We start from the raw sequence: 53,938 nt of genomic DNA, 5'->3' as shown, positions 1-53,938 counted from the left end.
ATGCCTCCCGCGATCGCCACCCCGAGCAGGTCGACCACCACCATCCAGCTGTTGGGCAGCGCGAGGAACTGGCTCAGATCGTGAAGCTCGCCGCCGTTGCCTGGCCAGCTGCGCACGCGGCGGAATAGGTCGAGCACGAACAGCCCCATCGCCAGCGCCGAGGCCGGCGCGAAGCGCGCCCCGACGCGGCCCTTGAGCAAGCGGTTGACCGCCACCGAGCCGATCGCGACGCCGATCGAGAACACCGCGAGGAACAGCGTCGCCACGGTCTGGTCCGACCCGAGGCTGTTCTTGACCAGCGGCGGGAATTGAGCGGCGAGCACCGCGCCCATCGACCAGAAGAAGCTGATCGCGATGATCGCCAGGAACAGCCTCCGCACATGCATCGTCGCGCTGACCAAGGTGATCGAGGCGCGAATGATGTGCCAGTCCATGCCGCGCTTGGGATAGCCCGGGATTTCCGCTTCCTCGGACGGCGGGGCAGGGGGCACGAAGCCCCCCGCGATGCGGCCGATCAGCGCCACGAGCAGCACCGCCAGCGCGGCATATTCGGCGTGGAAGCTGCCGTCGGCGCGCTGGGTGACGAGGATCCCGCCGAGCAATGTCCCGCCGAGGATCGCGATATAGGTCCCGGCCTCGACCAGCCCGGTCCCGCCAAGCACCTCCTCCTTGCTCAAATGCTGCGGCAGGATGGCGTATTTGATCGGCCCGAAGAAAGTCGAGTGGACGCCCATCGCGAACAATGCGGCAAGCAGCAGCGGGACGTTGTGGAGAAGCAAACCGGCAGCACCGACGATCATGATCAGGATCTCGGCCGACTTCACCAGCCGCACGATGACCGCTTTGTCGTTGGCGTCGGCAAGCTGTCCGGCGAGCGCCGAGAGCAGGAAGAACGGCAATATGAACAGCCCGCCGGCGATCGCGCTGAAGGTCGCTTCCTGCGCCGCGTCGCGATAGATGCCGTAGATCACCAGCATCACCATCGCGGTGCGGAACAGATTGTCGTTGAACGCGCCGAGGAATTGCGTGGTGAACAGCGGCAGGAAGCGGCGGGTGCGCAGCAGGTGCAGGGAATCCTGCATCAGCGGGTGCGGCGCGCCGGCGAGCAAGTCATGCCACGCCTGTAGCGGCTCATGCTCGCCCCGCAAGTGCGCGCTGCCGCCGTTACAGATCCGCCGCCAGGGTCAGCAGGAACCGCCGCGCGTCGATGAAGCGAAACGCCGAGTTGGCGCCGACCTTCCAACGGTAGGTGTCGAACAGGTTGGTGACCTGCGCGCGCAACGTCGCCGGGGTCGTGCCGGCCTTGAAGCGGTAGCGCGCGCCGAGGTCGAAGATGGTCTGCGGCTCGGTCATCAGCTGGCGCCCGCCAAGCTCGGCATAGCCGAGCGTACTGGCGACCTGCGCCGCCTGGTTGGTGACCCCGAAGTCGACCGACAGCGGGGCGAAGAACGGCAGGCGATAATCGAAATTGGCGCGGATGATCCGTGCCGTGGTGCCGACCGGCTTGGGCCCGATCACGCCGAGGTCGACCGCGTCGCCGGACACGTCGGCGTCCATCAGCACCGCGCCGGCGACCACGCTCAGCCCCTCGACCGGCTGGCCGGCGAGCGACACTTCCACGCCGCGGTGCCGCACCGTCCCGAGCTCGCGATAGACCAAGTCCTGGTCGACGTTGAAATAGGGTTTGCGGACATCGAACAGCCCGGCGACCAGGTTCAGCCGCGGCATAATCAAATAGCGGATCCCGGCGTCGCGCTGGCTAGTCCTCAGCGCGGGCGGCGCCGAGTTGCGGTTGACCGCGTTGGTCGGGGCAGTTCCGCTCTCCTCCAGGCCGCGGGTGAAGCCGGCGTAGGCGACCAATTTGTCGGTCACGTGCAGTGCTAGGGTGCCGTTGTACAGCCAGGGGCTGTCTTTGGTGGTCAGCGTCGCCAGCCCGGGGATCCGGCTGTTCTTTTCATAATCAGTTTTCTGCAGCCCAAGGCTGAGCTCGCCGACCTTTGCCCAGCGCCCTTCGTAGCCGATCCCGCCGGTGACCTGGCGCACCTCGTCGCGCGAGCGCGGCCCGAACGCGAAGTCGGGCCGGGCGACGTCGATGCGCCGCCCGATGGTCGCCGGCCCAAGGTCGCGCACGTCGGCCCCGCCATAAGCCCGCCGCGTATCACGCCCGCGCGCCGCCAGATGCACGGTATGGCGCCGGTCGCCCTCGGTGATCGAGTAAGACGAGCGCACTTCGCCGGAGGTCGACGCCGCGCTCTGGTCCTTGGTGGCGACCAGCGTGCGCTGGGCCGAGCCGTCCGGCTGGTCGTTGCGGTACAGCTCGGTGAGGCCGCGCTCGGTGGTGTTCTCCCACCGGAACAGGCCCGCCCTGAGCTGCCAATTGGGCGACAACTGGACCGAGCCGACCGCGCCGTACAGCTGCCGGACGATCTCGCTCGTCGTCCAGTCGAGGCCGAAGTAGCGGCGCTCGATCTTGGGCGGGAGATAGGGTCCGCCGGTGAAGATCGCGCCGACGTCGACGTCGTCCCAGGCGCGCGAATATCCGTAGAAAGGCTTGATCTCGATCGCGTCGGTCGGCCGCCACCGGAGCACGCCGCCGACTGACAAGGTGCGGCTGGATTCGCCGGGGAACGACTCGTCGTAGCGAAATGCGGCGCCCGCGGCCAAGGACAGCCGGTCGCGGATGATCGGCAACTGGGCATCGACATCGAGCGCGGCGGTCCCGTTGGGCCCGAGGTACAGCACCGGGCTGACCACCGCGTCGTTGCCTGAACTTCGCAGCGTATAATCGGCGATCCCGGTCGGCGCGGGGAACGGATAGCCCTGCGCGGTCAAGCCGACCCGCACCGTCGAGCCGCTGACCACCCTGGTGGTGAACCCGCCATGCTCGGTCACCGACAATCCCTCGATGCGGATGTTGCCGGCCTGGATCGGGCTGAACCCGCGCACGTCGGTCGCGCTGTAGAGGCCGATCTTCTCATTGCCGACGCTGGTCCCGAACGCGTCGCCCGCGGCGGTCACGACATTCTCGTCGGCGCGCTGCGCCCAGGCCGGCGCGGCGGTGGCGAGCAATAAAGCGGATAGGCTGACAGACCGTAGCATGTTGGCTCCTTGCTGGCGGTCCGTCGCTTGTGCCTCTCCCGTTGCAGCCGAATAAGTGCCGGAGGTCGCGCCGTGCGACCATGACCTTCGGCCTATGGTCAGGCGACGCGGCCTGTGGCAGCACCGCACCATGGCAGGCGACCTTAGGTACCGGCATCATTGGATTTTCTGCACCGCGGCGCTGGGCGTGTGGCTCGCGCTGGGGGTGCCGGTCATCCAAAAACTGGTGACCGGCACGCCGATCCGCGAGACTGCGGTGTCGCCGCTGTGGCTGGTCGCGTTCACGGTGTTCGGAGTGGCGGTGCTCGGCGCGATGGTGCTCAAGCTGCGCGCCGGCGTGCAGTGGCTGTTGCTCGGCGTCCAGGTCGCGGCGGTCGCGGCGATGGCGTTCATCGTGCCGTGGGCGATGATGTCGGTGTTCCTGATCATCACCGCGTGGCAGGTGGCGATGGCGACCGGGGCGGCCAAGGCGCTCGGCTGGGTCGCGGTGCAGACGTTGATCGTTATCGCCGCGCTGGCCCAGGCGCTCAATCCCGACATGTGCTGGATCCTCGGCCTGTCGCTCGCGCTGCAATTGTTCTTCCTGTTCTCGGCCCAGACCGCCCGTGCGCTGGCCGCCACCAATCGCGAGTTGCGCTCGGCGCAGGCGATCATCGCCAGCACGGTGCGCGACGCCGAGCGGGTGCGCATTTCGCGCGAGCTGCACGATGCCTGGGGGCATGAGCTGACCGCGCTCGGGCTGCAGCTCGAGATCGCCAGCAACGTCACCGAGCCCGAGCGCGCCAACGACCATGTGCTGCAAGCCAAGGCGCTGGCCCGCGCGCTGCTCGCCAAGGTGCGCGACGTGGTCGCCACGCTGCGCGAGGCCGAACGGTGCGACTTGAAGGCCGCGCTTGAGACTCTGGCGCACAGCGTGCCGACCCCGGCCATCCATCTCGACGTCGCGTCCGACGTACGGGTCGGCCCCGACCAGGCCCACGCGCTGGTGCGCTGCGCGCAGGAGGCGGTGACCAACGCGGTCCGCCATGCCGACGCGGCGAACCTGTGGATCGAGGTCAAGCGCGACAGCGGCGGGGTCCGCCTGGTCGCGCGCAACGACGGCGCTGCCCGCCCCGCCGCCGCGTCGCCCGGCACCGGGCTGCTCGGAATGCGCGAACGGATCGAGCAGCAGGGCGGCCGGCTGGCGGTGCGCACCGGTGCCGCATCGGGCTTCACCATCGATGCCTGGTTGCCCTCGGGTACCCCGCAAGCCGCATGATCCGGGCATGATCCGCGTCGTCCTGGTCGACGACCAGATGCTGGTTCGCCAAGGCGTGCGCGGTCTGCTCGAGCTGGTCCCCGACATCGAGGTGGTGGGCGAGGCGAGCGACGGCGAGGAGGCGCTCGAGAAAGTTCCCGAGCTCAAGCCCGACGTGCTCCTGCTCGACATCCGCATGCCGCGGCTCGACGGGATCGCCGTGCTCGACGCTCTCAGCGCGGCCAATGCTCTCCCGCCGACCCTGGTGCTGACCACCTTCGACGACGGCGACGCCGCGATCGCGGCGATCAAGGCCGGCGCCAAGGGCCTGATGCTCAAGGACGTCTCGCTCGACGATCTGGCCAATGCCATTCGCGCCCTCGCCGGCAATGGAACGGCCTTCCAGCCGGCGATGACCGAAAGCCTGATGGCGGCAATCCGCCGCGGCCCCTCGGCATCGTCCGACCACGGCGTCCCCGAGGCACTCACGGCGCGGGAAAAAGAAGTGCTGCACCTGATCTGCGCGGGCTACAGCAACAAGGAAATCGCCGATCTCCTCGCGCTCGCCGAGGGGACCGTGAAGAACCACGTTTCGAACCTCCTGCTCAAGCTCGATGCGCGCGATCGCACGCGGGCCGCGCTCAAGGCGTTGCAGCAGGGGCACCTCGGCTAGCCGATCGGCAGAAATAGGCCGCGTGCTCTTTTGCTTCCCCCCGGCTTTCGCGTAGAGCGCGCTCGCATGCTGTCGCTGCCCAACCTACTGACGCTGTCGCGCATCTTCGCGGTGCCGATCCTGGTGTTCCTGCTGTGGCGCCCGACGCCGCTCGATTATGCAATCATCTTCGTGCTCTACTGCATCGTCGGGATTACCGATTATTTCGACGGCTATCTCGCCCGCTCGCAGGGCCAGATTTCGCGGCTTGGCCAGTTCCTCGACCCGATCGCCGACAAGATCATGGTCGCCGCGGTGATCATGATGCTGGTGTCGTCGCGCAAGATGAGCGGCGAGCCGGTGATCCACGGCCTCCACATCATCCCCGCGCTGGTCATCCTGCTGCGCGAAATCATCGTCTCCGGCCTGCGCGAATTCCTCGCCGGCTCGCAGGTGTCGATGCCGGTCAGCAGCCTCGCCAAGTGGAAGACTACGCTGCAATTGGTCGCGCTTGGCGCGCTCATTCTAGGCGGCGCGCTGCCGCACGAAGTGTGGGTTCACGATGTCGGGCTGGCCAGCCTGTGGGCCGCCGCCGCACTGACCCTGCTCACCGGCTACGATTATCTGAGAATCGGCATCCGCCACATGGACTAATCGATTCGGCGCCACACTAATCGATTCGGCGATTGATACTGACCAATTATACTCGTTTCCCTCGATCACCGGATCGGCCTAGGCATCGCGCCAAACTGCCGCAGCAAAGGACATCGCAATGGACGCAAAGACGGGTGAGATGGGTTCGGGCTGTCCGGTCGATCGGCCGAGCACGGTGCGCTCGCTGCTGGGGCGGCAGAACAAGGACTGGTGGCCCGAATCGCTGCCGCTCGAGGTTCTCAACCAGGGCGGACTGTCGCCCGACCCGATGGGCGCCGACTTCGATTATGCCGAAGCGTTCAAGGCGCTCGACTACCAGGCGCTGAAAGCCGACCTGACCGCGCTGATGACCGACAGCAAGCCGTGGTGGCCGGCCGACTACGGTCACTACGGGCCGTTCATGATCCGCATGGCGTGGCACGCCGCGGGCACCTATCGCACCGCCGACGGGCGCGGCGGCGCCAATAGCGGGCAGCAGCGCTTCGCCCCGCTCAACTCGTGGCCCGACAACGGCAATCTCGACAAGGCGCGGCGGCTGCTGTGGCCGATCAAGCAGAAGTACGGCAAGAATATCAGCTGGGCCGACCTGTTCATCCTCGCCGGCAATGTCGCGATCGAATCGATGGGCGGCCCGGTGTTCGGCTTCGGCGGCGGCCGCGCCGACGTGTTCGAGCCGGAGAAGGACATTTACTGGGGCGCCGAGGAGAAGTGGGTCGACGCCGCCGAAACCCGCATCCAGCCCGAGCGCGAATTGGAACTCGAGCATCCCCTCGCCGCGATCCAGATGGGGCTGATCTACGTCAATCCGGAAGGCCCGGGCGGCGTGCCCGACCCGCTGCAGTCGGCGCGCGACATCAAGATCACCTTCGAGCGCATGGCGATGAACCATGAGGAAACCGTCGCGCTGACCGCCGGCGGCCACACCTTCGGCAAGGCGCACGGCGCGGGCGACCCGAGCCTGGTCGATGCCGCGCCGGAGGGCGCCGACATTTCGCTCCAGGGTCTCGGCTGGGCAAGCGCGCACGAAAGCGGCTTCGGCGAGCACACCATCACCAGCGGCATCGAAGGCGCATGGGTCAACACCCCGACGCAATGGTCGGAGAATTACTTCCGCCTATTGCTCGACTATGAGTACGAACTCGTCCGCTCCCCCGCCGGCGCCCAGCAGTGGCAGCCGATCGACCAGAAGGAAGAGGACAAGGCGCCTGCCGCGCACGACTCGTCGAAGCGCGTGCCGACGATGATGACGACCGCCGACATGGCGCTGCGCGAGGACCCCGAGTTCCGCGTGATCTCGGAGAAATTCCGCACCGATCACGAGGCGTTCAAGGACGCTTTCGCGCGCGCCTGGTTCAAGCTGACCCACCGCGACATGGGCCCCAAGGTCCGCTACCTCGGCCCCGAAGTCCCCAAGGAAGACCTGATCTGGCAGGACCCGGTCCCGGCCGGCACCAAGCCGTCGGAGGGCGACATCGCCGCGTTCAAATCGGCCATCCTCGGCAGCGGCCTGACCATCGGCCAATTGGTAAAAACCGCCTGGGCGTCGGCGTCGACCTATCGCCGCTCCGACCATCGCGGCGGCGCCAACGGCGCGCGCATCAGGCTCGAGCCGCAGTGCGGCTGGGCGGTCAACGAGCCCGAGGAATTGGGCCGCATCCTCGCCAAGATCGACGAGTTGCGCGGCGCGCTGTCGATGGCCGACGCGATCGTCCTCGCCGGCACGGCGGCAGTCGAAAAGGCCGCACGCGACGCCGGCTCCAACGTCGACGTCCCGTTCGTCGGCGGGCGCGGCGACGCCACCCAGGAGTGGACCGACGCCGACAGCTTCGCGGTGATGGAGCCCGCCGCCGACGGCTTCCGCAACTATCTCAAGACCAAGCATTCGGTGCGCACCGAGGAATTGCTGCTCGACCGGGCTTCCTTGCTCGGCCTGTCGGTACCCGAGATGACGGTCCTGCTCGCCGGCCTGCGCGTGCTCGGCGCCAACCACAAGGACGCCGCGGACGGCGTGTTCACCACCCGCAAGGGCCAGTTGACCAACGACTTCTTCGTCAATCTGCTCGACAACGACACCTTCTGGGAGGTGGTCGACACCAGCGCCGACGAGCAGTTCATCGGCTACGACCGCGGCGGAAAGCAGGAGAAGTGGCGGGCCACCCGCACCGACCTCATCTTCGGCTCCAACAGCCAGCTCCGCGCGGTTGCCGAAGTCTATGCCGAGAAGGGCCACGAGGAAAAATTCGTGCGCGACTTCGTCGCCGCTTGGACCAAGGTGATGAACGCCGACCGTTTCGACGTGCCGCAGAATAGCGACAGCGTCGAGCCGATCGGCATCGCCGAACCGGCTGCCGCCAAGTAAGCAGGCCCCCCGCTGTCGGCTAGCTGCTGGCGGCGGCGGGCGCGCTGCCCCCGGCGATCCCGCGCAGCGTTTCGGCGAGCAGGCGAAACTCCGCCTCGCGCGGGCTCGACCGCCGCCATGCCAGCGCGATCTGCCGCGTGCCGTGCGCAGCTTCGAGCGGCATCGCGGTGACCCGCGTCCCCGCCAGCAGCCCGGCCTCGACCGCCATGCGCGGCACAAACGTCACGCCGAGCCCATTGTCGACCATCTGGACCAAGGTGTGCAGTGAGGTGCCCATCATCGTGGCCCCGGCGCGCAGCTCGGGCCGGTTGCACGCCGCCAGCGCATGGTCCTTGAGGCAGTGGCCGTCCTCCAGCAGCAGCAGCCGCCCCTCGTCGATCGCGCTTGCCGCCACCGACGTGCCGCGCGGCGCCTCGCCCGCAGGAAACGCGACCATCAGCGCGTCGTCGAACAGCGCGACATGATCGACATCGCCGCACGCGAACGGGATCGCCAGCAGCACGCAATCGAGCTGGCCGCGATGCAGCGCGTCGCACGCGTCCTGGCTGGTGTCCTCGCGCAAAAACAGCCGCAGTCGCCCAAATTGCTCGCGCAGGCGCGGCAGCATGGTCGGCAGCAGGAACGGCGCGATGGTCGGGATCACCCCCATGCGCAGCTCGCCGGTCAGCGGCAGGCCCTCGGCGCGCGCCATGTCGGCCAGTTCCTCGCACTCGCGCAGCACGCGCTCGGCCTTGTCCGCGATGCGCTGCCCCAACGGCGTGAAGCGCACCACGCGGCGCGTGCGCTCGGCCAGCGTAGTGCCGAGCAGCGTCTCCAGTTCGCGGATGCCGGCCGACAGTGTCGACTGGGTCACGAAGCACGCCTTGGCCGCCTTGCCGAAATGGCCATGCGCGCGCAGCGCCGCGAGATATTGCAGCTGCTTCAAGGTAGGGAGGTGAACAATCATCGCCCCGCCCGATTAGTCCCGCGGCTGCGATTGAGTCGAGCGATTGTCGCCCGCAACGGTTCCAATCGCCCTCGACAGCCCGAATCGGCTCCCATAAACTCGCCGCTGCTCGGGAGTATTCTATGCGTTTGGTGGTGGTCGCCGCGGTCGTCGCGGTGTCGGTGGTCGGCGTCTCGGTCGCGGGGCTTAGTCGCCCCCCTGCGCCATTGGTCGCTGCCGGCTCGGCATTCACCTGCACCCCGGTCGCGGTGTGGGACGGGGACGGGCCGATCTGGTGCGCCGAAGGTCCCAAGGTGCGCCTCGCCGGGATCGCCGCGCGCGAGATCGACGGCAGCTGCCGTCCCGGTCACCCGTGCCCGCCGCGCGGCGGGGTTGAAGCGCGCGATGCCTTGGTCCGGCTGATCGGCCGGCCGCGCGGCATCGCGCCGACCGGCCACGTGCGGGTCAGCGGGCCGCCGCTGGCGTGCCGCTCGGACGGGCTGGGCAAGGGCGACCGCACCGCGGCATGGTGCCGCGCGCCGCGCACCGGCGACCTATCCTGTGCGCTGGTCGATGGCGGCTTCGCCGTGCGCTGGGACCGCTACTGGCGCGCCTCGCAGTGCCGCCGCGGCGGCTAGCCGAACGCCCGCCACAGCCCCCACGCGCTAGTCAGCGTCAGCACGATCCCGACCATCACCAGCAAGTAATCGGCCGCGATGCGCTTGGCGATCAGCGCGCCGAACGGCGCCGCGAGCACCCCGCCGATCAGCAGTCCGAGCGTCGCGATGGTGAACGCGGCGAGCCCGAGCGTGGCGATGAAGGTCGCCGAGATGGTCACCGTGAGGAAGAATTCGGCGGTGTTGACGGTGCCGATGGTCATCCGCGGGTTGGATCCCTGGACCAACAGGTTGGAGGTCACGATCGGCCCCCAGCCGCCGCCCCCGGCGGCGTCGAGGAAGCCGCCGGCGAGACCGAGCGGTTCGACCACCTTGGGCTGGCGCTCGGTGTGGCGGTGGGTCGCCCCGCGCCACAGCAAATAGAGCCCGACCAGCATCAGGTAGCCGAGCACCAGCGGGCGCGCGGTGTCGGCCGGGATCTGGGTCAGGACATAGGCGCCGAGCACGCCGCCGATGATGCCGGGAATGACGATCCGCATGAACAGCCGCCAGTTGACGTTCTTGTGCGCGACATGGCTGATCGCGGACACACCGGTGGTGAAGCTCTCGACGGTGTGAACCCCGGCCGAGGCGGCGGCGGGCGGAACCCCGAGCCCGACCAGCAGCGTCGTGCTGATCACGCCGAATGCCATGCCCAGCGCGCCGTCGACCAATTGCGCGGCAAATCCGATCAGGATGAAGGGCAGGAGCAGCGCCGGATCGGCGAATAGTGACTCGAAAATCGCGCCCTCCCCCGTCCGGCTGCATGTGATTTGCCCATGCGCCCCATGTTGCGCAAGCGAAACTGCTGCAGGCGAATTTCCATTCGGCTGGCAATTCGGGCGGCTCGCACTTAAATTGCGGGTCAGGCAGCAACGAGGCGCACGCGTGGTTTCGGGGTTTTTCGACTATCTGGACTCGGTCAAGGCGCGCGATCCGGCGGCTCGTTCGCGGTGGGAAATCCTGCTCTATCCCGGGGTTCTCGCGCTCGGCCTCCACCGCATCGGCCACTGGCTGTTCGCCGGGCGGCTGTATTTCCTGGCGCGCGTCGTCAACCATATCGCGCGCTTCCTGACCGCGATCGATATCCACCCCGGCGCGACCATCGGGCGCAACTTCTTCATCGACCACGGCTTCACCGTGATCGGCGAGACGGCGGAGATCGGCGACAACGTCACCATCTACCAGAACGTCACCCTCGGCGGCACCAACCCCTCGACCGGCGTCGGCGGCAAGCGCCACCCGACCTTGCGGGATGGCGTCGTGATCGGCTCCGGTGCGCAGGTGCTTGGCCCGGTGGTGGTCGGTGAGGGCGCGCGGATCGGCGCCAACGCGGTCGTCACCGGCGATGTCGCGCCGGGCGCGACGATGGTCGGCATCCCGGCCCGCCCGGTGCCGGTCGATACCGTCCACTACAGCCCCGGCTTCGTCCCCTACGGCACCGTGTTCGGCGAGGATTGCGACCCGGCGCGGGCGCGGCTCAAGGAACTCGAGGATGAGATCGATGAGTTGCGCAAGGAAGTTGCGTCAATGAGAGCGCGGCGCCAGCCGGCGCCCAAGGCCAAAAGCGCTTGAGCGTCGTCGCGCCGTTCCCCCGCCCAAGGGACCGGCGCCCGATTGCCACTTTCGACCGCCGCGAGCTGACCCGCATCCTCGACCTCTACGGCCGCATGGTCGCGGCCGGGCACTGGCGCGATTATGCCATCCGGTTGAACGGCGACCATGCGGTGTTCGCGGCGTTCCGGCGCACCGCCGAGCGACCCGAGATCCGCATCGAGAAACGCCCCCAGCTTCGGCTGAAGCAGGGGGCGTTCGCGCTCGTCAGCGAGCATGGCCAGGTGCTCAAGCGGGGCAACGACTTGGGTTCGGTCCTCGCCCCGGTCGAGCGCCGGCTTATGCGGCTGGTTGGGGACTGACCACGCGGTCGATCAGCGGCAACCGGCCCTGCAGTCCCTCGGGCAGCGGCCGCACCACCGCCGCGCGCGCCTGGTTCCAGAACGCCGACAGCAGCAGCAAGGCGGAGCCGATCACCAACGCGGTCAGCGCCACGCTCAACTCGACCGCGCCGAACTGCTTGAACAATTCGGTCAGCGCCCACAGCACATAGGCCAGGGCCGAGACCAGCAAGGCGCGGCGGTCGATCGCCAGCGCGGCGATGCCGAGCACGATGTAGAGCAGGATCACGACGAACCCTTCGCCCAGCGTGGCCTGGCCGTCGTTGAGCCCGAGCAGGGTAAACACCGGATGGACGATCATCGGCGCCGCCAGCAGATGGAGCCAGAAGGCGACGTCCGAGCGGCGCGTCAGCCGCGCCCGGTCCGAGCTGTCCCAGCGCATCGCGACGAGGAAGGTGCCGACCCCGAGCAGCAGCATGAAGCCGAGCACGATGTCCCGCATGTTCTCGGCGTTGCCGAGCGCGGCGACCAACAGTCCGAGCGCGATGGCAACTACCGAGGCGGCCCCGGCGGCGACCGTGATCGGCACCCGGAAACGCCTCCAGTGAAGCCACGCCGCGCCCGCGGCGACGGCGCCGGCAACCGCTGCCAGCAGCCCCGCGACCTGCGGCGAATCCTCGATCCGGGCCGCGCCGAGCATCAGCACCAAAGCGAAGCCGGCGGCGGTGAACACGCCGGCGACGAACGCCAGCAGCAGCAGGATCGATGGCAGCGCCATCCGCCTTCTGCCGGTGAAATAGGTTGCCAGGCCCCACGCCGTCGCGGCGACCGCGGCGCCGGCCAGCGGGCTCGGCCCTTCGCCCTCGATCGCCAAGCCCAGCGCCATTCCGGCGCGCTGGCCGATCCACGCCACCGCGAACAGCAGGATCGCGCTGGCGATGGCGACGAAGATGTCGTTGAACCCGGTCAGCAGCCGGAATTGCTCCTCGTCCACCACGAGGGTGTGGCGCTGCGCCTCGATGTGCGCACGCAGCGCCGCCGCGGCCTCGGCGCTCAGCGCGCCTGCCGCGACGGCGTCGTCGAGGTCGGTTTGAGTGTACATGCATGCCTCCCTGTATCGGAGGCAGCTTAGTCCAGGTGTATTATCGTGTCAATACAGTGGAACAGCGCGGCTAGCGGCAGCGTCCGCGCCGGTTGCGGTCGACGTGGCGCCCGAGCAGGGCACCCGCGGCCGCGCCGAGGATGGTCCCGGTCGCACGCTCGCCGCGGGTGTCGATGGCGCGCCCGACCAGCGCTCCGCCGGCGGCGCCGACGATCAGGCCGGTGGTGCCGTTGGGGCGCTTGCAGCGCAGGCGGCCCTGGCCGTCACGCCAAACCTTGCCGTTGTAGTAGCCCGACGCATAAGCGAGGGCCGGGGCCGGCAGGGCGGGAACGGTGAGCGAAGCGGCGGCGAGCGCCAAAGTGAGGCTCCGCATGGTTTTCTCCTTGGTATGTCTAGTGTGTTGCGAGAACGGCTGAACGTGGCGGGCGTTGCATGAACCTCGGGCAACCGGCGACCCCCTGTTAAACGCTGCGCGGCCTGTTAACGACGAAACGACGGGTGCGGATGGGTAGTTGGACGGTCGAATGTGCAATCTTTACAGCATGACCGCCACGGTCGACGAGCTGCGGCGGCTGTTCGGGCCGTTCGACGGCGACACCAGCAACGTGCCGCGCCATGACGAGATCTATCCCGGCTATCAGGCGCCGGTGCTGCGCCGGGTCGAGGGCGGCGGGCTCAAGCTCGAGACGATGAAATGGGGGTTTCCTGGGCCCGCATCGGCCGGTTCGCGGGCGGTCACCAATGTCCGCAACTTAGCCAGCCCGTTCTGGCGCAGCGCGCTCAATGATCCGGCGCGCCGCTGCATCGTCCCCGCCACCAGTTTCTGCGAATGGACCGCCGACCCCGACCCGGTGACCAAGCGCAAGGCCAAGGCGTGGTTCGGCCTCGCCGACGGTCAGCCGCCGCTGTTCGCTTTTGCCGGAATCTGGCGCCCCGGCGAAGGCGGCCCGTTCATGGCCTTCCTCACCTGCGACGCGAATCAGATCGTCGGTTCGGTCCACCCCAAGGCAATGCCGGTCATGCTGCGCGTTGCCGACGTGCCGCGCTGGCTTGACAGCGCGCACGACGACGCCTGTTCGCTGGCGCAGCCGTTCAGCGACGAGGCCATGCGGCGGATCGCTTGACGGCGTCGGCGGTTGAGCAGGACGAGAGGATCATCATGGCAAAGACAGCGACCACCAAGCGCAAGAAAAGCGGCGCGAAGCCGGCAGCGGCATCGCCACGTCCGAAGGCACGGCGGTCGAGCACGAGCGAGTCGAGCGCGGCCGACGCGTTCTTCAAGCTGCTCGAGAGCCCGCTGGTGGCCGACCTGCTCGCGGTCGGCGCCACCGCCGCACTGGCCGCGATCACCGAGCATCGCTCCACCCGCAAGGCGGCCGGTCAATCGGGCAATGCGCTCAAGGCCGCCGGCGCTGCCGCCGCCGCCGCGATCGGGCGCCGGCTGGCGAGCGAGTTCAAGGAGATCAAACAGGCGTCGAAGAAGGCGGGCGACGGATCAGCGTGATCCGCGCGCGGCCGACGTCGCGTTCGCTATCAATGCTCCAGGCGCCGGGATCGACCGCGTCGCCGCGCGCGGTCTCGACCGCCAGCCACCCGCCCGGCGCTAGCCAGTCCGCCTTTGCAATGGCCGCGACCGCGACGCTGCCCGAACCTTGCGCGTAAGGCGGATCGGCAAACACCAGGTCGAACGGTGGCGCTTTGGGCAGCGCCAGCGCCGAGCCGCCAAGCACTTGCACCTGCGGATCAGCGCCAAACGCGGCGGCATTGGCCTTGATCGCGGCGACCGCCTTGGGATCATTGTCGAGGAAGGTCGCCGAGGCGGCGCCGCGCGACAAAGCTTCGAGCCCGTATGCGCCGCTGCCCGCGAACAGGTCGGCGACGCGCAGCTCGTCGAAGGCGCCGAGCCGGCTGACCAGCATCGAAAACAAGGTTTCGCGCACGCGGTCGGCGGTCGGGCGCGTCGTGGTCCCCGCCGGCGCCGTGAGCGGCCGCCCGCGCCACGCGCCGGCAATGATCCTCACTTCAGGCTGCCGCGGAACTGATCGAGCTGTCCGCGCGGAACCTCAGCGACATCGTTCATATCGAGCCCGGTGAGGTCGAACGGGCCGTAGGCGGTGCGGATCAGGCGCGAGACCTGCAGGCCGAGGTAGGCCAGCACGCGGCGCACCTCGCGGTTCTTGCCTTCGGCCAGGCTCATCTCGATCCAGCAATTGCGCCCGGTGCGGCGCTCGAGATTGGCGTCGATCGAGCCGTAGCGGATGCCCTCGATGGTCACCCCCTCGGCAAGCGCCTCGAGCTGGGCCTGGCTGACTTCGCCGAACGCGCGCGCGCGATAATGGCGGACGACCCCGGTGCGCGGCAGTTCGAGCAAGCGCTTCAATTCGCCGTCGTTGGTCATCAGCAACAGCCCCTCGGTCATGAAGTCGAGGCGCCCGACCGGCATCAGCCGCGGCAGGCCCGGCGGCAATTTGTCGTAGATCGTCGGGCGGCCCTTGGGGTCGCGCGCGGCGGTCAGCGTCGCCTGCGGCTTGTAGAAGCGGAACAGCCGCGCGGCGCCGGCCGGGCGCACCGGCTTGCCGTCGACGGTCACGCCCTGCAGCGTCTCGAGCAGGGTGGCGGGCGTGGTCAGCACCTCGCCGTCGAGCGCGATGCGCCCTTCCGCAATCATGCGCTCGACATCGCGGCGCGAGGCGATGCCGGCGCGGGCAAGCAATTTGGCGATGCGCTGCGGCCCCACCTCGCGCTCCGCCGGGCGCGCCGAGGCCCGCGGCGGGCGCTGGCGTTCGCGCCGCGGCACAGGATCGCGCTTCGTTCGTTGCGGGGGCACTGACTGTTCCTTGTTGGGGGCCCAATGCTGTTCGGCAAGCGTAAGCGTATCGTCAAGCGGATCCTGGTCGTCGAGGACGAGCCGCTGGTGGCGTTCGACAATGAATCGATGCTCAATGACGCCGGCTACAAGGTGGTGGCGACGGTCGACAATTTCGATGCGGCCATCGACCTCATCGACCGCGAAAAGCTCGACCTGATCCTGAGCGACGTGCGGCTGACCGGTGAGCGCACCGGGCTCGACCTCGCGATGGCGGCCAAGCAGCGCGACATCCCGATCCTGTTCGCGACCGGCCACAAATTGCCCAAGGAGGCCGCCGCGCACGCCATCGGCTGCCTCAACAAGCCCTATTCAGAGCGCCAGCTGAAGAACGCGCTGGAATGCGTCGACCGCCATCTTGCCGGCGAAAAGACCAAGCCGATGAAGGGCCTCGAGCTGTACGTCGGAACCGCATCCACCGAGTAGCTGCGCCCGCCCGTCGATGCGCCACTAGCCAGCCGCCGATCCGCTGCTAATCATGGCGCCACAGTAGCGGGCGAGGGCGAAATATGGCGACGGTGACGGTGGACGAAACGCCCAAGGGCCTGAAGCTTCTGCGCACCGCATTGGGCAACCGCAAGACCGCGATCATGCTGGTGTTCGGGTTCGCCGCGGGGCTTCCGTACACGCTGCTGATCGGCACGTTGAACGCGTGGCTCGGCGAGTGGGAAATCGACCTCGCGACAATCGGCGTGGTGTCGTGGATCGGGCTTGCCTACGCGTTCAAATTCCTGTGGTCGCCGCTGGTCGACCGCGTGCGGCTGCCGGGACTCGAACGGCTCGGCCGCAGGCGCAGCTGGCTGATCATTTGCCAGTTGCTGCTGACCGCGACCTTCTTCGCGCTGTCGGTGTCCGACCCACGCCTTCAGCTCGGCTGGTTCGCCTTGGTTGCGGTGATTGGCGCATTCGCCTCGGCCACCCAGGACGTGGTCATCGACGCGTGGCGGATCGACGTCGCCGACGACAAGGCACCGGTTGAGATCCTCTCGTCGATCTACCAGTTCGGCTACCGCATCGCGGCGCTGATCGGCGGCGCGCTGGCGCTGATCCTGTCCGAGCGGGTCAGCTGGCCGATGGTCTATGCGATCATGGGCGGGTTCATGGCGCTGACCCTGATCGCGACCTGGCTGGCGCCCGATACCCCGCGCACCGAGCAGGAAGCCGAGCAGACGGCGCTTCGCAAGGCGGGCGCGATTGACCCCAAATGGCGCGCGATCGGACTCGCCATCGTCGGCGCCGGCTGGGCGTGGGCGCTGTGGACGGTTGGCGAATTCATGGTCCGTGTGGTCACCGCCGCTCCGGGCACGCCGGCGCCCGCGGTCGGCGACTTTACCAAGTCGGTGGGGCCGCTGATCGTCGCCGCGACGGTGATCCTGCCGGCGATTGTCGCCGCAATCTTCAACTGGTGGCGGTCGCGCGGCGAGCATGTCGTCGAGCACGACCTTGGCGTGCCCGATGCGGGGGGCCGCGCCGCCGACCACGCTTATTCGGCGCTGGTCCTGCCGTTGGAGGAATTGGTGCGGCGCATCGGCTGGGGGGTGATCGTCGTCCTCGGGCTGATCCTGACCTACCGCATCACCGACAATATCTGGGGCTCGTTCGCCTTCCCCTTCTACCTTCAGGAACTGAAATACACCGGCGACGAGGTGGCCTTCGCGTCGAAGATCTTCGGCGTGTTCATGACCATGGCGGGGATCGCTATCGGCGGCATTTTGTTCGCCACGCTGGGGCGGATGCCCACCTTGATGATCGGCGCGATCGTCGCCGCTGCATCCAACCTGCTGTACGCAGACCTTGCCTCGGGGGCGGTCGGGATCGACGCCTTCGCGCGCTTCTTCGCGCTCGACACCTTCGGCTCCGACCTGCGCATGGTGCGGCTGCTGATCGCGATCTCGGGCGAGAACATCGCGGGCGGGCTCGCCGGGGCGGCGTTCGTTGCCTATTTGTCGTCGATCACCTCGCGCCAGTTCAGCGCGGTGCAATATGCCCTGCTGTCGTAGCTGACCTTTCTCATCGGCTCGCTCGGCCGCGCTGCGATCGGCGAGTCGATCGACCAGATCGGCTACGCGCCTGTGTTCCGGTTCACTGCGCTGATCGGCCTCATCGCGGTCGGCTTCGTCGCGATCGAATGGATGCGCACGGCGTGGGCCGGGCGCCGCCGCGCGGCCGATGGCCCGGTGCCTGCATCGGATGCCGCGCGCGCCAGCGAGGGCGACACCGCCTAGTCGGGTTGCTCGCCGTTGGCGGCGAGCGCTGCGCCGGCGAGGTAGAGCGATCCGGCGATCAGTCGCGGGGCGGGCAGGGGGCCGAGCGCCTCGGCGAGCGTTGCCGCCGCGCGCCCGCCAAAGCGGGCGGCCAGTGCAGCGGGGTCGTGATGCTCATGGCCGCCAACCGGCACGAAGGTCAGCGACAGAGCATGACGGGCGAGCAGATCAACGATCGACGCCGCGTCCTTGTTGGCGAGAAACCCGAGCACGATGTGCATTTTCCCCCGGGTTGCGAGCAGGTCGCCCAGCGCGGCGGCGGCATCGGGGTTGTGCGCGCCGTCGATCCACGTCGCGACGCCTTGCGTGAGCGGACCGTCGGCCAGCCGCTGGAAGCGCGCTGGCCATTGCGTGCCCGCAATTCCGGCATCGAACTGCGGCCGGCCGATCGTTACCGACTGTTGGCTAGACAGCATCTGCCAGGCGAGGTTTGCGTTGCGGACTTGGTGGGCGCCCGGAAGCACGGGGACGATTGAGTGGTCGATCGACCAGTCGCGGCCCTCAAGCTGGAGGATGGCGCCGCGCTCGGCGGCGGCGGCGATCAGCGCGGTTTCCGCCTCGGCCGACTGGGCGAGCGCAACCAGCGGCCGGCCCGGCTTGGCGATGCCGGCTTTTTCGGCGGCGATCCCGGCCAGGCTCGATCCAAGGAATTGCTCATGGTCGAGCCCGATGGCCGCGATCCCGCACGCCGCCGGGGCGGCGATCACGTTGGTCGCGTCGAGCCGGCCGCCGAGCCCCACCTCGATCACCGCGGCGTCGGCGGGATTGCGTGCGAAGGCGAGAAAGGCGGCGGCGGCGGTCACTTCGAAAAAGGAGGAGTCGATCCCCGCGTCGGCGTCGATCACCTCCTCCAGCAGCGCCGCCAGCGGCTCGTCCTCGACCAGCCGCCCGGCGATCCGGATGCGCTCGTTGAAGCGCACCAAATGCGGGCTGGTGAAGACGTGGACCGAATGCCCGGCCGCCTCGAGCGCAGAGCGCAGGAAGGCGCAGGTCGAGCCTTTGCCGTTGGTGCCGGCGACGTGGAACGCGGGGGGCAACGCGTCCTGCGGGCGGCCGAGGCGGTCCAGCAGCTCGGTGATGCGCTCGAGCCCGAGGCGGTCGCCGGCCGGGGATAATAAAGCGAGCCGGTCGAGCTGGGCCTGGACGGCCGGATGCTCCGACCGCGCGAAATCGGCCATCAGGCCGCCGCCTGCTCCGGCACCAGATAGCCGATCAGGCGCGCCAGCCGCTCCTTCAGCTGATGCCGCGGGACGACCATGTCGATCATGCCGTGGGCGAGCAGATATTCGGCGCGCTGGAAGCCCTCGGGCAGTTTCTCGCGGATGGTCTGCTCGATCACCCGCTGGCCGGCGAACCCGATCAGCGCGCCGGGCTCGGCGAGCTGGACGTCGCCGAGCATCGCGTAGGAGGCGGTGACGCCGCCGGTCGTCGGATCGGTCAACACCACGATGTAGGGCAGGCCGGCCTCGCGCAGCTCGGCCAGCGCGACCGTCGTGCGCGGCATCTGCATCAGCGACAAAATGCCTTCCTGCATGCGCGCGCCGCCCGCCGCGGTGAACAATATGTAGGGGCAGCGCGCCTCGATCGCGGCGCGCACCCCGGCGACGAACGCCGAGCCGACCGCGACCCCCATCGAGCCGCCCATGAAAGCGAAATTCTGCACCCCGACGACGGCGTCATGACCGTCGATCGTCCCGCTCGCGTTGAGCAGGGCGTCGCGGTCGCCGGTCGCCGAGCGGGCGGCCTTGAGGCGCTCGCTGTAGCGCTTGGTGTCGCGGAACCGCAGCGGATCCTCGCGCGCGTCGGGGGCGGGGAGGATGGCGCAGGTCTCGTCGTCGAAGATCTGCTCGAAGCGCAGCTCGGGGCCGATGCGGTCGTGATGGTCGCAGCGCGGGCAGACCTGGAGATTGTCCTCCCATTCCTTGGTGAACACCATGGTCTGGCACTTGCCGCACTTGTGCCACAGGTTGTCGGTGCCCTGCCGCTTGGGCAGGAACGGAATGCCGCTGCGGACCCGGCTCAGCCAGCTCATCTAAATCCTCGTCGCCATGTGGCGCCCCGCTAGGCCCAAGCGCGGTGCCTTGTCCACTTCACAGCGCCGCGGCGATCGCCCGCGCGGCGGCCACGGGATCGGGGGCTGCGGTGATCGGGCGGCCGATGACGAGGATCGAGGCGCCGCAATCGAGCGCCTGCCGGGGCGTGACGACCCGCTTCTGGTCGGCGCTGTCGCCGCCGGGCGGACGGACTCCGGGGACGACGAAGAAACCGTCGGGCCAGGCGGCGTGGGCGGCGGCGACTTCGGCGCCTGAGCAGACGATCCCGTCGAGGCCGGCGTCACGGGCCAGCGCCGCCAACCGCGCGACTTGCTCGGCGGGGGAGCCGGCAACGCCGGAGGCGGCGAGGTCGGTCTGGTCGAGGCTGGTCAGCACGGTCACCGCGACGACCTTGGTCGCGGGCGGCGCGGCGGCCTTGGCGGCAGCGAGCATGGCACGGCCGCCGGCGGCGTGGACGGTAAGGATCGCCGGTTCGAGCGGGGCGAGCGCCTCGAGCGCCTTGGCGACGGTGTTGGGGATGTCGTGGAGCTTCAGATCGAGGAAGACCGGCAGGCCCAGCGCGGCGATTTGGGCGACCCCCGCGGGGCCATTGGCGGCGAAGAATTCGAGGCCTAGCTTGGCGCCGCCAATCGCGCCGCGCAGCGCCTCGCACAGCGCCAGCGCGCGCGATACATCTGGCGTGTCGATCGCAACGTAAATCGGGTTCATGCGGTGATGCTCGGCTCCGCCGGGGCCGGCTCGACGACCGGGGCCTGCTGGCGCTCGAGGCTGTCGAGCCGGCGCCGCACCCGCCACAGCCGCGCGCGCAAGATCAGGAACGGCGGCAGCAGCCCGAGCAGGAAGATGATCAGCAGCAGCACCGGCAATTTGATGTCGGCCTGCATGTCGCCCCACAGGTTGAGCGTCACGTCGTGCCAGTTGCGGGTGGCGAGGATCGCCAGGAAGACGGCGATGACGACCCAGAACAGGGTGCGCAGGAATTGCATGGCTCGGGCCTCCAATTGGCCGCGCTGTAGGCGAGGCGGCCGGGCAAGGCCAGATGGCGCGGCGTTCGTCGCGGCGCGCTGTCGCTTCATCGCAGCGCGAGTCGCGCGGCGTTGAGCCGAGTCATGCGCGAGTCCACACGCGGGCCGGGGCCGGGGGAGAACGACGTCTTGAAAAAGCAGCATGTGGTTGGCGGGATCGGAGCCTTGACGTTGCTCCTCGCCACCGCGTTTGTCGCGCTGCGCCCCGCGCCGCAGCCCAATCCGGAACCGACCGCGACCGCTCGCGCCCACCACCGCCTCGCCACGCTGTCGACCGCCGCGCGCAAGGATATCGACTATGCCGCGCTCGATGCGCGGCTGCGGCGGCTGATGGCCGAGCGGGCGATGGTCGGCATGGCGGTCGGGATCGTCGAGAACGGCCGCATCACCTTCCTCTCCGGCTATGGCGAGACGCTCGCCGGGTCTGGCGAGAAAGTGACGCCGGACACCGTGTTCCGCTGGGCCTCGGTGTCGAAGGGGGCCGCGGCGACGATGGTCGCCAAGCTCGCCGAGCGGGGCGACCTGAGCTTCAACTCGCCGCTGGTCGAATATGCGTCGAGCCTGCGGTTGCCGGGCGGGATGGAAGCGCGGGCGACGGTCGGCGACCTGCTCAGCCACCGCCTTGGGCTCTACCGCAACGCCTATGACAACAAGCTGGAAGAAGGGCACGACACGCGCTTCCTGCGCTCGACCTTGGTCCAGCTCAACTCGATCTGCCCGCCGGGGACCTGCTGGAGCTACCAGAACGTTGCCTACGACGGCTCGTCCGAGATCGTCGAGAAGGTGACCGGCAAACCCTATGCCAAAGCGCTCGCCGAAACGCTGTTCGACCCGATCGGGATGACCAGCGCCAGCGTCACTCGCGATGGGCTGGTGGGCGCCAAGAGCTGGGCGCGGCCGCACGACGCCGCGCGGCGCCCGCTCGAGGTGCTCGATACTTATTATCGCGTGCCCGCGTCGGGCGGGGTCAATAGCGACATCAAGGATTTGGCGTTGTGGATGGTGGCGCAGATGGGCGCGATGCCCGACGTGCTGTCGCCGCAATTGCTGCAGACCATCCACGCCCCGCTTGTCAGGACGCCGGGCGAGCGGGGGCGGCTGCGCAAGTTCCTCGAGCGGCTCGGCGAGGCCAATTACGGCTACGGCTGGCGGAGCTACGATTACGCCGGCCACCGCATCGTCGGCCACCGCGGCGGGGTCGCCGGCTACCGCTCGCTGATCCTGTTCGACCCGCAGCGCAGGAGCGGCGTGGTGGCGATGTGGAACAGCAACACCAGCCAGCCCGGCGGGCTCGAGTTCGAGGTCATGGACATGCTGTTCCATTTGCCGTTCCGCGACTGGCTGGAACTCGATTCAAAGCCGGCCCCTGGCGCCCCTGCAGTGATCGGCCCCGAGACGGACGATGCCGCTGCGGCCGCTGCCGCGGTCGCGGCGCGCGCACGCGCCGGGAGCGCGCGCCGCGGCTAGCCTGCGCAATCCCCGATCATCTCCAATCGTTACGGAACATGTCGCCTTTCCCATTGGTTTCGCAGCAAAACCAGCAGGGAGAGTGACAGTGGCTGATTATGACAATCTGGACGCGGTGGCGTTGCTCAAGAAAGACCACGACACCGTCGACGAACTGTTCGCCAAGTTCGAAAAAGCGAGCGGTGACGGCTCCAAGCGGAAAATCGCCGAGCAGATCTGTCTCGAGCTGTCGGTCCACGCCAAGATCGAGGAAGAGATTTTCTATCCGGCGTGCGAGGGCAAGGTCGAGGAAGACCTGCTCAAGGAAGCCTATGTCGAGCATGACGGCGCCAAGGTGCTGATCGCGGAAATCTCGGCGGGTGGCCCGAGCGACGAGTTCTACGACGCCAAGGTCAAGGTGCTGCAGGAGCAGATCGAGCACCACGTCGAGGAGGAAGAAAAACGCATGGAAGGGCTGTTCGCCCAGGCGCGCAAGGCCGGCCTCGACATGGACGCGCTGGGCCAGGAGCTCGCCGCGCGCAAGGCCGAGCTGACCGAGCAATACCAGTCGAGCGGTATCCCCAAGCCTGAACTCACCACGATGAGCGAAGCGACGGTCTGACGCCGCCGCACCGGCTGGAACAAAACGGCCCCGGGCGTCCTGCGCCCGGGGCCGTTTTTATGTTCGCGGTGGTGCAGCCCTATGGCAGCGCGGCGACTATTGCAGTGCGGCGACGCGGGCGCTGGCTGCCGCGGTATCGCGTCCGTAGACGTCGGCGACCTGGGTCAACTGGCCGGCCACCGGCTGCAGCGTCAAATAGGTCACGTACACCGGCACGCCCTGCGGCAGGCGGACATGTTGCTCGGGCGCGGCCGAAGGGGCGACGGGCGCGCGCCCGAGCAGCCAGTGTCCGAGCCGCTGGGCATCCTCGAGGCGGATGCAGCCGCCGCTCAGCGTGCGCTGGGCCTTGGCGAACAGCTCGCGCTGCGGCGTGTCGTGGAGGTAGATGCCGTCCGCGTTGGGGAACTGGAATTTCATCTTGCCCATCGAATTGCCGGCGCCCGGGAGCTGGCGAACCCACACTTCCTGGGTGCCCGCCTTGACCGCGTTCCAGTCGACTTCGCCGGTGCCGAGCACGCGGGCGTCGTCGGTATAGCCCGAGACAACCTCGTAGCCGCGGCTCTTGAGATAGCCGGCGCCGAGCTTGAGCACGTTGGGCGCGATGGTCTTGCGGACCATGTTGGGCGGCACGTGCCAATAGGGGTTGAAGGTCGCGTAATGGATCGTGCTGGCGATCATCGGCGTGGCATATTCGGGCTTGCCGACAATTACCTTCATCGAATCGATCGCCTGGCCGTCCTGGTACATGAACAGCCGCTGCGAGGCGGCGTCGACCAGGATGAAGCGGCCGCGCGCGGGGATCGCGCGGGCGCGGTCGAGGTTGGCGAGCAGTTTCTGGTCGATCACGCCGCCGGTCAGCTGCGCCGAGGCAATCGCCGCCTCGCGCAACTGGGAATAGAGCGGGTTGACGCTCGACTCTTCGCGCACGTGCTGCTCGAGCGACGGCGCGGCGGCGGCGCGGGCGAGCACGATGGCGGCGTTGGGGACACGGCTCGCCGATGCATCGCCGTAGAGCACGCCGGCAACCGGGGCCTTGAGCGCCTGGACGTAGAGCACCCACGCGGCGGACAAGGTGTGTTCGGCGTCGAGCACCGCGGCGGGATCGCCGGTTTGCGCGGCGCGCAGCGCGGCCTCGGCCTGGGCGGCGAGGCGGGGGCCGCTGGCGAGGCCGTCGACCGAAGCGCGGCGGAGCAGCTCGACCAGCGCGGTGGCGGCGGGCCGCGGCGCGCCGTTGGCGGTCCACAGCGGGGCATCGCGGCGGCTGGCGTAAAACGACGTAACTGCGCTCGCGGCAGGACTCGCTGCCGCGACGAACGGCACGGCTGTCGCCTCCGCCGGAGGCGCGGCCGTCGCCGGCATTGCAACCATCAGCGCTGCGACCGCAGCCCCACCCAGATTACGCCACATTATTTTTCTCTTCATTCACCGTTCGGCCGCTCAACGCTCCGAACGCCCCGAATATCCGCCTCGCCCGGTGCACAGCGCCTGACGTTCCCGTTGCGGGACGTTCAGGCGCCGATCAGCACGGTCGTCCCGATGTCGGTTACGCTGAACAACTTGGCGGCGAACTTCGCTGGCAGGCGGACGCAGCCGTGACTGGCCGGGCGGCCGGGCAGGTGACCGGCGTGCAGGGCAATGCCGTACTTGTCGATGCGCTGCATGAACGGCATCGGGGCATTATCATATTTGCGGCTGCGATGCATCGGCTTCTTCTCGAGGATGGGGAAGATCCCGGTCGGGGTCGGGGTGCCTTCCTTGCCGCTCGAGATGGTCGACACCGCGATCAGCTCGCCGCCGCGGTAGAGGTAGGCGAGCTGGTCGCCGAGCCCGACCACCACGCGGGTGTCCTCGCCGCCCGCCTCGGCGCCGTCCTTCCACAGGAACCGGCCGGGCTTGAGCGAGCTGACGCCGAACGTTTCCTCCATATGCTGGCGGGCGATCGCCGCCGCCGACATTGCGGTGGCGCGGGCTTCGTAACTTTCGAACGCCGCGGTCGCGGGGGTCGCCGGCAGAGCCAGGCCGACCGCACCCGTCACCGCCAGCGCGAGGGCTAGCTTGTTCATTTTACGCACTCATTTTTGTGTTGACTTTTGCCCGCTCAATGCACGGCGAGGGCAGAGAGTTCCGCGACTCGGCGCACATGCGCTGAAAACCACTCCGGTGGCGCCAAACTCAAGGAGCGGATCGGCCGTCTGACAGCTGGACTAACCGGTGGAACGGCGGCGGCGGCACTGAGCTGGACTGCGCTGCGCCGCCTGATCGTCTTAGGAACTCTTTAGCCTTCAGCCGCGCATAGTGCGTGCGAATTTCCAGGAACGTGAATGGCCGAAGTCCACTCTGTCACGACCTTTGTCATGGCTGCGCGGCTGCCGTGGCCCGACGAGGCGAGCGCCGCCGATGCGCTGGGCAGGCTCGATCCGACCGCGCTGTTCGAGGGCGGGGAGCGGCGGGCGTGCGCGATTCGCAAAATCTCGCCGCTCGGCGCGACCATTCGCGGCGCCGCGCTCGGCGCGCCCGGTGCCGAAGTCGCGGTCGAGCTGGCCACCGGCCAACGCGCGGCGGGGACCATCGAATGGGCCGCGGCGGGCGAGGCCGGGGTCCGCTTCAGGCAGCCGATCGACATGGTCGCACTGCTCAACCGAACCTTGGTCAGCCAGCCGGGCGAGCGGCGGACCATGCCGCGGGTCGAGCTGCGCTGTGCGGTCGGGCTCAAGTGGGGCGCCAACCTGGCGGCGGCGAGCCTGCGCAACATCTCGGCGCGCGGGCTGCAGGTCGAGGGCGACGGCCTGCCCCCGCGCGACACCTTCGTGGCGCTGTTCATCGACGGCCTCAACATGCCCGCCGGCGAGGTGGTGTGGTGCAAGGGCCGGCTGGCCGGGATCGAGCTGATGGAGGAATTGCGCTGGTCGTCGCTGATGGCGTGGGTGCGCGAAGCAGGGCGCGCGAAGGTGGATTAGGGCGGCGGGCGGCGGTTTCGAAAGCCTGAGGCCGCCGCGGCCTATTACTGTGCGCCGGTGCCGTAGTTTGCGGCGTAGTAGGCGCGGTCCTGGGGCGAGAGGACAGTTGCATAGCGGTTCGGCCCGGCCGGGCGGCATGGTGAGGCGGCGCCGGATTTGTAGAACTCGTCCTTGAACGAATAGAGCATGACCGACGAGCGATCCGCGCTCGCCGACATGCTGATGTCGGACGCTCCGGCCTGGCCGCGCATAGCATTGAAGTAGGTCGGCCAATCCATGTTGAACAGCGCCTGCTGATAGGTCCAGCGATTGGGCGGGCCCATGTACCAATAGACGGCGTCCTGCAGATCGAGGTCGGCCTGGCAGGTGGGGTGGAAATGCTCGTGATTGAGCCCCAGGGCATGGCCGAATTCGTGCAGCACAACCGAGTGCGAATAGGAATTGCGCCACTCCGCCGCATGCCTGCCGTCCGCAAAACGCACCAGGCGCGTCCCGAGGTCGGCAAAATTCATCGTTGGCTCACCGGCGGTAATGCGCTTGGCGAGGACTCCGACCGTCGACCAATAACCATCGCGTTTCGGATCGGTGAAAAAGCCGATGCGGATATCGGCCGAAGAGCTCAGGTCGTTCTCGCTCCAGGTTCGCCAGGTCCCGTCGACACGCTTGAACGAAAATTTCAGGCGGCCGCCTTGCGAAGTCCATTCATCCGCAGCTGCCTGGATCAGCGGGTAGATCGATGGGTCGCCGCCGTTGAATGCGACCGTGACTACGGCCCCTCGCCAGCTCAGGCCGGGAAAGCCGATCGCCTTGGTCGAGTCCGTCATCTGGTCGAGAATGCCCTGGGGCAGCCTGTCCACCGCGGCGGGGGGCATGTCGACAGGTTGGGCCAGGGCGGTCGCGGCGCTCACGGCACACGTCACGCCCACCACCACCCCGAGCTGCCGACTGAACGTCAAGAGAGCCTCAAAATGCGTCATTGAACGACCCCCCTAAAGCGCGGCGTTGACTCGACGGCCTCTATCAAATTATGAATAAGGCGACAACGCTTTGCTCGGCAATTTCTAGGCCACCAGTAGGAGGCGGGGCATGGCCGACTTAAACGCAAGAACTCGTGCGGCCTGGAAACCATTACTCCTGGCGAGTATTGGGATGCTCGTCTGTTCGTCATGGACGACAGCGGCGCAGGCGGAAGAGTATGGCGTCGCGCCCGGCGTAAAGCACATGGCGTTGATCATCGGCAACGCCGACTACGATCTCGACGGGACGATCCGTACCGGACCGGCCGATGTCCCCGCGGTCGGGACCCTGAAGGACCTCAAAAATCCGTGCCGTGACGCCGCGTTGCTGAAAGAGAAGCTGCTCGCGGCGCGCTGGAAGCCCGAGGAGATCACGGCGCCGCCCTGCAACCAGACCACCGAGCAGATGCGCAACCACATCACGCAGTTCCGGCAGGCAGTCGCGAACGCCACCAACACGGTCGTGATCTTCTATTTCAGCGGCCATGGCGCCCAGTTTTCGAACGTCGAGACAAGCCACAGCTTCCTGTTCGGCGCTGGTGCCAAGGTCGATCTGGTGGCCGCCCAGGCGAGCCTTCGCAGCGCCCCTGGCAATACCTCTTTTTTCGCCACGCAGGCGGTCGATCTGCACGAATTGTTGTCGACGCTGGGTCGGCAGACCGAAAATGCGGTGCTGTTGATCCTCGACGCCTGTCGCGAGAACCCGCTGTACGACCAGATCAACGGCCTGTCGCCGTCCCTGCGGGTATCGCCGCTGTCGAACAACCCCGAGGACTTCCCCGGGATCGTTGTCGCCTATTCCACGCCGAGCGGCCAGTTTTCGGCGGACGGCAACGGCGACTACAGCATCTATACGGGTGCTTTGGGCGGCCTGCTGAGGCATTCGAGTTACCTCGACAGCGTACTCAACAAGCTGCGCGGCAAGGTCGCCGAGGAGTACCGCCAACAATTCCCCCACCGCACCGGCATCCAGGAGCCCGTCACTCGCGGGCGCTTTGCCGGGGACTGGTGCGTGTGGGCGTGTCCGCCGTCCTCGGAGAACGGCCCGGTCGCCGCGCTTTCGGACCCGCAGGCTGTGGCAATGGCGGCGGTCGAGCCGGCCGCGACGCGACCATTAGCACCGTATCCGTCAACCGCAGCGTTGTTCACGATGGCGGCTTTTCAAGAATCGCCACCAACCCCAGTAGCGCCGCCGATGACCCGAAGGTTCGGGACTACGCGCACGATGACGGTGTTCGACAAGCGGGAGTTGGTCAGGTCAACCCCGCCCGCTCCCGAGGAAGAGGGGATGCGGTTCGACATTTTCTGGTGCGAGGGCGGCGCGGGGGCCGATCAGCGCGCCGAGCGCGCGCAGCGGCTGGCGGCGGCGTTGGCGGGCGAAGCGAGCGAGGAAACCGCCGCCCGGTCTGCCCTGCCGGAGAACTTGCGCAGGCAAATAAGCTCGGTCAGGGTCCGCGCCCTGAGCGCGTCTTCGAACACCATCTCGGGCTACCGATACAAGGACGACCTGATCGTTTACGATCCCGGCAACAAGGCCGAGTTCGGGTGGGCCAATGCGGTGTCCAGAATCGCCGATCCCGGGTTGACGCTCGCCGCGGAAGGCTCGCAGACCACCGGCTACATGAGTATCTTCGTGTGCAAGGCGCCCGATGAATATGCACTGGCGCGGACCAAGGTCTACCTCCAGGTGCCCGATCGGAACCAGCGCGCTCCCGGCCGCCTGTTGCTTCAGAACCTGTCCACCAGTCTCCCCGCGCTTGAAATCATCGATGGCATCGAAACGCGTCCCGATGGCCCCCCGCGCACCGAAATCCGCTATTATTATCAGGACGACCGCGACAATGCCTTCGCGACGGCGGCACAGATGGAAACGCTGTTGAAGCGCGGGGTCAAAGTCAAATTAATGTCCAAGCTGGCCCCAACGACGAAACCGGGATTTCTCGAGGTCTGGCTAGGGAGCGCCGATCCGCCACTGGTGGTGGATCAAGCGGGGCAGGTGACGAGCCTGTAACCAGCCACCCAACTAAGCCCTTTTTCGTATCGGATCAGCCGGCACTGACGAACGAGTCGAGCACCCGCTTGCGCCCGGCATGCTCGAAGTCGATCTCGAGCTTGTTGCCCTCGATCACGGCGATCGTGCCGTAGCCGAACTTGCCGTGGAACACGCGCTGCCCGAGCGACAGATCGTCGCGGCCCTTGTTGCCGAGGCTGACGGCGGAGGCGCGCGCCTCGAACACGCGCTGCGGCTCGGCGTTGAAGCGGCCGCCGGAGGCGCGCTGCCAGCCGGGGCCGCGCGCGCTGGCGCGGTTGCTTTGCGCCGCGGCGAGGTGCGCGAACGGGTCGGCGCGCTCGCTCCACTGCGCGCGCCACAGGCTCTCGCCGCCGGTCATCGTGGTTTCTTCCTCGACATGCTCCTTGGGCAGCTCGGCGAGGAACCGGCTTGGCAGCGAGCTGGTCCACTGGCCGTAGATGCGGCGGTTGGCGGCGTGGAGGATGGTCGCCTTGTGCCGTGCCCGCGTGATCGCGACATAGGCCAGGCGGCGCTCTTCCTCGAGGCTGGCGAGGCCGCCCTCGTCCATCGCGCGCTGCGAGGGGAACACGCCTTCCTCCCACCCGGGCAGGAAGAGGTTGGGGAATTCGAGCCCCTTGGCGGCGTGGATGGTCATGATGGTGACCTTCTCGACCGCCTTGTTGGCGTCATTGTCCATCACCAGGCTGACATGCTCGAGAAACGCGCCGAGCGTTTCATATTCCTCCATCGCGCGCGTCAATTCGGTCAAATTCTCGAGGCGGCCGGCGCTTTCGGCCGAGCGGTCGGCCTGAAGCATCGCGGTGTAGCCGCTCTCGTCGAGCAGGATGCGCGCCAGCTCGGGATGCGGCAGCTCCGCCGCCTGCGTCCGCCACTTGGCGATATCGCCGATGAAGCGCCCGAGCGAGCGGCGCGCCTGCGGGGTCAGCTCGGCGCTGTCGAGCATCGCCGCGGCGGCGAGCAGCAGCGGTTGCCGCGTCGCCCGCGCATGGCGGTGGATGGCGGCGACCGCTTTGTCGCCGAGCCCGCGCTTGGGCTGGTTGACGATGCGCTCGAAGGCGAGGTCGTCGGCCGGCTGGACGACCAGGCGAAGGTAGGCCAGCGCATCGCGGATCTCGGCGCGCTCGTAGAAGCGGAAGCCGCCGATGATCTGGTACGGCAGCCCGATCGCGATGAAGCGCTCCTCGAACTCGCGGGTCTGGAATTGCGCGCGGACAAGGATCGCGACATCGTCGAACGAGCCGCCATTTCGCGCGTAACCCTCGATCTCCTCGCCGATCCGGCGCGCTTCCTCGGGGCCATCCCACACCCCGATGATTTTTACGGGGTCGCCCTCGGCCTGCTCGGTCCACAAGGTCTTGCCGAGGCGGCCCGAGTTCTGCGCGATCAGGCCCGACGCGGCGCCCAGGATGTGCGGGGTCGAGCGGTAATTCTGCTCGAGGCGGATGATCGCGGCGCCCGGAAAATCATGCTCGAAGCGCAGGATGTTGGCGACCTCGGCGCCGCGCCACGAATAGATCGACTGGTCGTCGTCGCCGACGCAGCACAGGTTGCGGCGCGGCTCGGCGAGCAATTTGAGCCATTCGTACTGGCCCTGGTTGGTGTCCTGATATTCGTCGACCAGAATGTAGAGGAAGCGCTCGCGGTAGGCGGCGAGGACATCCTCGTGGCGGCGGAAGATGACCAGTATGTGCAGCAAAAGGTCGCCGAAATCGCACGCGTGGAGGGTTTTGAGGCGGTCCTGTTAGGCGCCGTAGAATTCGGCGCCGCGGCCGGCGGCGAACCCTTCGGACTCGGCGGCGTCGATCTGCGCCGGGGTCCAGCCGCGGTTCTTCCAGCGGTCGATCAGCCCTGCCAATTGCCGCGCCGGCCAGCGCTTCTCGTCGAGGTTGGCGGCGGCGATGAGCTGCTTGAGCACGCGCAGCTGGTCGTCGGTGTCGAGGATGGTGAAGTTGGACTGCAGCCCGACCAGCTCGGCGTGGCTGCGCAGCATCCTGGCGGCGACGCTGTGAAAGGTGCCGAGCCACGGCATCCCTTCGATCGCCCCGCCGGAGATCGCGGAGACGCGCTCCTTCATCTCGCGCGCCGCCTTGTTGGTGAAGGTCACGCTGAGGATCTGGCTCGGCCACGCGCGGCGGGTGGCGATCAGATGGGCGAGGCGCGCGGTCAGCGCGGCGGTCTTGCCGGTGCCCGCGCCGGCCAGCACCAGCACCGGCCCGTCGACGGTCAGCACCGCCTCGCGCTGCGGCGGGTTCAAGCCGGCGAGGTAGGCGGGCTCGGGGGTTAGGGACGGGGATTCAGGCACTTGGCGGGACTAGGGGGAGGGGGCGATTCGCGCAATCGCGGATGGTTCCGGCGATTGTGCCCGATATCCCCGTTATCCACAGGCTTGGCGCCGCAGATTCCGCTTTGCGCGACTCGGGGCGAGGGTCATAACGAATGGGTGATCGGGACGGCGGTCGCAGCCTCTCCAACGGCCGGCAACGGCAAGCGGAAGCGGCAGTGACCAAGGTTCCGATCTCTGCCGGCAGGCGATTGAAGGCGCTCTTCGGAGCAACTTCGGAAGTCAGCCGGGAAGAGGCGCCGGAAGAGATGATCTTCCTCCGCATGCGACGCGGCCCAAGGCATTCTTCGGAGTGCGGCGGGCAAAGCGGGACGAGTGGAGAGGTTGTCCCAAGAAGGGCCGTGAAACATCGGGGTTGCCTCGTCTTCGGACGGAGCATGAGCGGACCCGGACCGATCTCCCCTCGGGGGGTGAAGTTTGGGAAAGTGAGGCCTTCGGGCCGCTGCGATGGGAAGCGACGCCTGAGCTGGTGAGCCAGGATCGAGGAGCGGAAGGCCTTCGGGTCGTCAAGCTAGCGAACACCGGCGGATCCTTCGCTCGGCGCAGTGGGGGCTGGCAGCAATGCCGGCCCCCATTTCCGTTGGGGCCTGGCTGCGCGTCCGGGCAGCGCTGCGAGTGACCTTCGTGGCCGTGCTGCTATGCTGCTCCCGCAAACCGGGGGCACATCATGAACCACTTCTTCGAACATCTGTCAGGCCGCGTCGCCGCCACTGCGGGGCGGCCCGTGGCCTTCGTGCTGGCGTTGACGATCGTCATCGTGTGGGCGGTCACCGGGCCGCTGTTCAACTGGTCGAACACGTGGCAGCTGGTGATCAACACCGGTACCACCATCGTCACCTTCCTGATGGTGTTCCTGATCCAGAATGCGCAGAACCGCGACGGCTCGGCGATCCAGGCCAAGCTCGACGAACTGATCCGCGCCGGCGGCCATTCGCGCAACGCCTTCATCGGTATCGAGCATCTGTCGGAGGCCGAGCTCGACGCGTTGCGGGAGCAGCTCGAGCGGCTGGGCGGTGACGAGGCGGCGCGCCACGCGGCGGTCCAGCGGCTGCTGGCGCGGCGCTAGGCGCTCACTCGACCACGATGCGTGTCTTCATGCCGAGCAGCGAGTGGCCGAACTGGTCGCAGTGCAGTTTGTAATTGCCGCGCGCGGGGATCAAATCGATCGTCGCGCCGCGCCCGGCGGCAAGCTGGATGGCGCCGCCCGGCACGCGCCCGCGGATCATCCGTGCGGCGCGGAAAAAGCGCGGCGCGGTGAAGTCGTGGACCTTGCCCGCGCGGTTCATGATGACCAGCCGCACCGGCCGCCCGGCAGCCAGCCGGATCGGGTCGGGCGCGAAGCTGTGGCTGGTCAAGGTGACGGTCACCGTCGGCTGGTAGGTCAGTTGCTTTTTTGCGGACGCCGGCGGGGCCAGCGTGAGCAGGGCCGCGGCAAGGGCCGCGAAGCGAAGCGGGCGCATGAGCACCTCCATCTGCTGCGAAGGCCCGGCATAGCAGATTTATGACGGTTCGGCGACGCGCGTGCCGTTTATCGGGCGAGGAAGGCGTCGATGACGCGGCCGAGCTCGGCCGGGCGTTCCCACAGCGGATTGTGGCCCAAATCGGCGAACACATGCGCCTCGGCGCCGGGGAACGCCTTGACCAGCGACGCGTGGTGTTCAGCCGGGAACAACGGATCCTTGCCGCCGGACAGGATCAGCACGGGTGACTTGACGTCGGCGGCGTGTCGACCGACCGGCACCAGAGCGAGTTCGCGCATCACCCCGCGCCAAACGTGCAGCTGGACGGCGAGCAGCTCGTCCATCCCGGCCGTGGCAAAGGCCGGGTCGATCGGCGTTGGCTGGTTCGACGGGTGCCATTCCTTCATGAACGGCGAGTTCGGATCGAGCGGGGCCTTGAGCGCCGAGACCTCGTCGAACAGCCAGTCGCCGCGCTTGACCGGGACCAGCGCGGTTGACCCGATCAGGACGATTTTCGAGACCCGCTGCGGATGGTCGGCGGCCAGCGAGATGGCGATCATCGAGCCCATCGAATGGCCGGCGACGGCCGCTTTGTCGATCCCCAGCGCGTTGAGCAGCAGCCGCGCATCTTCGGCCATCACCGAGGTCGCGTAGCAACAGGCCGGGGCATCGGCCGCGCCGTGGCCGCGCTGGTCGGGGATGATCAACCGGTAGCCGTCGAGGTACGGCGCGATCAGCGACCAGCTGCGGCTGGTGTCGGTAAAGCCATGGAGCAGCAGGAGCGGCGCGCCCTTGGGGTCGCCGAGCTCGACATAAGCCAGCTTGACCCCGTTGGGCAGCTGCACCGTGCGCTTGTGGCTGGCCCAACTGGCCTGGTCGACCGGCGCCGCGGCGAACGCGGCGGGCGCGCCGATCGCGCTGAACACCAAGGCGAGCAAGGCGAGGGCGAAGCGGACGCGGCTCATGCGATCACCTTGCCGGCCAGCATCGGCCCCACTTTGCGCGAGCCGCCGTCGAAGAAGCCGACCTCGCCGGTGAAGTCGGCGGGGTTGTGGAAGGTGCCGAACAGGATGTCGAAGATCGGCAGGTCGCCGTAATTGCGGGCATGCACGCCGCGCTCGTGGTGCGCGCTGTGGCTCTCCGGGCGCTGGATGACATAGCCGAGCCAGCGCGGGGTGCGGATGTTGGCGTGCTGGAACAGCCCCATGAAGGTGGCGACGAGGTTGATCACGATCCCCGCCTCGGCGCTGACCCCGAAGCCGAGCACCAGCGCCAGGCTGCCGACGAAGGTGAAGCCGAGCGTGTCGAACGGGTGGAAGTACAGCGCGCCCCAGATGTCGATGCGCTCGGCGCTGTGGTGCATCTGGTGGAACCAGCGCCACAGCAACGGCGTGTTGTGCATCGTGCGGTGCCACGCGTAGATCCCCGCCTCCAGCGCGAGGAAACCGCCCGCGATCTGCGCCCACAGCGGCAGCGTGTCGGCGGCGAACAGGCGATACTGGCCGAGCCAGCCGTCCCAGAACAACGGCGCATAGGTCGCCAGCGCGAGGTACAGCAGCATGAAGCCCGCGCCCTTGAGCCGCCAGCGGGTGACCGCCGGGAACTGCCGCCCGCGCGCCACCAATTCAAGCAGCGCGAAGCCGGCAAACAGCCCGAGCGCGACATAATGGTAAAGCCCAATCATTTCGTCCCCCAGATGTGCGAGAAATTGTGGGGCCATTTTTACCGGCGCGAGCGCGGGGCATTCTAGCAGGCACGCGGTCGGTTCGACAGGGCTTGGGAGTTGCCGAGGTTTTCGTGTAACTTAGCGCCCGCGGACAAGAGGACGGACGGCGATGGTGCAGAAGCTGGTCGAGAAAACCGGACCCGCGGTACAGTTGGACCCGGGGCCGCAATCGAAGGGCGAACGGACCCGCGAGCGGATCATGGACATCGCCTATCTGGCGATCGTCGAAAAAGGCTTTGCGGCGACCTCGATCGAGGAGCTCGTAGAAGCCGCCGGCATCACCAAGAGCGGCTTCTTCTACCATTTCAAGGACAAGAACGACCTCGCCCGCCAGCTGTTCGACCGCTTCCTGACCGAGGACGAAGGCATCATCGACACGCTGGCCAAGCGCGCCCGCGAGCTCAGCGACGACCCGCTCCAGAGCCTGCTGATCTTCCTCAACATCTACGCCCAGATGATGGACGACATGGAGGTGCTTCACCCCGGCTGCATGGTCGCCTCGATCACCTACCAGGAGCGGATGTTCGACGCCGAAGTCAAACAAATGAACGTCGATTATCTGCTGCGCATGCGGCGGCGGTTCGCGGTGTGGTTCAAGGAGATCGCGGCCGACCATCCGCCCAAAGGCGACGTCGATCTCGACGCGCTGGCGGACAATCTGACCGCCATCGTCGAGGGCGCGATCATCCTCTCGAAAGCGCTCAACGACGAGGGGCTGATGGGGCGCCAGACGCGGCTATTCCGCAACCACGTCAAGCTGATCTTCGGCGCGCGCTGACATCCGCGCGCTCGGGCCGGGCGCACAAAAAAGGCGGGGCGGCGGTACTGGTGCCCGCCGCCCCGCGCCCTCCCCGGATCGATCCGGGTCAGTCGGTTGGAATTAGTCGGTCAGGTTCGACGGCACCTTGCCGCCGTTCTTGGCCAATTCCTTCATGACCGCCTTGTGCAGCCAGATGTTCATCTCGGCGCTGCCGTCGGTGGCGCCGGTGTAGCCCAGCTCGGTCGCCAGTTCCTTGCGGTTGTCGAGGCTCGAATCGATCCCCAGCAACTTCATCAAGTCGACGATCGAAGTCCGCCAATTGAGGTCCGGATTGCCCTTGTCGGACTGGATCTGGGTCAGCACCTGCTCGACGTCGACGTCCTGCATGGTGGTGCCCGGAGCGGGAGACGCGCCCGGAGTCCCGGCCGGCGGCCCGCCATCCCAGCCGGCGGGGATCTGCGGCCGGTTGCCCGCGCCCGGATCCATGCGCCCGAAGATGGCGTCCTTGATCTTACCGAAGATGCTCATGCGTTGGTTCCTTCCATGCCGTGCTTGAGCGCGCTCATCTGGTCGTGGCCCGATTTGACCGACTGATAGGCGCGTTCGATCACGCTGCGGGTTTCGCTGCTCAGTGAATCCAGGCCCAGCGCGGTCTCGAACTTCTCCTTGAGATAGTCCTCGCCGCGCTCGACTTCGTTGATCACCGCCTGCGTGTCGCGGCCCATCACCGCCGCCTTCAAGTCGAGGAAGCGCTGGTGGGTGGCACCGAGGAACGAGCCGTCGTCCTCGGCATTGCCGCCGAGCCGGCGCACTTCGGCGCGCAGCTCCTCGACCGCCTGGTTGCGCTCGGTCGCGCGCGAGCGGAACTGCTGCTGGAGGTTGCTGTCGCCCTCGATGTTGGCGGCGGCGTCCTCGAAGCCCTTGACGCTGTCGATCAGCGTCGCGGTCAGCGTGTTGAGGGTGGTGATGTCGTCCTTGCGGATATCGTCGGTCATCGAACTCTACTCCCTTGATGAAACCGTTTATCTGAAGGCAACAACGCACGGCGCGCCGGGGCGATACCGCAGGCCCGAGCTTTTTTGAGGCGCAGGGCGCGATTCCCTGTCATCCTGCCCCGATCGGGGGCCGGGGGGCGAGTCGCATGCGAACAATCGGTGTCGCCGCGCTGGGTGCAATGCTGGCGGCCTGTGCCAGCGCGAGCGCCGCTACCGCGGGCGGCGAGGTGGTGCGGATCGGCGCGCCCGATTCTCCGATTTCCGGCTCGGTCGCGGTCCTCGCGGATGCCGAGCTGGTCTACATCAGCGGTACCGTGCCCGACGCCGTCGACCCCGCTGCCCCGGCCGGCTCGGTCGCGCGCTTTGGCGACACCGAGGCGCAGACCCGCTCGGTGCTGGGCAAGATCGAGACGGCGCTCGCGGCGCACGGGCTGGGCCTGGGCGACGTCGTGATGATGCGAGTGTTCCTGGTCGCCCCGCCGGGCAAGGCGCAAATGGATTTCGGCGGCATGATGCGCGCCTATCGCGAGCGGTTCGGGACCGCCGCCCAGCCCAACAAACCGGCGCGCTCGACGATGCAGGTGGCGGGGCTGGTCGATCCCGGCTGGCTGGCCGAGATCGAGGTCACCGCGGCGCGGGCACGGAGCACGACCAGGACACCATAGAGGGGGCACAGGGAATGGCGATCACGCGGCGCAGGCTGCTGACCGATCTCGGCGCCGTCGGCGGCGCCAGCGCGGTGTTCCTGGCGATGGAAGCGATGGGGATGGCGCGCCAAACCCCCGCCGGCGCCGAGCATTTCTCGCTTCCTCCCGGCAGCGGCAACGGCAAGCGCGTGGTCATCCTCGGCGCCGGCATCGCCGGGCTGGTCGCGGCCTACGAGCTTCAGCGCGCCGGCTACGCCGTCAGCATCTTGGAAGCGCGCGACCGCGTCGGCGGGCGGGTGTGGACGGTGCGCGGCGGGGATGCGGTGGCGCAGATCGGCCGCCCGCTCCAGCGCGCCGAGTTCGACAAAGGCTTGTACTTCAACGCCGGCGCCGCGCGCATCCCGTCGACCCACCGCCTGATCCTCGATTACGCGCGTCGGCTCAACGTCCCGCTCGAGGTGATGGTCAATTCCAACCGCGGCGCGGGGTGGGACTTCGGCGGCAAGGTGGTGCGCGAAGGCCGGATGCTGCGCGACATGGACGGCCGCATCGGCGAGCTCCTCGCCAAGGCGATCGACGGCCGCGCCCTCGACCAGGCGATGCCCAAGGGCGAGCTCGAGGCGTTCCGCCAGTTCCTTGCCTTCTACGCCGGGCTCGACCGCCAGGGCCGCTACACCCCTGACGGCCGCTCGGGCTATGACGTCGAGCCCGGCGGCTATGCGCGCGAAGGAAAACCGCATCCCGCCATGGCGCTCAATCAATTGATGCCCAAGTCGATCGCCCCGTTCGGCAGCGCGGCGATGCCGTTCCTGTTCGAGCATGTGTTCGACATGGCGGCGCCGATGCTGCAGCCGGTCGGCGGCATGGACCGCATTGCCGAGGCGCTCCACGCCGAGGTCCGGCCGCTGGTCCGCTTCGCCACCCCGGTCACCGCGATCCGCCGCGCCGGGGAGCGCGTGCGCATCGAGCACCGCGGCGGCACGACCGAGGCCGATTATTGCGTGTGCACGCTGCCCGCCAACCTGCTCTCGCGGATCCCCAGCGACTTCTCGCCGCCCAAGAAAGCCGCGCTGCAAGGCATCGACTATCTGCGCAGCGTCAAGGTCGCGTTCGAGGCGCCGCGCTTCTGGGAGACCGACGATTACCTCTACGGCGGCCTCGCCTGGACCGACCGCCTCAACGAAAATCTGATCTATCCGTCGGACAATTTCCACGCCGAGAAAGGCGTGCTGGTGGCGGCCTATGTCGCGGGCTGGACCAACCCCGGCAACCCCGACCGCTTCGCCAATCTGAGTAACGCGGAGCGCCTGCGGATCAGCGCCGAATCGGTCGAGGCGCTGCACCCGGGCAAATCGCGGCTACTGGGCAAGGGGGTCAGCGTCGGCTGGGGCATGGTGCCGTGGTCCGAAGGGGTCGGCGCGATCGGCCCCAATTGGGACGCCACCGGCCGCACCGCGCGCTACGCCGAGCTGCTCAAACCCGAAGGCCCGATCACCTTCGCCGGCGAGCATCTGTCCTATGTCGGCCTGTGGCAGGAAGGCTCGGCGCTGTCGGCGCACGAGGCGCTCAAGCTGATCCAGGCAATGGCGGCGGAGAAGGCTGGCGCGGCGCAGGCGGCTTGAGCTAGGGTGGCCGCGCTCGGGACGATTGCGACGCGGAGAATGTGGATGCGCCGGTCCCTGACAGGCTTGGTTTGCGTGTGCCTGACCATGAGCGCCGCTGCCCGTTCCGAAGCTCCGCTCAACCCAACCGAGAAATGGGTCGTAAATTTCGACGATGCGCAGTGCGTCGCCTCGCGCAATTACGGGACGCCGCAAAAACCGCTCTACCTGGTCTTGAAGGCACCCCCCTTGGGCAAGGTAATGCAGATTGCGGTGATGCGAGCGGCCGCCGGCGGCGCGGACGAGCAGCGAGATGCTAGATTGACGATCGATGAGCGGCCACCGCTGGACGTGAGCCTACTCGCCTACACCAGCAAGTCGACGCAGCGGCGGGTGAACATGGTCAACCTGACCATCGAACAGTTCGCTCCCATGCGTCAGGCGCTCAGCCTCGCGATCGCTAGCAAGGGGCTGCACGAGCGCTTCGCGCTGACCAGCATGGATGGCCTACTCAAGCTGATGGACTCATGCGTCGCCGATCTCGTGAAAGTATGGAACGTGAACGAAGGGCTCGGTCCGACCACGACGCTGAGGTCCCGCGCAATGGGCAATGTTGCCAGTTTCTTCAGCAGTGACGATTATCCGCGGGACGCACTTTACGGCGACAACGAAGGGAAGGTTCGCTTCGTTATCTTGGTCAAAGAGGATGGCACCGTAGCGGATTGTACCCTGACCGAGACCAGCGGAGCTGCGGCGCTCGACGCCCAGACATGCGCGGTGATCCTGAAGCGGGCGAAGTTCACCCCGGCGGTTGGACTGGACGGGAAGCCGGCGAAAGATGCGCTGAGCGGAACATTGCGTTGGAAATTATGAATGTGACGCCGGACGCAGGCGTTCAGCGGGGAGCAAGGCGCGCGGCTGTCTCCTGACAACGATGAAATGGGTTGCGCCTTTGTTGCTGCTGGCCGGGTGTGCCGCAACGCCGGAGCCGCCGCCGAGCGTTTCTCCCGCTGCGTTGCCAGCTGCGGCCGTGCCGACCACGATCGGCCAATCGACCTTCGCCTCGGGCGTCGCGCTGTATCGCGAGGTCGCCGCCGAGGAGTCCGGCAATCTCGCGTTATCACCCGTCAGCCTCACCGGCGCGCTGGCGCCGGTGGCGGCGGGGGCGCGGGGGGAAACGCGCGCCGCGATCGGCCGCGCGATGGGGTTTGGCGCGGGCGACGTGCTCGCCCCGACGGGCGCGATGTTGCGCTCGCTGGCGGAGAAACGCGCCGGGGGGCGGGTCGATATCGCCAACGCACTGTGGCTGGCGCACGACCTCACCCCCAACCCCGAATTCGTCGCCGCCGCCAGGAGCGAGCTCGACGCCGAGGTCGCGACACTCGATTTCCGCCAGGGCGCGGCGGCCGCCAGGCGCATCAACGCCTGGGCCAAGGCCAACACCGAGGGCCGCGTGCCCCACGTCATCGACCCGCCGTTCGACGCCACCCGGCTGGTCATCACCAACGCGGTCTATCTGCTCGCCGACTGGGCCGACCAGTTCGACGCCACCGCCACCCGCGCCGCCGATTTTTTCGCGCCGGGCAAGACCGTCCAGGCGCCCCTGATGCACCGCATCGGCGACTATCGGATGGTCGACGACGGCGACGCACAGATCCTCGATCTGCCCTACGCCGACGGCCGCATGAGCCTGAGCCTGGTCCTGCCGCGGAAACGCGACGGCCTCGCCGCGCTCGAGCGCCGCCTATCCGGCGACGACCTCGCCCGCCGCCTCGCCGCGCTCGACTCCGCGCCGCTGCGCCCGGTCGAGGTGCGCATCCCCAAGGCCGAGTTCTCGGGCTCGTTCAGCCTCAACGGGCCGCTGATGGCGATGGGCATGGGGATCGCCTTCACCGACCAGGCCGATCTCTCCGGCATCGCCAACGAGCCGCTGGCAATCAGCCGCGTGCTGCAGAGCACCTTCCTCAAGCTCGACGAAAAAGGCACCGAGGCCGCGGCGGTCACCGCGGTCGACATCATGGTCACCGGCGCGATGTCGTTCGAGGGCCCGCAATTCCGCGCCGACCACCCGTTCCTCTTCGTGCTCCGCGACCGGCCGACCGGCGCCTTGCTGTTCATCGGCCGCGTCGCCGATCCCACCGCGCGCTAGAGGCTGGCGCGGCGCGCGCGTCAAAGCTAGTCACTGGCGCGACAGGTGGGAGAAATCACATGCGCGCACTGGCTTTGGCGATCGGACTGGCACTTACGGCGGCGCTGCCCGCGGCGGTCCACGCCGCGCCCGCCGATGTCGCGACGGCGCTCGCCGCCCCGGGGCGCACCCCCGACAACGTCAAGCTCGACGCCAATCGCAAGCCGGCCGAGATCCTCGCCTTCATGGGGCTCGAACAGGGCATGCGGGTGATCGATATGTTCGGCGGCAACCGCTATTGGGCGGAGATCATCGCCCCCGCGGTCGGCCCCCAGGGCCAGGTCATCGTGTGGAACCCGACCCAGTTCCTCAACGATAAGCGCAAGGCCGATTTCGCCGAGTTCGCCGGGCGTCAGGGCAATACCGCGTTGATCTACACCCCGTTCGAGGCGCCCGCGCTGGGCACCAACGCCTACGACTTCATGATCATGAATCTCGATTATCACGACGTCTATTGGCAGAGCGAGGAGCGCAAGATCCCGCGCATGGAGCCGCAGGCGTGGCTGGCGCGGCTGTTCGCGGCGATGAAGCCCGGCGCGATCCTCGCCATCATCGACCATGCCGCGGCGCCCGGCGGCGACACCCGCGAAGTGGTCGAGAAATTGCACCGCATCGACCCCGCGGTAGTGCGCGCCGATTTCGAGCGCGCCGGGTTCGTGCTGGAAGGGGAGAGCGACCTGCTGCGCAACCCCGCCGACGACCATAGCCTGCTGGTGTTCGACGAGAAGATCCGCGGCAAGACCGACCGCTTCGCGTTCAAGTTCCGGAAGCCCAGTTGAGCGAACGCGCCGAAGCCGCCGCCGCGCAACCAATCCAGGGCGCGCGGGCGTGGATCGTGCTGTCCGCGCTCGCCGCCGGGCTGGCGGCGGGGGCGTTTGCGTCCTCGCTCGGCGATGGCCTGCGCGAGCCGGCGCTGCGCGCGGCGTCGATGGTCGGCGGGCTATGGCTCGACGCCTTGAAGATGACCGTCATCCCGCTGATCGTCGCGCTGCTGGTGACCGGGGTCGCCAAAGGCGCCGAGGCGGCGCGGGCGGGGCGCATCGCGGGGCGCTCGATCCTGTGGTTTTTCATCGTGTGCACCTCGTCGGCTGTGTTCGGCGCGGTAATGATGCCGCTGCTGCTCGATCTCTTCCCGCTGCCGCAGTCCGCCGCCGATGCGATGCGCGCCGGTCTCGCCGCGCTCGATCCCGGCTCGGTCCCCGACACCGTGCCCCAGGTCGCCGATTTCTTCCGCACCATCATCCCCGCCAACGTCGTCGCCGCCGCGTCCAATGGCGACGTGCTGCAGCTGGTAGTGTTCGCCTTGCTGTTCGCGCTGGCGATCACCCGCATCGACGCCGCCAAGCGCCGCGCCATCGTCAATTTCTTCGACGCCATCGCCGATGCCTTGCTGGTGGTGATCGGCTGGGTGCTGTGGGTGGCGCCGCTCGGGGTGTTCGCTCTGGCGTTCGCGGTTGGCGCGGGCGCCGGCGGCGCGGCTTTCGCCGGGGTGCTCCATTACATCGTTTTGGTGTCCGCGCTCGGCATCCTAGTCACGCTTGCCGCCTACGTCGTGGCGTGGCTCGCCGGCGGCTACAGCCCGCTGGCATTCGGGCGCGGCATGATCGCACCGCAGGCGGTCGCTATTTCAACCCAATCGAGTTTGGCCTCGCTCCCCGCGATGCTCGCCGCGGCGCGGCTGATGGGGGTCAGCCAGCGCGTCGCCGACGTCACCTTGCCGCTCGCCGTCGCCTTGTTCCGCGCCACCGGCCCGGCGATGAACATCGCGGTCGCCATCTACGTCGCGCACTGGCTCGGGATTGAAATCTCGACCGCCAACATGGTGGCCGGGATCGCGGTCGCGGCAGTGGTCAGCTACGGCGCGGTCAGCCTGCCCGGGCAAATCAGCTTCTTTACCTCGATCGCGCCGATCGCGATTGCGATGGGGGTGCCGCCCGGACCGCTCGCCTTGCTCGTCGCGGTCGAGAACATCCCCGACATCTTCCGCACCGTCGGCAATGTCACGATGGATGTCGCCGCGACCACCGCGGTCGATCGCAGCGCGGGCAAGGGCGATCGGGACGGGGACGGCAAGGCCGACGCGGCCAGCTGACCGCCGTTCGTCGAATCGCCGCCGCACCAACGCCGTTCGTCGCCCGATCCCGCCCGCCGCCGAACCGGCCGACGCTCTGGTCGAGCGCGCGGCGACAAGCGTCGGGCCGCGTCCTACTCCCTCAAATGCGGCGCGAAACAGGCCCTCGTCCCTCAGGAGGGTTCGCGCCGCACCCTTTGTTAAGTGGAGTTTCGAGATGAAAATGCTGGTCATGATGGTGGCGGCGACGGTGTCGGCGATTTTGGTCCTGCCGACCGTGGCCCAGGCTGCCGCAGTCTCGGCCGCGCTGATTTGAGCGTGTGGCCCACCCGTGCGTCCGGCCGCCGGTTCAGCATCGTGCCGGCGGTCGGGCGCACTTGATTTACGGAGAGTTCAGCGTCCTGCGATGCTGCGCACGCGGTCGGCATAAAGCCGCCCAACCGGCTGCTCGTTGCCGTCGCCCAGCCGTGCGATCCACCGCCCCGACGGGTTGCGCGTGAAGCCGGTGATGAAGTCGCGCCGCACGATCGCCGAGCGGTGCAGGCGGACGAACAGTTCGGGGTCGAGCCCTTCCTCCAGCGCGGCCATCGAATGGTGGATCAGCCAGCTGCGGCGGCCGACGTGGAGCCGCATGTAATCGCGCTCGGCCGACACCCGGTCGACATCGCGCGCGGCGATCCGCACCAGTCCCGTCAGGTCCGACGCCCAGAACTCATCGAGCCATTGCGAGCCTTTGCGCGCGGGCGGGGCGCCGTCGCCGCTGCGCCGTTTGACGTAGGCGCGGGCTCGGCCGAGCGCGCGCTGCAACCGCGCCGGGTCGACCGGCTTCATCAGATAATCGACTGCGGCGACCTCGAACGCGGCGACCGCGAACTGGTCGAACGCGGTGACGAACACCACCGCCGGTGCCGGGCGCGCCTCGGCCAAGGCGCGCGCCACGTCGATCCCGTCGAGCCCCGGCATGGCGATGTCGAGCAGCATCACGTCGGGCTCGAGCGCCTTGGCCATGCGCACCGCGCTGTCGCCGTCGCTGGCGGTGCCGACGAGGTCGATCCCCTCGCACCGCGCGAGCAACAATTGCAGGCGCTCCGCGGCGAGCGGTTCGTCGTCTGCAATGAGGACTTTCAGCTCGGTTTCGTCACCCATCGGTCCGGTCCAGCGGCAGTGTCATCGCGACACGATAGCCGCCGCCGGCGAGCGGGCCAAATTCGCAATTCGCGGCGCGCCCGAAGCGGGCCTGCAGCCGCTGGCAGACATTCTCGAGGCCGAGCCCGGTGCCATGCAGCTCGTCGTCGAGGCCAGGCGACGGCTTGCCGCTGTTGCTGACCTCGATCGTCAGCCGCCCCGGGCCTGCCTCGCGCGCGGAGATCTTGAGGGTCACCTTGTCGGTCGTCGGCGAAACCCCGTACTTGATTGCATTCTCGACCACCGGCTGGAGGATCAGCGCCGGCAGCCGCGCGCTCTCGAGCTCGGGCGGCACGTCGATCTCGACCTTGAGCCGGCGCGGGAAGCGCACCTTCTCGATGTCGAGGTAGAGTTTCTGCAGCGCGATCTCCTCGGCCAGGCTGATGTCGGCCGAGGCGTCGAGCGACAGGCTCGAGCGGAAGAAGGTCGACAGCTTGAGGATCATCCCCTCGGCCTCGCCCGAGCGGTCGGACATGATCAGCGACGACAGAGAATTGAGCGTGTTGAACAGGAAGTGCGGATTGACCTGGTAGCGCAGCGCGCGGACCTGGGCGGCGCGCGCGGCGCTTTCCGCTTCCGCCGCGCGGCGCCGGGCGCCGAGCGCGTCGGCCTGCGCCAGCATGGCGATGTAGAACGCGCTCCACGCGGCGAAGAAGAACGACCAGGTCACCGCCATGTCGAGCGCGATGCGGAACTGGTCCCACTGGTGGAGCTGGGTGACCCGCGGCCAGGTCAGCACCAGCGGCTCGGCGCCGTCGCGCTCGATCCTCATCTCGTTGCCGGTTTCGACCACGGTATAGCCTTCGCGCGAGGTGAAGCGGAATTCGTCCTGCGGCTTGTCGAGGAAGCTGTCGGCGCCGATCAGCAGCAGCGATTGCGACGCGCCCGCCAGCAGCGAGGCGATCAGCCCGATCACGATCCGCCGCTTGAGGGTGGCCCCGCCCGCGAGCAGCGACAGCACGACATAGATCACCGCGGTCAGCGTAATCCCGAACGCCAACGAGTAAGCGCGGTTGAGCAGCACCGTGCCCGGGTCGTGGCCGAGGAACGCGCGCACCACCACCGTGGCGTAATAGAACAGCCAGAAGCCGAGGATCGATTTCAGCGCCAGCGGCCAGTCGGCGAAGCGGCCCGAGCGGTAGGATGAGGAATCTGCGTACATCGCCCTCTTCTACCGGCGCGGGCGGCGCCGGGGCAATCGCTGACACCGGTGTTGGCAGAACGGGCGCCACCGCCGGTCGAAACATGAACGCCAGATGTATCGACCAGCGCAGGAACGGCGCGCCCCCTCTATCGTTGACGGACTAGACTCTGACCCAAGGAACCACCGTGAACGACGACCGCCCCGACACGCCGCCAACCGACGCCCCGCCCATCGTCACCCCCGCGCCGCCCGAGCGCGGCCTCGAGCGCAAGCTCAAGGACAATCCCGACGATCTCGACACCAAGGTCGACATCGGCAGCGACCAGTCGATGGACGCCTCCGATCCGTCGGCCGCGGTCCAGCCCGGCCAAAGCGACAAGCCGGCGCCCTCGTCGACCTTCCCGGAATAGTTGCGCAACCGTCACGGAATCGTCACTGCGTTGCATTAAATCAACACTCGCGCCGCATAGTGTGCCCGCGTGAGATATTTACATTGCCGCGCCCCTCTCCCTCTGATTCAATCCTGAACAAGGGGTGGGTCAGTGGTTAAGCGTTTAGAAACCACACCGGCCGCATGACTCCCCCGAGGCAATAGGAGTCGGGTTGATGATCACGCGGACCAGCCAGCCGGCAAGCGGCGCGATGCTGATCTCGGAGATGAAGGAGTTCGCGGGGTTCCCCAAGGCGACCCAGCGTTACATCCGCCGCTCGCTCGACGTTGCCTACGGCCGCCGCGACGCCATCGAATGCTGGTCGCGCGATGAAGGCGAGAGCGCCTCGATCCGCGCCCAGGCCCGCCTCTACAAGCAACTCGATCACCTGCGCATGCAGGTCCCCGACGACAGCGGGCTCGACATGATCGACCCGTTCATCGGCATGCTGATCACGCTCTCGGCGTTCGACCTCGGCCAGGACCGCCTGCCCAATTTCGCCGCCTACCGCTTCCTCTACGAGCGGCTGATCGGCGCATCGGCGCGGCCGTGGCTGCCGTCGGCGTTCTGCGCCGCGGCGTCGCTCCCGCACCTCCACCCCGATCGCCGCCGCGTGCTGCTGCAGTCGATCAGCGAAAGCGCCGCGACCGCCCCCGGCTGGTCCAACCGCGAGCCGGTGTTCTGGCCGGAGTGGGTCGAGAAAGTCGACATCGCCGCCGCCGCTTAGGCTGGCGACTTCACGCCCGGAAAAATCTCGGCCAATTGACGGATGCTGTCCGCCGCGCTGACGTGGTGGACGAAGATCACGCCGGCATCCTCATATGCCGCGCGATGGTTCTCGCGGTCGTCTACCAGCACGTCGCCGCGCGCCATATATTTGTGCTTGTCGCGCGCCATGCAGGTGATGATCGGCACCCCGGGGAAATGCTCGGTCGCCCATTTTTCCTTTTGCGGCGCCGCCCATTTGCCCAGCGGCAGGCCGGTCAGGATGGTCGGCTCCAAATGCGCGACCGCGTCGAACAGCTCGCGCGCGTCGGGCATCTCGGGCAAGGTCGCGTAGAAATCGGGCGCATTGGCAAGCCGCTTCCAGAACGCGCCGCGTCCCTTGCGCGCTTCATACTGGCGCGGCGTCATCCCGAGCAGCGCGGTCGCCCCGGCATCGAAATCGGCGAGCACGCCGTCGCAATCGAGGAACAGCTTTGGCATTCAGAACCGCGCCGGCTCGAGCGTCACCGCGACCGCGCTGTCGAGATGCGTCCAGCCCAGATCGCGCAGCACGTCATTGCTCTCGACCGCCTTGCGCCCCGGCCCGAGCGACCAGGTGATGTGGTAGGTCGAGCCGTCGGGGCGGTCGGTCGTCCCGTCGATCTCGACCACCATGCACTCGACGCCCTTGCCGTCGTCGCCGCGCCCGACGATTCGCGCCGCCACCTCGCGCGGCAGCGGCGTCTTGGCGGTCGCCCCGACCCGCAGCGTGACATGATCGGCGACCACCTGGCCGTAGCGCGGCTTGAAGCGCGCCAGCAAAGCATCGCGCTCGTCGCGCGGCACTTTCCACCCGGTCGCGCTGCCTGGTTTGGCCATGGTCGCCCGACGCCGGACGCGCGGTTCAGTTCCGCCGCGCCAGCCGGTCGACCAGCTCGGCGGCAAAATCGGACAAGGTGTCGTCGCGCGCGCCCATGATGACGATGCGGTCGCCGGGCTTCGCTTCGGCCACCAGCGCCTCGCCGATCGCCGCGCGGTCGGGGATATGGCGCGCCTGGGGGCCGATCGCGGCCGCCAGCCAGTCGGTCCCGCGCGCCTTGTCCACTGTCCCGCCGTGATAGACCGGGTCGGGCAGGAACAAGATGTCCTCGGCGGCCAGCCCGCGCGCAAAACTCGCGGCGAGCTCGTCGCCCATCTTGGCCAGCGGGCCGAAGCCATGCGGCTGGAACATCACCAGCAGCCGCCCCGGCTGGGCGCGCAGCGTTGCCAGCGTGGCGTCGATCTTGTCCGGGTTGTGCCCGAAATCGTCGATCACGGTAACGCCGCCCGCGGTGCCGACCGTCTCCATCCGCCGCTTCAATCCGGCGAACCGCGCCAGCGCCGCGGCCCCGTCAGCCAGCGGTACGCCGAGCGCGCGCGCGGCACCCAGCGCGGCGAGCGCATTCGAGGCGTTGTGGCGGCCCGGCACCGGCAGGCTCACCGCGTGCCGCTCGCCATCGCTGGTCACCGAAAAGGTCACCCCGTCGGGCAGCAGCTCAAGGTTCTTGCCGAGCAAATCGGCGCCCGGGCTGTCGAAGCCGTAACCGATGCGTTTGTCGGCGGTCACCAGCTCGGCCAGCGCGCGCGTTTCTGGATCGTCGAGGTTGAGCACCGCTTTCTTGGCCGCGCCGAGGAACCCCGCGAACAGCCCGCGCAATTCGTCCATCGATTTGTGGTCGAGGCTGATGTTGGTCAGCACCGCGACCTCGGGCCGGTACAGCGATATCGACCCGTCGCTCTCGTCGACCTCGCTGACGAACAATTCGGGGTCCCCGACCAGCGCCGACGCGAACGGCGCCGACGGGGTGACGAAATTCTTCATCACCGCGCCGTTCATCACCGTCGGCTGGCGATGGCAGGCGTGGAGGATCCAGCCGATCATCCCGGTCACGGTCGATTTGCCGCTGGTCCCGCCAACCGCCACGCTGCGCTGCGCCGAGTTGAGCAGGCGGGCGAGGAATTGCGGCCGGGTGACATGCTCGAGCCCGAGCTCGCGCGCGCGGACGACGTCGGCAATCGTGTCCTCGACCGCCGCCGAAGTGACCAAGGTCATCCCCGGCTGCAGCCCCGACCCGTCCTGTGCGAACAGCGATATGCCGAGCGATTTCAAATAATCGAATTTTGGCGCCAGCCGCCCGGCGTCGAGCGAACGGTCGGAACCGGCAACCCGCCCACCAGACGCGCGCACGATCGATGCCAGCGGCAGCATCCCACTGCCCCCGATGCCACAGAAGAAGATGTCGGTATCACTCATTCGCGCGGCCCTATTGGGTCGAGTCCACGCTGGCTAGAGCGTAACTTTCTTCCCCGTTCACCCGGACCAAACCCTCCCGTTCGTCCCGAGCGAAGTCGAGGGACTATGCCGAGCGCAGCCGAGGTTTATTTTCTCGACTTTGCTCGGACGCGTGTCCCGACGTCGCTCGACACGAACGGATTTATTGGTCCAGCCGTCTACTTGCACGCCCCGCCGCCGGGCCAGCCGGTCCACCCCGGGCCGCGCACCACCCGGCCCGGCTTGGCTCCGGTATGGGCGCCGCCGCGCATCACCTGAACCCCGTTGACGAATACGTCGCGCACCCCGGTGGCGAGCTGGTGCGGCTTGGCGAAGGTCGCATGGTCCTTGATCGTCGCCGGGTCGAACAGCACGACATCGGCATAATAGCCGGTCCGGAGCGACCCGCGCTCGCGCAAGCCGAGGTTGGCGGCGGGGAACGAGGTCAGGCGGCGGATCGCGTCGGGCAGTGTCGTGGCCTTCTCGTCGCGGACATATTTGCCCAGCAGCCGGGCGAACGTTCCGTAGGCGCGCGGGTGCGTGCTCGACTTGAGGAACACGCCTTCGGGCGCCATCGACGCCGCGTCGGAGCCGAAGCTCATCCACGGCAGGCCGATCTGGCGGCGGACATTGTCCTCGCTCATCCCGAAATAGACCACCTGGATGCGGGTGCCGTCGGCGACGATGAGGTCGGCCGCGACCTCTTCGGCCGGCTTGCCGCGTTCGCGCGCGACCTCGCCCAGGGTACGCCCGGTGAGCGGCTTGAGCGCGTCGGTCTTGAAGCCGACCAGCAGCACCTTGTCGGGTTCCTCGACCACCAGCTTGGTGTTCTCGGTCGCCTTGGGGCCGCGCATCTCGGCCAAGGCGCGGGCGCGGGTGCTTTTGTCGCTGAGCCGCTCGACCCACGCCTCGAGCCCGCCGTCCTGCACCCACAGCGGGAACGCCGCGTCGAACCCGGTCGAGCTTGCCGGGTAAGTGTACATGTCGGCGGTGATCCGAAGGCCGGCCGCGCGGGCGGCGTCGACGCGCGCGATGGCGGCGTCGATCTTGTCCCAATGGGCGCGCCCCGACTGCTTGAAGTGATAGATTTCAGCCGGCGCGCCGGAGCGGCGGGAAATCGTCACCAATTCATCGATTGCCTCGAGCAGCTTGGGCCCCTCGTCGCGCATGTGGCTGATGTACATGCCGCCGCATTTGCCTGCCTCCTCGGCCAGCGCGACCAGCTCGTCGGTCTCGGCGAAATTGGCCGGCGCGTAGATCAGCGACGAGCCGACCCCCAGCGCGCCTTCCTGCATCGCAGCGCGGACCAGGCCGCGCATGCGCTCGAGCTGCGCGGGCGTCGGGTCGACATCGCTCTCGCCGAGCTCGTGGATGCGCACCGAAGTCGCGCCGACGAACGAGGCGATGTTGGTCGAAATCCCGCGCCGCTCCATGTGGTCGAAATAGCCGCCGAGCGTGGTCCAGCTGATGTCATATTTGATGTCGCCCTGGCGTTTCAGCTCGAGCGCTTTCATTTCGGGCGTCAGCGGGCCCATCGATTCGCCCTCGCCGAACACGTCGAGGGTGACGCCCTGGTGGATGTCGCCGAGGCCGCGGCCGTCCTCGATCAGGCTGACCGGCGCCCAGCTCAGCATGTTGATGAAGCCGGGCGACACCGCCAGGCCCGTCGCGTCGAGCGTCTGCCGCCCCGGCGCCGGCGCGCGCGGGCCGACAAACGCGATGCGGTCGCCGTTGAGCGCGACGTCGCCGACGAACGGCGCTCCGCCCGAGCCGTCGTAGATCGTCCCGCCGCGGATCACGACATCGAATGGCGCGGCCGTGACAAGCGGGGCGGGGGCGGGGGCAGGGGCGGTGGCGCACCCCGCGGCGAGCAGGCCGAGGGCCAGGATAAAGCGGCGAGCCATGCGGCAATCCCCCATTTAGACGCTGGTCAGTGGCGGCAGGACTGCCCTATTTGTCGGGCGAGCGCTATGGCCAGTGGGGGCGGGATGAAGATTGCGGTGGTCGCCCCGAGTTGCGCGCTGAGCCGCGATGCCGCCGCGCAGGTTGCGGCGTTGGCTGCCGCGCGCGGCGATTGCGAGCTCGTCATCCACCCGCAGTGCTTCCTCAGCGACGGCCACTTCGCCGGCAGCGACCGCGAGCGGCTCGCCGCTTTGCGCGAGGTGATGGCCGACCCGACGGTCGACGCGGTATGGTTCGCGCGCGGCGGCTACGGCTCCAACCGCATCGCCGAAGCCGCCGCCGCCGATTTGCCCGACGCGGCGCGCGGCAAATCCTACGTCGGCTACAGCGACGCCGGTTTCCTCCTCGCCGCGTTCCACAAGGCAGGCCTCACCGTCGCCCACGGCCCGATGCCGCAAGACATCCTCCGCAACGGCGGCGAATCCGCCATCGACCGCGCATTCAGATGGTTCGCGCACCGTGACGCCGCCGCGCTCGAGTCCGACCTGCAACCCCCCGCGATGGCGTTCAACCTGACCGTGCTCGCAATGCTGCTCGGCACCCCGCTCGAGCCCGACCTCGCCGGCGTTGATCTGCTGGTCGAGGAAGTCAGCGAGCATCACTACCGCATCGACCGCCTGATGTTCCATGTCACCGCCAGCGCCAACATCCGTTCGATCGCCCGCCTCCGCCTCGGCCGGGTGTCCGACGTTCCCGCCAACGACCCCGTTTTCGGGCATGACGAAGCGGCCATCGTCGCCGACTGGTGCGCCCGCGCCGGCATCGTGTTCGGCGGCCGCGCCGACATCGGCCACGACGCCGCCAACCGCGTCGTTCCGTTCGGTCCAACTCAATCTTGAGCGCAAGAGCGTAGCGCCCATTGCAAAGCCCCTGCGATTGCGCTCTACCAAGGGGGAATCAACAGGAGGGCCACATGGCAAAAAGTTCGACGGGTACACCTAGGAAAGCAGGCGGCGGACTGGCCCGCCCGGTTCAGCCATCGGCGGAACTTGCGGCGATCACCGGCAGCGACCCGCTGCCGCGCAGCCAGGTGGTTTCGAAGGTGTGGGATCACATTCGCAAGAACAACCTTCAAAACCCTCAGAACAAACGCGAAATCGTTGCTGACGACAAATTGCGCAAGGTCTTCGGCAAGGACCGCTGCACGATGTTCGAGATGAACAAGCATCTTTCGAACCATCTGAAATAAATCCGGCTTCAAGCCGTGATCAGGAGGGGATCCGCTGCGGCGGGTCCCCTTTTTTGTCACCGCGCGCCGCGACTCGCGCTGCTCAGCGGCACGTCGTCCAGCCGATTTGCCCGCGCCGGGCGAGGTCGAGGTGCAAATGGTCGGCGTGCGCGGCGTTGTAATCGGGCGATAATGTCGTCGCGAACAAGCGGCACGCGCCGTTACGGATGTCGCGCAGGAAGGCCTGCTTGGGCCCGCCCGCGCTCCAGTCCGCAAGAACGCTGACCCGCGTCCCGTCGGCGAGGCGGACGCCGATAATGTCGACCGCGTCGGCGGTGGCATGCTCGCTAAACGGGCCCTCGGCGCGGCCATACAGGCGGCGGCAACTATAGCTCCCGGCATGATCGACCGCGGCGACCGGCTGGCCGAAATGGCGCTGGGCAGCCGGCTGCAGCACATGGCGCTCGAACAGCAGCAAGGCCGCGGCCACCGGGCAGCTGGTGACCAGCCCGGCCGGCGCGAACGCTGCGTTGCGACCTTCACGCGCGAGCCGCATCCCGTCGTCGTATCCGCATCCGGCGACCCCCCGGCGCGGTGGCGCGGGGATATCGCCCGCGCCCGCTGCGCTCAGCAACGCCCGGCACTGCGGCGAATCGTCGCCCAGCGCGGCCAGCTTGGCGGGGGTGAAGCGGCCAACCGGATGCGCCAGGTCGAGCGTGGTCCATGGCACGTCCTGCGGGTGACGGCGGACGTAGTCGCGCGCCCACCAGCCGCCGAGCGCGAGCAGCGCCAGCACCACCAGCCAGCCGAGCGCCGCGCGCATCAGCCGCCCCACAGCCCCTCGAGCTTCTCGCGCACTACCGGGTAACCGAGATCGCCGGGTATGGTGACGAACCGCTCGCCGGCCTGCTCCTCGACCCACGGGATAATCGGCTCGATCGGGTAGGCCGCCGCGTCGGCGCGGATCGCGGCCACGCTGCCGTGCAAGGCGAGCCGCTCGAGGTTGCGCCGGGTGGGGAAGATCAGCCGCGCCTCGCCGCGCTTGTCGCGCTCGAGAACCTCGTGCGCGGGCAGCCAGAACGCGCCGGTGCACTCGCCTTCGATTGCATTGGGCCGCCATTCCCCGGGCGGCGCCGCGGCAACCAGGAACAAGGTATCGAAGCGGCGCACAGCGTGGAATTTCGGCACCCACCGCGCGAACGGCGTCAGCGCGGCCGCGTCCAGCGTCAGCCCGTGCTCGTCGAGCAGCCCGGCGAAATCCGCCCCGGCCAGCAACGCCGCCTGCAGCGCCCGCGCCAATGCGGCGCCAGGCACCGGGTCGAGACCCGCCGGGACCGCGGTTTCCTCCAGCGTCTCTCGCACCGCGGCAACCGCCGCACCGCCGTCGCCCAGCCCGAGCCGCGCGGCGAACTCGGCGTCGGCCGCATCGATCCGCCCGCCAGGGAACACCAGCGCCCCCCCGGCGAACGCCATGCCCTCGGCGCGCTCGACGATCAGCAGTTCGGGCGCGGCGCCGGGCCGGTCGCGGGCCACGATCAGGGTCGCGGCGGGGATCGCGGGGTCGTTCATCTTCGCTGCGCTAGGCCAAGCGCGGGCAAAGAAAAAGCCGCCGGCCCGAAGGCGGCGGCTTGTCCCCGAATGTCGCTGCAATCAGCGAAATTACATGCCGTTGACGGCGGCGTCGGCCTCGGCCTTGTTGCCGGCGTCGACATCGGCGTCGTCGATTGCTTCTTCCTTGCGCTCGCCTTCGTCGCGCAGCGCCTCGGCCTGGTTGCCCAGCGCGTCAGCTTCGGCCTCGTTGGCGGCGTTGCCGGCCATCGCGTCGAGGTTCTCGGCGGCGGCGTCATAATTCTCCGCGACATTGTCGCCGAGGCTGTCGTCGCCCTTGCCGCCGCACGCGGCGAGCGCCAGTGAAGCGGCGCCGAGAAGCGCGAAAGACATCTTGTTCATGTGGTTCAATCCCTTTGTGATCGCTGTTGCGGCGTTGACCCTTAACAGCAGTGGCGCGACCAACGCCAGTGCGCGGGTGCGGTTCCAGCCGCGCCGCGAAACACCTTCCGGCCGCCGGCCTTCCTTGTGGAAGCGATGGAAAAACCCTATCTAGGGCGCGCCGGGGCAACTCGGCTATGTCGGTAGAGTGTTGAGTGGAATAGGCATTTCGGACCCGGGGGGCAGTACCCCGGCGCCTCCACCACCAGCCGCGGGTGCTTCGGGTTTATCGACCGGGAACTCCGCTGCTGCTGATGGGGGCGAAACAGGATCGACGAGTGCAATAAAGTCTTAGCTGCCGACCGGCCTGAATGCGCCGTAAAACCGTTCATAACCACAAGTGCCAACGATAATGAGGCGCTCGCAATTGCTGCGTAACTGACGGCCTAACGG

57 protein-coding genes, 1 other RNA gene and 1 pseudogene (1 of these 59 cut by a window edge) are annotated in these 53,938 nt (G+C 68.1%); 29 read left to right on the top strand and 30 right to left on the bottom strand.

Going from position 1 to position 53,938, the window contains the following annotated elements; genetic code table 11:
- Positions 1-1,082, bottom strand: the 5' portion of a protein-coding gene (locus tag RMP08_RS05595; protein ID WP_310468009.1) for an MFS transporter. The gene continues 232 nt to the left of window position 1, outside the view; the window shows 1,082 of its 1,314 coding nt (coding positions 1-1,082); its start codon is at positions 1,080-1,082; the stop codon falls past the left edge of the window.
- A gap of 82 nt (positions 1,083-1,164) precedes the next feature.
- Entirely contained in the window at positions 1,165-3,099 is a 1,935-nt protein-coding gene (locus tag RMP08_RS05590) for a TonB-dependent receptor domain-containing protein (RefSeq protein ID WP_310468008.1), read from the bottom strand.
- 94 nt (positions 3,100-3,193) lie between these two features.
- Between RMP08_RS05590 and RMP08_RS05585 the strand changes: the two genes are divergently transcribed.
- The 4 genes from RMP08_RS05585 to katG all read left to right on the top strand — a co-directional run bounded on the left by RMP08_RS05585 (position 3,194) and on the right by katG (position 8,001).
- Positions 3,194-4,357, top strand: a complete 1,164-nt coding sequence (locus RMP08_RS05585; RefSeq protein WP_310468007.1) for a histidine kinase — start codon at positions 3,194-3,196, stop codon at positions 4,355-4,357.
- Positions 4,358-4,364: 7 nt separating this feature from the next.
- Entirely contained in the window at positions 4,365-5,009 is a 645-nt protein-coding gene (locus tag RMP08_RS05580) for a response regulator transcription factor (protein WP_310468006.1), read from the top strand.
- 66 nt (positions 5,010-5,075) lie between these two features.
- Entirely contained in the window at positions 5,076-5,642 is a 567-nt protein-coding gene (pgsA, locus tag RMP08_RS05575) for a CDP-diacylglycerol--glycerol-3-phosphate 3-phosphatidyltransferase (protein WP_310468005.1), read from the top strand.
- Positions 5,643-5,760: 118 nt separating this feature from the next.
- Complete coding sequence (gene katG / locus RMP08_RS05570; protein ID WP_310468004.1) at positions 5,761-8,001, top strand: catalase/peroxidase HPI; 2,241 nt, start codon at positions 5,761-5,763, stop codon at positions 7,999-8,001.
- 19 nt (positions 8,002-8,020) lie between these two features.
- On the opposite strand, the gene RMP08_RS05565 is transcribed toward katG, so the two are convergent.
- Positions 8,021-8,947 (bottom strand): LysR substrate-binding domain-containing protein, encoded by a 927-nt coding sequence (locus tag RMP08_RS05565; protein ID WP_310468003.1) that lies wholly within the window; start codon positions 8,945-8,947, stop codon positions 8,021-8,023.
- 122 nt (positions 8,948-9,069) lie between these two features.
- Here RMP08_RS05565 and RMP08_RS05560 point away from each other — a divergent pair, with 122 nt between their 5' ends.
- Positions 9,070-9,564, top strand: coding sequence for a hypothetical protein (locus RMP08_RS05560; RefSeq protein ID WP_310468002.1), 495 nt, complete (start codon positions 9,070-9,072; stop codon positions 9,562-9,564).
- Here the strand turns inward: RMP08_RS05560 and RMP08_RS05555 are convergent.
- Positions 9,561-10,325, bottom strand: a complete 765-nt coding sequence (locus RMP08_RS05555; RefSeq protein WP_310468015.1) for a sulfite exporter TauE/SafE family protein — start codon at positions 10,323-10,325, stop codon at positions 9,561-9,563. The genes RMP08_RS05560 and RMP08_RS05555 overlap by 4 nt on opposite strands.
- 145 nt (positions 10,326-10,470) lie before the next feature.
- Between RMP08_RS05555 and epsC the strand changes: the two genes are divergently transcribed.
- Positions 10,471-11,157: a serine O-acetyltransferase EpsC gene (gene epsC / locus RMP08_RS05550; RefSeq protein ID WP_310468001.1), complete on the top strand. Its 687-nt coding sequence runs from the start codon at positions 10,471-10,473 to the stop codon at positions 11,155-11,157.
- The gene (locus RMP08_RS05545; protein ID WP_310468000.1) at positions 11,154-11,498 is read left to right on the top strand and encodes a DUF2794 domain-containing protein; all 345 of its coding nucleotides are present in this window, start codon (positions 11,154-11,156) and stop codon (positions 11,496-11,498) included. The genes epsC and RMP08_RS05545 overlap by 4 nt, the downstream gene beginning before the upstream one ends.
- On the opposite strand, the gene RMP08_RS05540 is transcribed toward RMP08_RS05545, so the two are convergent.
- Positions 11,476-12,579, bottom strand: a complete 1,104-nt coding sequence (locus RMP08_RS05540; RefSeq protein ID WP_310467999.1) for a hypothetical protein — start codon at positions 12,577-12,579, stop codon at positions 11,476-11,478. The two genes, RMP08_RS05545 and RMP08_RS05540, sit on opposite strands and share 23 nt — an antisense overlap.
- Before the next feature lie 70 nt (positions 12,580-12,649).
- Positions 12,650-12,952, bottom strand: coding sequence for a glycine zipper 2TM domain-containing protein (locus tag RMP08_RS05535; RefSeq protein ID WP_310467998.1), 303 nt, complete (start codon positions 12,950-12,952; stop codon positions 12,650-12,652).
- Positions 12,953-13,103: 151 nt separating this feature from the next.
- On the opposite strand from RMP08_RS05535, the gene RMP08_RS05530 reads away from it, so the two are divergent.
- Both RMP08_RS05530 and RMP08_RS05525 read left to right on the top strand, forming a co-directional pair.
- Positions 13,104-13,703 carry an SOS response-associated peptidase family protein gene (locus RMP08_RS05530; protein WP_310467997.1) on the top strand — a complete coding sequence of 200 codons (600 nt, stop codon included), beginning with the start codon at positions 13,104-13,106 and terminating at the stop codon, positions 13,701-13,703.
- 35 nt (positions 13,704-13,738) lie between these two features.
- Positions 13,739-14,083: a hypothetical protein gene (locus tag RMP08_RS05525; protein ID WP_310467996.1), complete on the top strand. Its 345-nt coding sequence runs from the start codon at positions 13,739-13,741 to the stop codon at positions 14,081-14,083.
- Here the strand turns inward: RMP08_RS05525 and rsmD are convergent.
- On the bottom strand, positions 14,043-14,600 hold the full coding sequence (rsmD, locus tag RMP08_RS05520) for a 16S rRNA (guanine(966)-N(2))-methyltransferase RsmD (protein ID WP_310467995.1): 558 nt from the start codon (positions 14,598-14,600) through the stop codon (positions 14,043-14,045). The genes RMP08_RS05525 and rsmD overlap by 41 nt on opposite strands.
- A complete protein-coding gene (locus RMP08_RS05515; RefSeq protein ID WP_310467994.1) occupies positions 14,597-15,316 on the bottom strand; it encodes a pseudouridine synthase in 720 nt (239 codons plus the stop codon). The genes rsmD and RMP08_RS05515 overlap by 4 nt, the downstream gene beginning before the upstream one ends.
- Before the next feature lie 114 nt (positions 15,317-15,430).
- On the opposite strand from RMP08_RS05515, the gene RMP08_RS05510 reads away from it, so the two are divergent.
- From RMP08_RS05510 to RMP08_RS05500, 3 genes are all read left to right on the top strand, one after another.
- Positions 15,431-15,871 (top strand): response regulator, encoded by a 441-nt coding sequence (locus tag RMP08_RS05510; protein WP_310467993.1) that lies wholly within the window; start codon positions 15,431-15,433, stop codon positions 15,869-15,871.
- Between the two features lie 83 nt (positions 15,872-15,954).
- Positions 15,955-17,445: an AmpG family muropeptide MFS transporter gene (locus tag RMP08_RS05505; RefSeq protein WP_310467992.1), complete on the top strand. Its 1,491-nt coding sequence runs from the start codon at positions 15,955-15,957 to the stop codon at positions 17,443-17,445.
- Between the two features lie 72 nt (positions 17,446-17,517).
- Positions 17,518-17,670, top strand: a complete 153-nt coding sequence (locus RMP08_RS05500; protein WP_310467991.1) for a hypothetical protein — start codon at positions 17,518-17,520, stop codon at positions 17,668-17,670.
- Here the strand turns inward: RMP08_RS05500 and RMP08_RS05495 are convergent.
- The 4 genes from RMP08_RS05495 to RMP08_RS05480 are packed head-to-tail and all read right to left on the bottom strand — an operon-like array spanning position 17,667 to position 20,749.
- On the bottom strand, positions 17,667-18,887 hold the full coding sequence (locus RMP08_RS05495; protein ID WP_310467990.1) for a glutamate ligase domain-containing protein: 1,221 nt from the start codon (positions 18,885-18,887) through the stop codon (positions 17,667-17,669). The genes RMP08_RS05500 and RMP08_RS05495 overlap by 4 nt on opposite strands.
- On the bottom strand, positions 18,887-19,741 hold the full coding sequence (gene accD, locus RMP08_RS05490) for an acetyl-CoA carboxylase, carboxyltransferase subunit beta (protein ID WP_310467989.1): 855 nt from the start codon (positions 19,739-19,741) through the stop codon (positions 18,887-18,889). The genes RMP08_RS05495 and accD overlap by 1 nt, the downstream gene beginning before the upstream one ends.
- 58 nt (positions 19,742-19,799) lie before the next feature.
- Positions 19,800-20,471 carry an orotidine-5'-phosphate decarboxylase gene (gene pyrF, locus RMP08_RS05485; protein ID WP_310467988.1) on the bottom strand — a complete coding sequence of 224 codons (672 nt, stop codon included), beginning with the start codon at positions 20,469-20,471 and terminating at the stop codon, positions 19,800-19,802.
- Positions 20,468-20,749: a lipopolysaccharide assembly protein LapA domain-containing protein gene (locus tag RMP08_RS05480; protein ID WP_310467987.1), complete on the bottom strand. Its 282-nt coding sequence runs from the start codon at positions 20,747-20,749 to the stop codon at positions 20,468-20,470. The genes pyrF and RMP08_RS05480 overlap by 4 nt, the downstream gene beginning before the upstream one ends.
- A 123-nt stretch (positions 20,750-20,872) precedes the next feature.
- Here RMP08_RS05480 and RMP08_RS05475 point away from each other — a divergent pair, with 123 nt between their 5' ends.
- Entirely contained in the window at positions 20,873-22,255 is a 1,383-nt protein-coding gene (locus RMP08_RS05475; RefSeq protein ID WP_310467986.1) for a serine hydrolase domain-containing protein, read from the top strand.
- Positions 22,256-22,343: 88 nt separating this feature from the next.
- A complete protein-coding gene (locus tag RMP08_RS05470) occupies positions 22,344-22,856 on the top strand; it encodes a hemerythrin domain-containing protein (RefSeq protein ID WP_310467985.1) in 513 nt (170 codons plus the stop codon).
- 96 nt (positions 22,857-22,952) lie between these two features.
- On the opposite strand, the gene RMP08_RS05465 is transcribed toward RMP08_RS05470, so the two are convergent.
- On the bottom strand, positions 22,953-24,215 hold the full coding sequence (locus RMP08_RS05465; protein ID WP_310467984.1) for a L,D-transpeptidase family protein: 1,263 nt from the start codon (positions 24,213-24,215) through the stop codon (positions 22,953-22,955).
- Positions 24,216-24,364: 149 nt separating this feature from the next.
- Positions 24,365-24,919, bottom strand: coding sequence for a L,D-transpeptidase family protein (locus RMP08_RS05460; RefSeq protein WP_310467983.1), 555 nt, complete (start codon positions 24,917-24,919; stop codon positions 24,365-24,367).
- 258 nt (positions 24,920-25,177) lie between these two features.
- On the opposite strand from RMP08_RS05460, the gene RMP08_RS05455 reads away from it, so the two are divergent.
- Positions 25,178-25,813: a PilZ domain-containing protein gene (locus RMP08_RS05455; protein WP_310467982.1), complete on the top strand. Its 636-nt coding sequence runs from the start codon at positions 25,178-25,180 to the stop codon at positions 25,811-25,813.
- A 44-nt stretch (positions 25,814-25,857) separates the two neighbouring features.
- Here the strand turns inward: RMP08_RS05455 and RMP08_RS05450 are convergent, their stop codons facing one another.
- Positions 25,858-26,790: a matrixin family metalloprotease gene (locus RMP08_RS05450; protein ID WP_310467981.1), complete on the bottom strand. Its 933-nt coding sequence runs from the start codon at positions 26,788-26,790 to the stop codon at positions 25,858-25,860.
- Between the two features lie 109 nt (positions 26,791-26,899).
- Between RMP08_RS05450 and RMP08_RS05445 the strand changes: the two genes are divergently transcribed.
- Positions 26,900-28,840: a caspase family protein gene (locus RMP08_RS05445; protein ID WP_310467980.1), complete on the top strand. Its 1,941-nt coding sequence runs from the start codon at positions 26,900-26,902 to the stop codon at positions 28,838-28,840.
- 34 nt (positions 28,841-28,874) lie between these two features.
- Here RMP08_RS05445 and RMP08_RS05440 read toward each other — a convergent pair.
- Positions 28,875-31,163, bottom strand: a pseudogene (locus RMP08_RS05440) (ATP-dependent helicase).
- A gap of 706 nt (positions 31,164-31,869) precedes the next feature.
- Between RMP08_RS05440 and RMP08_RS05435 the strand changes: the two are divergent.
- On the top strand, positions 31,870-32,268 hold the full coding sequence (locus RMP08_RS05435) for a low affinity iron permease family protein (protein WP_310467979.1): 399 nt from the start codon (positions 31,870-31,872) through the stop codon (positions 32,266-32,268).
- 4 nt (positions 32,269-32,272) lie between these two features.
- Here RMP08_RS05435 and RMP08_RS05430 read toward each other — a convergent pair whose 3' ends face one another.
- The 3 genes from RMP08_RS05430 to RMP08_RS05420 all read right to left on the bottom strand — a co-directional run bounded on the left by RMP08_RS05430 (position 32,273) and on the right by RMP08_RS05420 (position 34,346).
- Positions 32,273-32,662 (bottom strand): cupredoxin domain-containing protein, encoded by a 390-nt coding sequence (locus RMP08_RS05430; protein WP_310467978.1) that lies wholly within the window; start codon positions 32,660-32,662, stop codon positions 32,273-32,275.
- Between the two features lie 68 nt (positions 32,663-32,730).
- Positions 32,731-33,627: an alpha/beta hydrolase gene (locus RMP08_RS05425; RefSeq protein WP_310467977.1), complete on the bottom strand. Its 897-nt coding sequence runs from the start codon at positions 33,625-33,627 to the stop codon at positions 32,731-32,733.
- Positions 33,624-34,346: a sterol desaturase family protein gene (locus RMP08_RS05420; protein ID WP_310467976.1), complete on the bottom strand. Its 723-nt coding sequence runs from the start codon at positions 34,344-34,346 to the stop codon at positions 33,624-33,626. The genes RMP08_RS05425 and RMP08_RS05420 overlap by 4 nt, the downstream gene beginning before the upstream one ends.
- Before the next feature lie 151 nt (positions 34,347-34,497).
- Here RMP08_RS05420 and RMP08_RS05415 point away from each other — a divergent pair, with 151 nt between their 5' ends.
- Positions 34,498-35,166: a TetR/AcrR family transcriptional regulator gene (locus tag RMP08_RS05415; RefSeq protein WP_310467975.1), complete on the top strand. Its 669-nt coding sequence runs from the start codon at positions 34,498-34,500 to the stop codon at positions 35,164-35,166.
- A gap of 102 nt (positions 35,167-35,268) precedes the next feature.
- On the opposite strand, the gene RMP08_RS05410 is transcribed toward RMP08_RS05415, so the two are convergent.
- Together RMP08_RS05410 and RMP08_RS05405 are read right to left on the bottom strand one after the other, a co-directional pair.
- Positions 35,269-35,676 (bottom strand): DUF3597 domain-containing protein, encoded by a 408-nt coding sequence (locus tag RMP08_RS05410; protein WP_310467974.1) that lies wholly within the window; start codon positions 35,674-35,676, stop codon positions 35,269-35,271.
- On the bottom strand, positions 35,673-36,143 hold the full coding sequence (locus RMP08_RS05405) for a PA2169 family four-helix-bundle protein (RefSeq protein WP_310467973.1): 471 nt from the start codon (positions 36,141-36,143) through the stop codon (positions 35,673-35,675). Before RMP08_RS05405 ends, RMP08_RS05410 begins: the two co-directional genes overlap by 4 nt.
- Before the next feature lie 146 nt (positions 36,144-36,289).
- Here RMP08_RS05405 and RMP08_RS05400 point away from each other — a divergent pair, with 146 nt between their 5' ends.
- The 6 genes from RMP08_RS05400 to RMP08_RS05375 all read left to right on the top strand — a co-directional run bounded on the left by RMP08_RS05400 (position 36,290) and on the right by RMP08_RS05375 (position 42,671).
- Positions 36,290-36,808, top strand: coding sequence for a RidA family protein (locus RMP08_RS05400; RefSeq protein WP_310467972.1), 519 nt, complete (start codon positions 36,290-36,292; stop codon positions 36,806-36,808).
- A gap of 14 nt (positions 36,809-36,822) precedes the next feature.
- A complete protein-coding gene (locus RMP08_RS05395; protein WP_310467971.1) occupies positions 36,823-38,412 on the top strand; it encodes an FAD-dependent oxidoreductase in 1,590 nt (529 codons plus the stop codon).
- 87 nt (positions 38,413-38,499) lie between these two features.
- Positions 38,500-39,264 carry an energy transducer TonB gene (locus RMP08_RS05390; protein WP_310467970.1) on the top strand — a complete coding sequence of 255 codons (765 nt, stop codon included), beginning with the start codon at positions 38,500-38,502 and terminating at the stop codon, positions 39,262-39,264.
- 157 nt (positions 39,265-39,421) lie between these two features.
- Positions 39,422-40,540 (top strand): serpin family protein, encoded by a 1,119-nt coding sequence (locus tag RMP08_RS05385; protein WP_310467969.1) that lies wholly within the window; start codon positions 39,422-39,424, stop codon positions 40,538-40,540.
- A 59-nt stretch (positions 40,541-40,599) separates the two neighbouring features.
- Positions 40,600-41,358, top strand: coding sequence for a methyltransferase (locus tag RMP08_RS05380; protein ID WP_310467968.1), 759 nt, complete (start codon positions 40,600-40,602; stop codon positions 41,356-41,358).
- Complete coding sequence (locus RMP08_RS05375; RefSeq protein WP_310467967.1) at positions 41,355-42,671, top strand: dicarboxylate/amino acid:cation symporter; 1,317 nt, start codon at positions 41,355-41,357, stop codon at positions 42,669-42,671. The genes RMP08_RS05380 and RMP08_RS05375 overlap by 4 nt, the downstream gene beginning before the upstream one ends.
- Positions 42,672-43,043: 372 nt before the next feature.
- On the opposite strand, the gene RMP08_RS05370 is transcribed toward RMP08_RS05375, so the two are convergent.
- The gene (locus tag RMP08_RS05370; RefSeq protein ID WP_310467966.1) at positions 43,044-43,796 is read right to left on the bottom strand and encodes a LytTR family DNA-binding domain-containing protein; all 753 of its coding nucleotides are present in this window, start codon (positions 43,794-43,796) and stop codon (positions 43,044-43,046) included.
- Positions 43,789-44,997: a histidine kinase gene (locus RMP08_RS05365; RefSeq protein ID WP_310467965.1), complete on the bottom strand. Its 1,209-nt coding sequence runs from the start codon at positions 44,995-44,997 to the stop codon at positions 43,789-43,791. Before RMP08_RS05365 ends, RMP08_RS05370 begins: the two co-directional genes overlap by 8 nt.
- A 167-nt stretch (positions 44,998-45,164) precedes the next feature.
- On the opposite strand from RMP08_RS05365, the gene RMP08_RS05360 reads away from it, so the two are divergent.
- Positions 45,165-45,389, top strand: a complete 225-nt coding sequence (locus RMP08_RS05360) for a hypothetical protein (protein ID WP_310467964.1) — start codon at positions 45,165-45,167, stop codon at positions 45,387-45,389.
- 196 nt (positions 45,390-45,585) lie between these two features.
- Complete coding sequence (locus tag RMP08_RS05355; RefSeq protein ID WP_409049773.1) at positions 45,586-46,137, top strand: hypothetical protein; 552 nt, start codon at positions 45,586-45,588, stop codon at positions 46,135-46,137.
- Here the strand turns inward: RMP08_RS05355 and RMP08_RS05350 are convergent.
- The 4 genes from RMP08_RS05350 to RMP08_RS05335 form a co-directional block, all read right to left on the bottom strand.
- Entirely contained in the window at positions 46,134-46,616 is a 483-nt protein-coding gene (locus tag RMP08_RS05350) for a 5' nucleotidase, NT5C type (protein ID WP_310467963.1), read from the bottom strand. The two genes, RMP08_RS05355 and RMP08_RS05350, sit on opposite strands and share 4 nt — an antisense overlap.
- Positions 46,617-46,994 carry a hypothetical protein gene (locus RMP08_RS05345; protein ID WP_310467962.1) on the bottom strand — a complete coding sequence of 126 codons (378 nt, stop codon included), beginning with the start codon at positions 46,992-46,994 and terminating at the stop codon, positions 46,617-46,619. It lies immediately after the preceding gene.
- Between the two features lie 25 nt (positions 46,995-47,019).
- Positions 47,020-48,408 carry a Mur ligase family protein gene (gene murC / locus RMP08_RS05340; protein WP_310467961.1) on the bottom strand — a complete coding sequence of 463 codons (1,389 nt, stop codon included), beginning with the start codon at positions 48,406-48,408 and terminating at the stop codon, positions 47,020-47,022.
- A 197-nt stretch (positions 48,409-48,605) separates the two neighbouring features.
- Positions 48,606-50,330, bottom strand: coding sequence for an amidohydrolase family protein (locus RMP08_RS05335; RefSeq protein WP_310467960.1), 1,725 nt, complete (start codon positions 50,328-50,330; stop codon positions 48,606-48,608).
- A gap of 84 nt (positions 50,331-50,414) precedes the next feature.
- On the opposite strand from RMP08_RS05335, the gene RMP08_RS05330 reads away from it, so the two are divergent.
- Together RMP08_RS05330 and RMP08_RS05325 are read left to right on the top strand one after the other, a co-directional pair.
- Positions 50,415-51,227 (top strand): LD-carboxypeptidase, encoded by an 813-nt coding sequence (locus RMP08_RS05330; RefSeq protein ID WP_310467959.1) that lies wholly within the window; start codon positions 50,415-50,417, stop codon positions 51,225-51,227.
- 74 nt (positions 51,228-51,301) lie between these two features.
- A complete protein-coding gene (locus RMP08_RS05325) occupies positions 51,302-51,577 on the top strand; it encodes an SWIB/MDM2 domain-containing protein (protein ID WP_310467958.1) in 276 nt (91 codons plus the stop codon).
- A gap of 82 nt (positions 51,578-51,659) precedes the next feature.
- On the opposite strand, the gene RMP08_RS05320 is transcribed toward RMP08_RS05325, so the two are convergent.
- The 3 genes from RMP08_RS05320 to RMP08_RS05310 all read right to left on the bottom strand — a co-directional run bounded on the left by RMP08_RS05320 (position 51,660) and on the right by RMP08_RS05310 (position 53,506).
- Positions 51,660-52,379: an extensin family protein gene (locus RMP08_RS05320; RefSeq protein ID WP_310467957.1), complete on the bottom strand. Its 720-nt coding sequence runs from the start codon at positions 52,377-52,379 to the stop codon at positions 51,660-51,662.
- Positions 52,379-53,125: an NUDIX domain-containing protein gene (locus RMP08_RS05315; protein WP_310467956.1), complete on the bottom strand. Its 747-nt coding sequence runs from the start codon at positions 53,123-53,125 to the stop codon at positions 52,379-52,381. The genes RMP08_RS05320 and RMP08_RS05315 overlap by 1 nt, the downstream gene beginning before the upstream one ends.
- 90 nt (positions 53,126-53,215) lie before the next feature.
- Positions 53,216-53,506: a hypothetical protein gene (locus RMP08_RS05310; RefSeq protein ID WP_310467955.1), complete on the bottom strand. Its 291-nt coding sequence runs from the start codon at positions 53,504-53,506 to the stop codon at positions 53,216-53,218.
- A gap of 120 nt (positions 53,507-53,626) precedes the next feature.
- On the opposite strand from RMP08_RS05310, the gene ssrA reads away from it, so the two are divergent.
- Positions 53,627-53,938: a transfer-messenger RNA gene (ssrA, locus tag RMP08_RS05305) on the top strand; the annotation flags it as partial.

Origin of the sequence: Sphingomonas sp. (assembly GCF_031426035.1) — a bacterium.
GTDB lineage: Bacteria > Pseudomonadota > Alphaproteobacteria > Sphingomonadales > Sphingomonadaceae > Sphingomicrobium.
The sequence above is the reverse complement of the archived record's forward strand: the minus strand, read 5'-3'. Positions and strand labels throughout refer to the sequence as shown.

Excerpts from the sequence above, each read along its gene's own strand:
- murC (WP_310467961.1), bottom strand. The coding sequence starts at position 48,408 with ATGAGTGATACCGACATCTTCTTCTGTGGCATCGGGGGCAGTGGGATG.
- RMP08_RS05315 (WP_310467956.1), bottom strand. The coding sequence starts at position 53,125 with ATGAACGACCCCGCGATCCCCGCCGCGACCCTGATCGTGGCCCGCGAC.
- RMP08_RS05400 (WP_310467972.1), top strand. The coding sequence starts at position 36,290 with ATGCGAACAATCGGTGTCGCCGCGCTGGGTGCAATGCTGGCGGCCTGT.
- RMP08_RS05540 (WP_310467999.1), bottom strand. The coding sequence starts at position 12,579 with ATGTACACTCAAACCGACCTCGACGACGCCGTCGCGGCAGGCGCGCTG.
- RMP08_RS05355 (WP_409049773.1), top strand. The coding sequence starts at position 45,586 with ATGATCACGCGGACCAGCCAGCCGGCAAGCGGCGCGATGCTGATCTCG.
- RMP08_RS05325 (WP_310467958.1), top strand. The coding sequence starts at position 51,302 with ATGGCAAAAAGTTCGACGGGTACACCTAGGAAAGCAGGCGGCGGACTG.
- RMP08_RS05435 (WP_310467979.1), top strand. The coding sequence starts at position 31,870 with ATGAACCACTTCTTCGAACATCTGTCAGGCCGCGTCGCCGCCACTGCG.
- RMP08_RS05425 (WP_310467977.1), bottom strand. The coding sequence starts at position 33,627 with ATGAGCCGCGTCCGCTTCGCCCTCGCCTTGCTCGCCTTGGTGTTCAGC.
- pgsA (WP_310468005.1), top strand. The coding sequence starts at position 5,076 with ATGCTGTCGCTGCCCAACCTACTGACGCTGTCGCGCATCTTCGCGGTG.
- RMP08_RS05345 (WP_310467962.1), bottom strand. The coding sequence starts at position 46,994 with ATGGCCAAACCAGGCAGCGCGACCGGGTGGAAAGTGCCGCGCGACGAG.
- RMP08_RS05505 (WP_310467992.1), top strand. The coding sequence starts at position 15,955 with ATGGCGACGGTGACGGTGGACGAAACGCCCAAGGGCCTGAAGCTTCTG.
- RMP08_RS05525 (WP_310467996.1), top strand. The coding sequence starts at position 13,739 with ATGGCAAAGACAGCGACCACCAAGCGCAAGAAAAGCGGCGCGAAGCCG.
- RMP08_RS05530 (WP_310467997.1), top strand. The coding sequence starts at position 13,104 with ATGTGCAATCTTTACAGCATGACCGCCACGGTCGACGAGCTGCGGCGG.
- RMP08_RS05510 (WP_310467993.1), top strand. The coding sequence starts at position 15,431 with ATGCTGTTCGGCAAGCGTAAGCGTATCGTCAAGCGGATCCTGGTCGTC.
- RMP08_RS05335 (WP_310467960.1), bottom strand. The coding sequence starts at position 50,330 with ATGGCTCGCCGCTTTATCCTGGCCCTCGGCCTGCTCGCCGCGGGGTGC.
- RMP08_RS05455 (WP_310467982.1), top strand. The coding sequence starts at position 25,178 with ATGGCCGAAGTCCACTCTGTCACGACCTTTGTCATGGCTGCGCGGCTG.
- RMP08_RS05405 (WP_310467973.1), bottom strand. The coding sequence starts at position 36,143 with ATGACCGACGATATCCGCAAGGACGACATCACCACCCTCAACACGCTG.
- RMP08_RS05310 (WP_310467955.1), bottom strand. The coding sequence starts at position 53,506 with ATGAACAAGATGTCTTTCGCGCTTCTCGGCGCCGCTTCACTGGCGCTC.
- katG (WP_310468004.1), top strand. The coding sequence starts at position 5,761 with ATGGACGCAAAGACGGGTGAGATGGGTTCGGGCTGTCCGGTCGATCGG.
- RMP08_RS05370 (WP_310467966.1), bottom strand. The coding sequence starts at position 43,796 with ATGGGTGACGAAACCGAGCTGAAAGTCCTCATTGCAGACGACGAACCG.
- RMP08_RS05445 (WP_310467980.1), top strand. The coding sequence starts at position 26,900 with ATGGCCGACTTAAACGCAAGAACTCGTGCGGCCTGGAAACCATTACTC.
- RMP08_RS05395 (WP_310467971.1), top strand. The coding sequence starts at position 36,823 with ATGGCGATCACGCGGCGCAGGCTGCTGACCGATCTCGGCGCCGTCGGC.
- RMP08_RS05450 (WP_310467981.1), bottom strand. The coding sequence starts at position 26,790 with ATGACGCATTTTGAGGCTCTCTTGACGTTCAGTCGGCAGCTCGGGGTG.
- RMP08_RS05590 (WP_310468008.1), bottom strand. The coding sequence starts at position 3,099 with ATGCTACGGTCTGTCAGCCTATCCGCTTTATTGCTCGCCACCGCCGCG.
- RMP08_RS05430 (WP_310467978.1), bottom strand. The coding sequence starts at position 32,662 with ATGCGCCCGCTTCGCTTCGCGGCCCTTGCCGCGGCCCTGCTCACGCTG.
- RMP08_RS05465 (WP_310467984.1), bottom strand. The coding sequence starts at position 24,215 with ATGCCGGCGACGGCCGCGCCTCCGGCGGAGGCGACAGCCGTGCCGTTC.
- RMP08_RS05495 (WP_310467990.1), bottom strand. The coding sequence starts at position 18,887 with ATGGCCGATTTCGCGCGGTCGGAGCATCCGGCCGTCCAGGCCCAGCTC.
- RMP08_RS05585 (WP_310468007.1), top strand. The coding sequence starts at position 3,194 with ATGGTCAGGCGACGCGGCCTGTGGCAGCACCGCACCATGGCAGGCGAC.
- RMP08_RS05580 (WP_310468006.1), top strand. The coding sequence starts at position 4,365 with ATGATCCGCGTCGTCCTGGTCGACGACCAGATGCTGGTTCGCCAAGGC.
- RMP08_RS05365 (WP_310467965.1), bottom strand. The coding sequence starts at position 44,997 with ATGTACGCAGATTCCTCATCCTACCGCTCGGGCCGCTTCGCCGACTGG.
- RMP08_RS05420 (WP_310467976.1), bottom strand. The coding sequence starts at position 34,346 with ATGATTGGGCTTTACCATTATGTCGCGCTCGGGCTGTTTGCCGGCTTC.
- RMP08_RS05565 (WP_310468003.1), bottom strand. The coding sequence starts at position 8,947 with ATGATTGTTCACCTCCCTACCTTGAAGCAGCTGCAATATCTCGCGGCG.
- RMP08_RS05350 (WP_310467963.1), bottom strand. The coding sequence starts at position 46,616 with ATGCCAAAGCTGTTCCTCGATTGCGACGGCGTGCTCGCCGATTTCGAT.
- RMP08_RS05560 (WP_310468002.1), top strand. The coding sequence starts at position 9,070 with ATGCGTTTGGTGGTGGTCGCCGCGGTCGTCGCGGTGTCGGTGGTCGGC.
- accD (WP_310467989.1), bottom strand. The coding sequence starts at position 19,741 with ATGAGCTGGCTGAGCCGGGTCCGCAGCGGCATTCCGTTCCTGCCCAAG.
- RMP08_RS05415 (WP_310467975.1), top strand. The coding sequence starts at position 34,498 with ATGGTGCAGAAGCTGGTCGAGAAAACCGGACCCGCGGTACAGTTGGAC.
- RMP08_RS05480 (WP_310467987.1), bottom strand. The coding sequence starts at position 20,749 with ATGCAATTCCTGCGCACCCTGTTCTGGGTCGTCATCGCCGTCTTCCTG.
- RMP08_RS05390 (WP_310467970.1), top strand. The coding sequence starts at position 38,500 with ATGAGCGCCGCTGCCCGTTCCGAAGCTCCGCTCAACCCAACCGAGAAA.
- RMP08_RS05320 (WP_310467957.1), bottom strand. The coding sequence starts at position 52,379 with ATGCGCGCGGCGCTCGGCTGGCTGGTGGTGCTGGCGCTGCTCGCGCTC.
- pyrF (WP_310467988.1), bottom strand. The coding sequence starts at position 20,471 with ATGAACCCGATTTACGTTGCGATCGACACGCCAGATGTATCGCGCGCG.
- RMP08_RS05330 (WP_310467959.1), top strand. The coding sequence starts at position 50,415 with ATGAAGATTGCGGTGGTCGCCCCGAGTTGCGCGCTGAGCCGCGATGCC.
- RMP08_RS05475 (WP_310467986.1), top strand. The coding sequence starts at position 20,873 with ATGCGCGAGTCCACACGCGGGCCGGGGCCGGGGGAGAACGACGTCTTG.
- RMP08_RS05535 (WP_310467998.1), bottom strand. The coding sequence starts at position 12,952 with ATGCGGAGCCTCACTTTGGCGCTCGCCGCCGCTTCGCTCACCGTTCCC.
- RMP08_RS05460 (WP_310467983.1), bottom strand. The coding sequence starts at position 24,919 with ATGAACAAGCTAGCCCTCGCGCTGGCGGTGACGGGTGCGGTCGGCCTG.
- RMP08_RS05410 (WP_310467974.1), bottom strand. The coding sequence starts at position 35,676 with ATGAGCATCTTCGGTAAGATCAAGGACGCCATCTTCGGGCGCATGGAT.
- RMP08_RS05380 (WP_310467968.1), top strand. The coding sequence starts at position 40,600 with ATGCGCGCACTGGCTTTGGCGATCGGACTGGCACTTACGGCGGCGCTG.